This is a genomic window from Halalkalibacterium halodurans (genome assembly GCF_004376175.1).
Taxonomy (GTDB): domain Bacteria; phylum Bacillota; class Bacilli; order Bacillales; family Bacillaceae_D; genus Halalkalibacterium; species Halalkalibacterium halodurans.
On sequence record NZ_SNUY01000016.1, the window covers coordinates 1 to 57,671 of the forward strand.

Sequence of the window (57,671 nt, forward strand, 5' to 3'; positions counted from 1 at the left end):
CTGGAATTGGGTGTTGTGGTAACCTCAATTATCTACAGAATTTAAGGGGGTGGCAATTTTTTTGCTTATAAAGCCCTCTAATATAGGATTTAATAACCTATTTTTATATAAAGTTTTGACAATACGGTAAAAGCAAAGGAGGGAAGGACATGAAAGGTGCAGGAAAGTGGATATTTGGGATTCTACTAGTCATTATTGGAGCGAATATGATCCTTGGCATGTTTAATATTCATTTAGGTGGGATCATCGGGCTCGTTCTCGGTGCCTTGCTCCTCTATTGGGGATATCAGCAGTGGCAAGCGCGAGGAAAGCTTTCATTTGGTAGTGTGCTGTTGCTTGCGTTCGGTTCCATACTCGTCATGGGAGGTCTAGGGGGTGTCATCGGTCTTGCGGTTGCGATCCTCTTCATTTATTTCGGATATCGATTATTGAAAAAAAGCGATAATGACGAAGAACAGCCAATGGATGTCGCGTTAGAAAAGAGACCAACGACAAGAGCTTACGACTCCATTGATGAAGAGTTTAACAAAATGATGAAAAAATATGATGAAGCATAAGGGAGGAATTCATAATGGTATTTGATCGTATGAAAAACTTAGTGTTAGCGTCTATCCATGAAGGGTTAGATAAGTTGGAAGATCCAGAAATGATGCTAAATCAATACATTCGGAATGTACAATCAGAGATGGGGCGAGCAGAGAAAGCGATCGAGGAACAAAAGAAGCTCCACGTTTCATTAGAGTGTGATTTAGAGGAAGCAAAGAGATTAATGAAGCGAAGAGAAGAGCAGGCAAAGGCGGCGCTTAGTGCAGGGGAGGAGGAACTAGCAAAGAAGGCGCTTTATTCTAAAAAGAACGCAGCTGAACAAGTGGCTCGCTATGAAGCGCTCATGCAAAAAAGTCATGATCATGTGTTGGAGTTGCGCCTCCAGCTCGAAGATTTAGAGAAGAAATATGAACAGCTTCGTGATAAAAAACGTGAGCTTTTGCTGCGCTCCCAGTCTATTAAAGCATTTGAACAGATGAAGAAAGCGCGCGCTACGTTTTCAACAGAAGGCTCTGAGCGTCAATTCCAGCGAATGGAGGAAAAAATTGAGGACATGGAGCTTCGCGAAGCCGCTCGTGAAGGGCGGAGAGGATTTTCCGTTGACTATGACGAACAAGTGGAGCAGGAATTTTTAAACATGAAAAAATCCCTTGTAGATACTAAGGATGCATCAGAACAGGCGCAATAAGAAAAAGGAAGAGGGGCTCACGGGCCTCTCTCCACTACTATAGAGGAGGGAGGAATAGATTTGAAAAAAATAGCTGGCTTTATTCTTGTTTTCATTGGGGCGGTTCTATTCGTCCATCAAATAACCGATGCCCTTAGCTTCAAGCGTTCGGAATCAGCCGAAGAGATAACCGTTCAAGTTGATGGGAAAGAGGAGCTTGTAGTCAAGGTTACAGCTGTGGATTTGCAGGTGTACCCGACACTAGACAATGAAGTTACAGCTTCACTTTCGGAAAACAATGAAAATGACTATCGGTTAGATGTGCAGGAAAGAGGCAATCGAATCGAAATTGAGATGAAGGAACCAAGGTTCCATCTGTTCTCATTTAATTTTAGAGCAAAGCCCACCCTAACAGTCTATGTTCCGTATGAGGAGATCGAGCGAGCGGAATGGCATACCGTATCAGGTCAAGTTTATATCGAAGGTGAACATGAGCTAGATCATTTAACCATCCGTACGGTTTCAGGTGATGTGTTTGCTGATTCTTTAAAGGGGAATCAGTTTCGCTTTCACAGCACATCTGGAGACTTGGAAGTACAGACCTTGGAGTCGCTTGATACGTCAATGGAGAACGTCTCGGGCGATGTAACAATCCATGATTTTTCAGGTGACGTCAACGGGAAAACCGTTTCCGGAGATATAAGCCTCCACTTTGATCGTAAAAATGAACAGGTACAATTGCAAACTGTTTCCGGTGATGTTTATATAAGGATACCAGAGCCAGACGCTGCTCTGTCAGCAGAATCAATTTCTGGAACGATCGAGGTCGATGGACCGTTTGTAAATCAAAGCCGTCAATCACGTTCGTTTTCTGGTACAATAGGTTCTGGACAACATGAAGTGTACATTAAGACCACTTCAGGGGATATTATGATTTATTAAACAGAGAAAGGAGCTAGGCGGATGAAAAAGCAAACGCTTTTCGGTTTTATTATTGTTATCATCGGACTGTTGGTCGTCTTACAAGCGTTGCGTTTTTCCGTCAACATTTTTTTAGCTCCGATCGTTTTTTCCGCCATCGGTTATTTCTTTTACACGCGAAGTCATCGATTTTTGGCGATCGTCTTCGTTATTATCGCTGCCACAATCTTATTTGATCGCCTTTTTTCGTTTAATTTTATCGGGTTACTAATCGCAGCTTTGTTTATTTATTACGGCTATAAAATGATGAAGACTAGCGATCACAAAAAAGAGCGGAAAGGAAGAGAAAAACGAAAAGCCACACAAAGGAAGGACAAGGAAGAAACAAACGCTCAAGCTTACTTCGAAGCCGAGGGGCAAGAGTTCCAACCAACAGATGTTGAATCAACAAGAAAAGGCAGGTCAAAGGAAGACATTATTGTCACTACATCATCGAGACGAAGCTTTATCGGTGATATTCATTACGTTTATGATCCCTTTGAATTGGATGATTTTACGATCTGGAATGGGATTGGCGAGGTGAAAATCGATTTTTCTAAAGCGATGATTCCTGAAGGAGAGACCGTCATCATCATTCAACAGCTGATCGGAGAGATCAACCTTTTTGTTCCTGAGGATTTAGCAGTGTCTGTGCAAGGGACTTCATGGATTGGCGACGTATCGTTGTTTCAACGAAGACAAGGTGGCTTTTTTCAGACGTTGTCAGTGGCTACAAAAGATTACAAACAATCTCCGCGCAGAATTAAGCTCGTCTTATCGACGGTTATAGGTGAAGTGAAGGTGAGGGCTGTATGAAAAAAAGACGGCGCCTCGCCCAGTTGCAATGGCAGTTTATTCGCAATAGCTTGATCGTAAGTTTTTTTGCTGTTTTATTCACCGTTGTCATTATGACGTACGATGATATTGCTGGCCTTACAATGTTGTTTGACAAACAGATTGTTCGACTACCAATTATTGTTCCGATTTTGTTGTCGATGATCGCTATTGGTCTCATTGCCGGGATGATGCAATCACTTCCGATTAAACGAAAGCTAGATCAAATTCTTCATGGTGTCCTTCTCTATGAGCGGGGCACGTTCTCCCATCAGATCGAGAGCGAAGGCGAGGATGAACTAGCCGAGTTAACCGATCGCCTAAATCGTATGGCTGAGCGAGTAGAGGAGCAGGTTGCCTCACTACAGCGCCTTTCATCAGAGCGAGCAAAGATGCAAGAAACGGTGAAAAAAGCCGCAGTTACTGAGGAGCGGCAACGGTTAGCCCGTGATCTTCATGATGCGGTCAGCCAACAGCTGTTTGCCATCTCAATGATGACGGCGGCAATTAAACAAAATTTGCACGAGGCAACGGAAGAAGTACAACAACAGATGGATGTTGTGGAGAAGATGGCGAATACGGCTCAGGCTGAAATGAGGGCGCTACTCCTTCATCTTCGACCCGCTGAGCTGGAAGGAAAAAGCTTACAGCAAGGGGTCGAGTATTTACTTCATGAGTTAGAGCAAAAACAAGGGTTCAAAATTACGAAGCGACTTGAGCCGATGGACGAATTGCCTAAAGGAGTGGAAGATCAACTTTTTCGGATGCTTCAAGAGGCGATATCCAACATTCTGCGCCACGCTCAAGCTCATCATGTCGAAGTCCGTTTTTGGCAAACGGAGCGGCAAGTACGCCTTAAATTGATCGACGATGGTATCGGCTTTGATGTGCAAAAAGAAACCCACGGATCGTATGGACTTCAGACGATGCATGAGCGAATCAATGAAATTGGTGGCGTCCTTGATATTGTGTCGGCTCCGGGAAAAGGAACGCAGTTAGAGGCGAAAATTCCTATCACATGGAGAGGGGAGTGAAGAGTATGATTAAGGTCGTATTGGTTGATGATCATGAGATGGTGCGAATGGGACTATCAGCCTATTTGCGCACGCAATCGGATATAGAAATTGTCGGTGAGGCAAGCGATGGCCATCAAGGTGTTAAGCTTGTCCAGGAAACGAAGCCAGACGTTGTCCTCATGGATTTAGTAATGGAAAAAATGGACGGTGTTCAAGCAACAGAAGCCATTATGAATACAACGGAAGGTGTGAAAGTTATCGTTTTGACAAGCTATATTGATGATGAAAAAGTGTATCCTGTTATTGAGGCAGGAGCTTTTAGCTATTTGCTAAAAACATCATCTGCAAAAGAAATTGCAAGCGCTATCCGTGCTGCGGCCAATGGTGAGGCTGTCGTTGAAGCAAAAGTGACGAATAAAATGATGGAGCGGATGCGGTCGAGAAAAAAGGAGCTACATGAGGAGCTGACACCACGCGAATTGGAAGTGCTTCGCCTTATCGGAGAAGGAAAAAGCAATCAAGGAATCGCAGATGAATTGTATATCGGAATCAAAACGGTGAAAACACATGTGAGCAACATTTTACATAAGCTTCAATTGGAGGACCGTACGCAGATTGCCGTTTATGCCCATCGGCATCGCCTCGTAGAGTAGCGAGACTAGGACAAAACTAACCTAACATAATAAAAAAGGTTCGGATCATTATATTTGGATGACCCGAACTTTTTTTGTTTTATTCGTTGGATTGTCTGTTGTTTAATTGACGATTATGGTTTTGTCCTTTCGTAAGTTCACGGCCATGAAGGCAAGTCCTAATCACCTTCTCTTCAATCAACCCTATATAAAACTTGTTATTAAACTGTGTTTTGTCCCACCCCGTTTTTTTACTTAGCTTAACTTCAGTAAAGCATGTGAAAAATGTCAACAGCGTGTTTAAAGTCGGTAGCGGTAAGTTTGTATAAGGATCGATTGCTAGAGGATTTTCAAACGTTTTTTTAGTTGCGTGAAAATCAATGATTATGGATGGGAGAAATTTGTCCAAACTGTATAGAAGGAATTGGTTTTAATTCGTTTTAAGAACGTTTAACCCCTATTATAAAGCATAAGAGAACGGATTAGCTATATCAACAGTTAGCCCTGAGAATCATAAGACGTAGAGAAATTTTAAGTGAAAGTATAAGTGCAACTACGGCTTTACTACCCTGTACAGGCTCGGCAATCGCCGAGTTTTCAAAGGAGTGACGTTACCATGTTACGAAAGTTAGCGGGTACTGCATTACTTATCTTATCCTCCCTCCTTTTTGGTCTCATCATTTATTTAATCATTATTTATGCTGGTCAGTATGTCATTGATGAAGAAAAGCTTGTGATGAATGCGACGACAACGTTAGTAGATACAAAAGGAAGTGTTGTTTCACGGTTATTCATTGAAGACCGTGAGCCCGTGTCGATACTAGATGTACCTGACCATGTGAAGCACGCATTTATTGCGATCGAGGATGCGCGTTTCCATGATCATCAAGGAATCGATTTCCGCGCGATTGGCCGTGCCCTTTACCGAGACATGCTAGCTGGTGAAAAGCTAGAAGGGGGTAGCACAATCACCCAGCAATTAGTAAAGAATGCATTTTTAGATCATGAAAAAACATGGCTAAGAAAAACGAAAGAAGTTCTCATTGCGATGAACTTAGAGCGGCGTTACAGTAAGTCTGCTATTCTTGAATTTTACTTGAATCAGATCTACTTTGGCCATGGAGCATACGGAATTCAATCCGCTGCCAACTTGTATTTTGACAAAGATGTGTCAGACTTGACGGTGGAGGAAGGGGCGGTTCTTGCTGGATTAGCAAAGGCTCCGACCATTTACTCTCCGATTATTGACCTTGAAAGGAGCAAGCAACGGCGCGATTTAGTTCTAACCGTTATGCAGCGTCAAGGTTTTATAACGGCGGAAGAAGCAGTACGTGCAAAGGGGAGATTGATTCAATTAGACGTAAATGAACCTGCTGAGGAAGAGGCTTATTTAACGTACATCGACATGGTCATCGATGAGGCCGAATCTCAATATCATCTATCTCATCAAGAGTTCATGACAGGTGGATATACAGTCGTTGTGCCGATAGACCAGGCGGTACAAGAAGTAGCGTTTACCCTTATACATGAAAAGAAGTACTATCCGAAAGGAAATGAAGATGCCCAATCTGCTTTTGTATTACTTGATGCTCGGACAGGTGGTGTATTAGCTGTACAAGGAGGGAAAGATTACGTGCGCCGCGGGTTGAACCGTGTAAATGTTCCACGTCAGCCAGGATCTACGTTTAAACCACTCGCTGTCTTTGCCCCCGCTTTGGAGGAAGGACGAGCAGAACCGTACTCGCTGCTCCGTGACGAATTGCGCACATATGATGGGTATGAACCGCATAACTTCGGCGATGAGTATGAGGAAGAGGTGACGCTCTATGATGCGATCACCCAATCTAAAAATGCCCCGGCTGTTTGGCTCCTAAACGAACTAGGAATTCCAACAGCTAAACAGTATTTGCAAAGACAAGGCTTTCAGCTAGACGATGAGGGGTTGGCGATTGCTCTTGGCGGGTTGCAGGATGGTGTCACCCCACTTGAGCTTGCTTCTGCCTATCAAGTATTTGCAAACGGCGGGAAAAAACGCGAGCCATATTTTATTGAAGCCATTTATAATCGCGAAGGAGAAAAAATGGCAGAGGTCGACCGAACGGAAACACAAGTCTATTCCCCACAAACGGCCTGGTCGATGACACGGATGCTCGAGTCGGTCGTGAGAGAAGGAACAGGAACATCCGCCCAAGGGATTGGTGCCTTAGCTGGAAAAACAGGAACCACGTCTTTTCCAGAGGTCGAAGGGGCAACGATGGATGCTTGGTTTGCGGGCTATACACCTGAAGCGGTAGGAACGGTGTGGATGGGCTATGATATTACATCAACCGAATCTTATTTAAAGGGAGGGAGCCGTTATTCGGCGAAGCTATTTCGCGACATCCTTTCTGAAGCGACACCGCAGCTTCGTGCTACAAACTTTTCAAAGCCTGACGATGTGGAGGAACTAAACCCTCCTGTCCGTTTAGTAGACATCGATGATCTAAAAGCGACTTTTGCTATGGGAGGAACTGGGCTAATGAGCATCAAGCTTGAGTGGTCTGGTTCAGAAGATGAACGGCTACATTACTACATTTATGAGCGGCGGGGAGCGGAACGAACATACGTCGGTCGAACAGAGGGGACGGATCAATATTACATTCCAGCGATTAACGCCTTTTCCATGAATGATTATCAAGTCGTTCCGTATGATCCAACGACGAAGCGAAAAGGGGAGCCGTCCAATATTGCGGAAGTAGAATTTCGCTTCGGGTTTCATGAATCGGTAGGTGACTGATTTCTCGTCAATTTTATGACAGTTCTTCCGTACGTCTATACACGTTTCACTTCGATCTTTATAGTTAAAGGGGAGAACATACTTTCCTAGGTGGAAAGATTGAGAAGTAAGTCGTTGTAAATGATTTTTCGTTTAGGTTTCATTACAATAGGTAACGAATGTGTAAAGACGAAAGGTGTGACGAAATGTCTAATTCATTTAATGATACGTTTTTAAAAGCATGTAAAGGAGAAGTACACGACCATGTACCTGTTTGGTATATGCGTCAGGCGGGGAGGTCGCAACCAGAATACCGAAAGATCAAAGAGAAATATTCATTATTTGAAATTACGAAGCAGCCAGAGCTATGCGCATACGTCACGAAACTCCCAGTGGATCAATATAACAACGATGCGGCTATTTTATATAAAGATATTATGACACCCCTTCCGTTTATCGGCGTGGATGTGGAGATTAAGACAGGAAAAGGACCTGTCATTGACAACCCGATTCAATCGTATGCAGATGTTGAGAGACTAGGCACCATTCAGCCAGAGGAAGATGTGCCATACGTACTTGACACGATTAAACTGTTGCGAGAACAATTAACCGTTCCCCTCATTAGTTTTGCTGGAGCACCGTTTACCCTTGCTAGCTATATGATCGAAGGCGGTCCTTCAAAAAGTTACAATAAGACGAAAGCGTTTATGTACGCAGAGCCGAAAGCTTGGCACTTATTAATGGACAAGCTCGGTGAAATGACAATTACGTATGTGAAGGCGCAAATTGCAGCCGGAGCGCAAGCGATTCAAATTTTTGATTCGTGGGTTGGCACGCTCAACGTTCAAGATTATCGCGTATTTGTGAAACCAGTAATGGAGCGTATCTTTAGCGAATTGCAAAAAGAAAAGGTGCCACTCATCATGTTTGGTGTTGGCGCTAGCCATCTCGTCAACGAGTGGAACGACTTACCGTTAGATGTTGTCGGGCTTGATTGGCGTTTGCAAATTAAGGAAGCACGGGAATTGGGGGTCACAAAAACGGTGCAAGGGAATTTGGACCCTGCGATCTTGTTGGCTCCTTGGGAAGTCATTGAAGCACGAGCTAAGGAGATTTTAGATCAAGGGCTGGAAACGCCGAACTTTATTTTTAACCTTGGGCACGGTGTTTTCCCTGAAGTTGAACCAGATACGTTAAAACGGTTAACTGCGTTTGTCCATGAATATAGTGCAAACAACTAAGGAGTGGTATGGAATGACAAAGAAAAAGATAGGGTTGCTCGTCATGGCCTACGGAACCCCGCGAACGAAAGAAGAAATTGAGCCATATTATACCCACATTCGCCATGGGCGGAAGCCATCACAAGAATTGCTAGATGACCTCACTGAACGATACGAGGCGATCGGTGGCGTGAGCCCGCTCGCGAAAATAACCGATGATCAAGCGATTGCGTTGGAACAAAAGCTGAATGAGCTCTATGATGACATTGAGTTTAAATCTTATTTAGGTTTAAAGCATATCGATCCGTTTATTGAGGATGCTGTTGAGCAAATGAAAGAGGATGGCGTGCAAGAAGCTGTTAGTATCGTGCTTGCGCCTCACTTCTCGACATTTAGCGTGAAATCGTACAATGGGCGTGCTCATGAAGAATCAGAAAGGATTGGCGGACCAAGAATTCAAAGTGTCGAAAGCTGGTACGATGAGCCTCTCTTCATTCAATATTGGGTTGATCAGGTGAATGACACGATGGCCAAAATTGAAGATAAGGATAAGGCCTGTGTCATCTTCTCTGCCCATAGCTTACCGGAGAAAATAGTAGACTATGGGGATCCTTACCCACAGCAGTTGAAAGAGACAGCCGATTTAATCGCGAAGGAAGCAGGGATTACTAACTATGCGGTCGGCTGGCAAAGTGAAGGGAATACACCAGAGCCTTGGCTAGGACCGGATGTCCAAGACTTAACGAGAGACTTATATGAAACCCATGGCTATACTTCTATGATCTATTGCCCAGTTGGCTTCGTTGCAGATCATCTTGAGGTTTTATATGACAATGATTATGAATGTAAAGTCGTAACCGATGAACTCGGCATTAAATATTATCGTCCAGGGATGCCAAATGCTAAGCCGGAATTTATCGAATGTTTAGCGACGGTGATTCAAAAAAAATTAGCTGAGAAAGAGTGAACGGCTATGACGACGAATAACCATCGGGTGGCGGTGATTGGTGGTGGGATGACCGGGCTCGCTGCTGCTTGGGCTCTTCAGAAAGCAAGAAAACAAATGCCAATAGAATATGAACTCATTGAAGCAAGCGATCAGCTTGGAGGGAAAATCCAAACAGATGTAACCGAAGGCTTCGTCATTGAACGCGGGCCGGATTCCTATTTAGCGCGGAAAGAAAGCATGACGAGACTTGCGAGGGAAGTCGGACTCGAGGGAGAGCTAGTTCGTAACGATACTGGACAGGCCTACATTTTAAAGGATGACCAGCTTTATCCAATACCAGGTGGAGCCATTATGGGAATTCCAACTGAGATTGGACCGTTTATCCGCTCCCGGCTTTTTTCCCCTATTGGGAAGCTAAGGGCAGCTCAAGACTTAGTCATCCCTTCTTTTACTCATGAGAATGAGGATGTTTCCCTCGGTTACTTTTTCCGTAAGCGACTAGGAGATGAAGTAGTTGACCAGTTAATTGAACCGCTTCTGTCCGGTATCTATGCAGGGGATTTGGATACGCTTAGCTTACAAGCAACCTTCCCTCAGTTTCAACAGCTTGAAGCTAAATATGGTAGCCTCATTCGTGGAATAAAGGCTTCAAGGGGAAAGCAAAGTCAATCACAGGTCGGGAAAAAGCAAGGAATGTTCTTAACATTTCGCCGCGGGTTGCAATCGTTTATAGCGGCGATCGAGCAGCACCTCGATGAGAAGGCGATTCGTAAAAAAACGGAAGTCCGTTTTTGTGAGCGGGAAGGGAAGCGGTACCGGTTAACGTTTAACGATGGGACCGTTCAGACGTATGATCATGTCATTTTAACAACTCCACCCTACGTAACCGGACGTCTCCTTGAGCCATATGTGGACGTAGACTACATGCGAGAAATGAAAGCGACGACGGTGGCGACGGTGGCGATGGCATTTAAATCCGAGGATCTTCACATTCCATATGAGGGGACTGGATTCGTCGTGCCGCGGAAAAGTCGCTACGAAATTACGGCCTGTACGTGGACGCACAAAAAATGGCGTCATACAACGCCTGAAGGCCATGCGCTCGTACGATGCTATGTAGGCAAGCCAGGATCTGAATCTATTGTACATGAAACGGATGAGGCAATTGTTGAACAGGTGCAAAAAGACCTTGACCAAATCATGACAGTCAAAAGAGAGCCGCTGTTTTACAAGGTGACGCGTTGGAAAAAAGCAATGCCGCAATATGAAGTCGGCCATCGCTATAAACTCGAAAAAGTAAGACAGGAACTAAAAAAAGCAATGCCGGGGATTATACTTGCCGGAGCAGGATTTGATGGCATTGGTTTACCAGACTGTATTGACCAAGGGGAAGCAGCTGTTGCAACAGTCTTGGAAGAAATATTGTAAAATAGGGAAAGGATCATTCGTTGAGTAGATGAACGAATGATCCTTTCTGTCGTTAGAGACGTATCGTATGCACGATTCAAAGGGAGGAGAATCGTAAGGTAAGTCATGGCTTTCAATGAACTTTTGTAAAACCAAATGGGGTGGGCAACTTACATGTTGAGCGATTTACTAGCTGTATTCGATGAGGGTCGCATCTCACAGCTCGGTAATTGTCTTGCTTTTCATCACCTCCTTTGAAATGGATCACGGCTTTAGAAGCTGCTCTCTTTTTCTACGGTGACAAGCAAGACGTGATCAAGATCGCGTACGAGAAATGAATTTCGTTAGGGTAAAAAAGTTTCTATAAGGAAACTTAATTGTATTATAGAAACAAAAAAGGATGTTGTCAACCGTTTCTCTTCAAATGGTTAGAAAAATTTGGTCCGTCTCCATCCTTAATGGTGGGAAACGATTATTTTTATGCTCTGATTCATAAAAAGTTGGAATTCAAAGTTTTCTTGTTGAAAGATGTACGAAAAGCTTAGAATGGAAAGGGAAAGGGGGACGTTACGTGTTTCAAACAGCATTATGTAAGCGGTTATCTATTGAATTTCCTATTGTTCAAGCAGGCATGGCGGGGGGGGCCGACAACTCCGGAACTCGTTGCTGCTGTTTCCAATCATGGAGGGTTAGGAACGATTGGTGCAGGTTATATGACAGTGGAAGCTTTAGAAGTGGCAATTAAACGGATTCGTCAATTGACAGACCGACCGTTTGCCGTCAATTTGTTTTGTACCGACTGGGCATGTGATTATTCAAGATTAGAGGAAGTTAAGCCAGTTCTTGATCAAATCAGAGCGAATCTTGGCCTCGGAAATCTGGAAGAAGTCCCAGCAGGTCGGGATATGTTCCGAGATAAATTTGACCTTTTGCTCAAAGAGAGAGTACCTGTATTTAGCTCTGCTTTCGGCTTGCTGGCTAAACATGATGTAGAACGTTTGAAAGAGTTCGGGATTTTGTGGACGGCCATGGTAACGACTGTAGGAGAAGCACAAGAAGCCGAACAGCAAGGGGCGGATGTCATCGTGGCACAAGGGAGTGATGCTGGTGGCCACAGGGGAACCTTTTCTGTTGATGAAAAAAAGATGGAGCGAATATCGGCACCTTTTCTCTTGTGCCGCAAATCGTCGATCACGTACAAGTGCCTGTTGTCGCAGCGGGTGGTGTAGTCGATGGAAGGGGGCTCGTTGCTGCACTCGCGCTAGGGGCTGCAGGGGTTCAAATGGGGACTCGTTTTTTGCTTACGAAAGAAGCGGGGACTGCCTCCTATTACCGTAAGGCGCTTTTGACAAGTACAGAAGAAGATACGGTTCTAACACGTGCTTTTTCTGGCCGTCCAGCTCGAGGCATCGATAATGAATTTATAAATCAATTTGAAACAAGTGGGGTCGAACCACTTCCTTTCCCAGCACAGAATCATCTAACATCGACGATTCGTAAGGAAGCCGGTCGTCAGCAAAAGCAAGAATATTCCTCTCTCTGGTCAGGTCAAGGACTTAGGTTATTGCAACGAGATGGGGAGGAAGCCGGGGCCGTGGTAGCACAGCTCATGAATGAGGCGAAATCCATATGGAGAGGATGGAATAAAACAGCCCAGGACCCATTGTAAGGCCCTGGGCATCATCCTACAATCCATTTCGATTGTAATAGAGCCAATAATTAACTTCATGCTTTAGCTTTTCTTCTTGAAGCTTTTCATCACGAATGAACTGCTCTAGCTCATTTGACGTGTATTTACGTTTTTTTACTGTAACCGTAAAAACAAGAAAATTAAAGGTCATTCTTTATGCCTCCTAACTGTAAAATCCGTTTCTCCTTTCAGGTGAGGCCTTTCACCTGCTCATACCAGCGTAACAATGCGGAAAATTTGTTCGTCATTTCGCCCATACCTCCTTAATTAGAATAAAATGTAAACGATTTTTTGGACAAAAAAACCGCAGGAAGAAACAACACCTGCGGTTTAGAAAAAAATCCCATGAATAGAGCATAAAAAACCACAGGTACGTTCAACCTGCGGATCTGTGTGTTAAGCCAATCTTAACCATTGTCCACGTGTGAAGCGGTTGAACGATCATTCAATGAAGTTGTCGATGTACTCTTTAAATGCGTTAATCCAAACAACATGTTGTTCAACCTCCTTATCACACCAAAAATTGTTTACGTCTGAAATTATAACCAACAGTTCTTTACTTGTAAAGGGATAATTTTCTTTTTCATTGAAAATGATGATTCTGTCTATGAAAAAAAGAGGTTGGTATTTATATGGAATTGATTGTTTCAAAAACATTCGCTTGCCGCGGGCATGGTTTCAGTTAATCATAGAAGGGCGCACCGGTAGATCTTCAGCTCTTGCTTTCTCTCGGGCGTCTCATCATGTTGACCATCAACTTGGAAACGTCTGCTTCCGTGAGTGCAATGGCGTGAACTTACGTAAGTACTCGGCCATAACCGTAACGGTCCCATGAATCAACAGAAAAAAGGTTCGGATCATTTTATTTTGATGATCCGAACCTTTTGTATTACGTCTGGCTAGCTCTTTCCCAGTCTCGATTGGCTCTTCATTACTCACTTAAAATGGAATCAAGTAAGCTCGTATCAACAAATCCGTCTAAGTTTGGGTCTTCGTCCATGAATTTCAACTCATAGGAAGCGTCGGCCCATGCTTGAAGGGCATCCGGATACGTGTCGGTTGTAACAGCCATCCGTTCCCACGCTTTATAAAGAACATCTTCAGGTAAACGGTTTTGCGTCAGATCAAAGAGGGCGTCATTGACCGTTTCCAATGTAGCATCCACATCTTCTTGTGCAAATTCAACCGATTTAACATGAGCACGTAAAAACGCTTCGACTTGCTCTGGATGATTTTCTAGAAACTCTCTCGTTGTCACGACGACGACACTTGCAAGTTCTTCCCCTAAAAAGACATCATTCCATTCAGCCACGACATGAGCTCCTAATTCTTCCACAAGGTAAGTTCCCCAAGGCTCCGGGGCAGCTGCAGCATCGATTTGGCCTTGCTCAAACATGGCGACCATATTTGACGGAGCAATTCGTGATTGGTGCTCCACGGTTCCTCCCACACGATTGGACTCTAGTCCGAGCTCTTTTAACATAATTTCAAGCTGTACATTATGGGTACAACCGTTTCCTGGTGTACAGAACGATTTACCGTCAAAGTCATCGAGCGTCTCAATCCCAGATCCATCACGGGCGACAATCAAGGTCGCACCGTTTGTTGCGGATCCGAGAACAACGACGTCCCCTCCAGTTAAATAATAATTAATCGCTGGTCCAGGTCCCACATATCCAATATCAATGCTCCCTGTTGATAAAGCTTCAATAAAATCGTTCCCATTCGGGAAATGGGTGAACTCTACTTTTTCTTCTCCTAGTTCTTCTGCAAAAAAACCTTTCTCTTTTCCAACAATGGCCGCTGCATGATCAAGGTTTGGGAAATAGCCAATGGTTACGTCTTGGTCTTCCTCTCCCGATGTGCTAGAACTTTCTGTACCGCAAGCAGCCAACGCTGTTAAAGCTAGAGCTGCGGTTACTCCTAAAAGCCATTTTCTCATGTTGTGTTCCTCCTCTATGATTTTGCATATCCCCAGCGTGAAAGAACTTTACGCTCAATTGGATTAAAGATTAAATACTCAACGATTAAACCGACAACGGCAATAATCATCATAATTGCAATGACAAGTTCCATGTTAAAAAAATCTCTTGCATCAAGGAGCGTCCGACCTAACCCGCCTCGCCCGAGCAATTCCCCGGCAATGAGAGCACGCCAGCCAAAGGCCCACGCGAGGCGCATACCTGTGAGAGCAGAGGGGATGGAAGCTGGGATCATGACCTTCCATACGAGCTCGGCTCCGCGGTATCCCATCGTTCGAGCGGCTCTAATTAATAAGGGCTGGACATTTTTAATTCCCATCCGCATATTCATCGTCATCGCCCATGTTCCACCTAATACGATAATAGAAATAATGGCCGTATTACCCGTTTGCAGGACGACAAGGGCGATAGGTAGCCAAACGATACTCGGTACAGATTGTAACGCAATGACCAATGAGCCGAGCGTCTCGTCCGCTATTTTCGATAACGCAAGTAAAATCCCAAGACAAGAACCAACCACGACGGCGATAGTAAAGCCGATCGCAATTCGTGATAAACTTTCGAAAGTGGCAACAGTTAAAATCCCCGTTTCAAAGAACCCTTTATAAAGTTCAACAAATGAAAGCAGGGGAGACGGAAACAACCTCGTTTGAAACAATTCTAAACGATAAACGAGTTCCCAAATAAAAAACAGAGCAGCAAAAAAGAGGAGTCTTCTAAGAAGGGTAGCCATCGCCCATCTCCTCCTTCATGACTTTTTCAATTTCACCAGCAAGCTGCTGACTAATTTCTTCTTCAAGCTCGTTGAATATCAGACTATTTGTTTTTCGCGGCCGCTCCATGTTAACCGAAAAGGTACCAATGATGCCTCCTGGCCGGACTCCCATTAAGAAAATTTTGTCGGAAAGTAAGATCGCTTCGCGAATATTATGGGTAACAAAAATGATCGTTTTTTTCGTTTGTTGCCAGATCGCTTGGAGTTCCCGATGAAGCATGGAACGAGTTTGCTCATCAAGAGCACCGAACGGTTCATCCATCAAGAGAACATCAGGATCAAGCGCTAATGCACGAGCAATCGCGACACGTTGCTTCATTCCACCCGAGAGCTCATGGGGATAGGAATGCGTAAACTTACTCAAATGGACAAGCTTTAAGTATTCAAGCGCTCTTTTCTTCGCTTCCTCTTTGTTGTACTGCTTCCGAATCGCAAATACAACATTGTCAAGTACTGTAAGCCAAGGCATTAAAGCAGCTTCCTGAAAGACAACCCCTCGATCAGGGCCGGGTTCAATCACTTTATTTTGACCGACATAAACGGCTCCATTACTTGCTTTTTCTAGTCCCGCAACGATGTTAAGTAGCGTCGATTTTCCGCAACCGGACGGTCCTAATAGGGAGACAAACTCTCCTGAATGAATCTCTAGATTGATGTTTTCAAAGACTTGGTACGACGATTGCTCCTCTTTACCTTCAAACGTTTTCCCTACGTCTTTTATCATGACACTCGCCATTGCCTTCCTCCTGCTCCTACAAACATCTGAACTAACTAATGAAATCAGATGAAAATAGTCGGGTTTTCTTGTCTTAGTATATGCACAACGACAGCAGCTGTCAAATGACGACCATGAGCAAAAGGAGGATGGAAGAGTATGGGATTACCCACTTTAATAATCGACTCTTTTTATGGTAAGATAATACCGCGTGACTAAGAATATTTAGATTTATAGGAGTGCAGAATGACTAGCAAAAAGGACATGCTCGATGTGCTTCGGCACAGTCGACACGATTGGTTGAATGTCATTCAATTAATAAAAGGGTATTTGGCGTTAGAGCGCTACGATCGAATTGAAGAGGTGCTTGAGATAGCAATTCAGCAAGCTTTGAATGAAAGCAAGCTGTCCAATTTATCGATTCCTAACGTCTCCTGCTATCTTTTAACATTTAATTGGCTACAGCCACCGTATACACTTGAGTTTGAAGTAATGGGAGAAGTGACGGATTTGCAGTCGATCGAACAAGAGCTAGAATCGTTAGTTCGAGCTGCGGCAGACTTATTTAAAGCTCATTGTTCATTAGAGCGAGAAAATCATCTGTTGTTAACCTTTCAACTGTTCCCTGATTTCCTGCGGCTTACGTTTGATTTTCAAGGGAAGTTGTGCCGTTTAGAGGAGCTTGAAACGGCGCTTAAGCATGTTCTACAAAAGCGAGAAGATTCCTTTGAACTAAGGGAAGAGGAATGTGTCTTTTCTGTTTGCTTTGAGAAAAAATGAGGTGAAAAAAGGATGTTTGTTGATAAAGTTAAAGTTTACGTCAAAGGTGGAGACGGCGGTAACGGAATGGTTGCCTTTCGCCGCGAAAAATACGTACCTGACGGTGGTCCGGCTGGAGGAGATGGGGGTAAAGGAGGCAGTGTGATTTTTAAAGTGGATGAAGGGCTCCGTACCTTGATGGACTTTCGTTACCAGCGCCACTTTAAAGCCGATCGAGGGGAGCACGGCCGTCCGAAAAACCAGCATGGAAAAAATGCGGAAGATAAAATCGTGCGAGTTCCTCCAGGTACGACCGTGATTGATGAGCAAACAGGTCAAGTGCTTGCTGATCTTACCCATCACGGACAGGAAGCGATTATCGCGAAAGGTGGACGAGGAGGCCGCGGAAATACCCGATTTGCCACTCCGGCCAATCCAGCTCCTGAGCTATCTGAGAACGGTGAACCGGGGGTAGAGCGGGACGTTATTTTGGAGCTGAAAGTGCTCGCTGATGCCGGTTTAGTCGGCTTCCCGAGCGTAGGGAAATCGACCCTTTTGTCAGTCGTGTCATCTGCTAAGCCGAAAATAGCGGAATATCATTTTACGACGATTACGCCTAATTTAGGTGTCGTCAGAGTGGACGATGGAAGAAGCTTTGTTCTCGCTGATTTGCCGGGATTAATAGAAGGTGCTCATGAAGGGATTGGGCTCGGGCATCAGTTTTTGCGGCATATTGAACGAACGCGTGTCATCGTCCATGTGATCGATATGTCGGCTCTTGAAGGGCGAGATCCGTATGACGATTATGTAAGCATAAATGAAGAGTTAAAGGCGTATAATTTACGGCTCATGGAACGACCGCAATTAATTGTCGCCAATAAAATGGATATGCCCAATGCGGCGGAAAACTTAGAGCGTTTTAAGGAAAAGTTAACAGACAACCATCCGATTTTTCCGATTTCTGCTCTGACTCGGGATGGACTGCAGCCGCTACTTCGGGCCATTGTGGATACGATTGAAACGACACCAGAATTTCCGATATATGAGGAGACAGAGACGGAGAGCCGTGTCCTCTATAAACATGAAAAAGAGCAAGACCCATTTGTTATCAGCCGAGCAGATGATGGAGCTTACGTGTTATCAGGTGCGGAAATTGAAAAGCTGTTTAAGATGACTGACTTTTCTCGAGACGAGTCTGTCCGCCGCTTCTCAAGACAATTGCGTCACATGGGGGTTGATGAGGCCTTGCGCCAGCGTGGAGCCAAAGACGGTGACCTTGTTCGCTTACTCGAGTTTGAATTTGAATTTATTGAATAATGGAGAGCTCGCCGTAGGGCGAGTTCTATTTCTTCCAAATAAAATTACTGTTCTCTTTTTGTGATTGTAACCCTCTTCACATAGGAACAAAGTGTAAAGCTAAGTTTTTCTAATCTTTCCGTTTCTGTTGTCAAAAGGTTTCGGCAATTTTATAATAAGATGACAGTGTTTTGTCAAAACGTTTATTTTAGATGGCTTTTAGAATAATTGGTGGTGAAACGATGACGCGCAAGAAATTTTATCTCGTTCGCGAGGATATGTTGACAGAAGCGATGCAAAAGACGCTCGAAGCGAAGGCACTCCTCGAATCGGGAAAAAAGCGAAAAATTAATGAAGCAGTCCATGAAGTGGGATTAAGTCGCAGTGCATTTTATAAATATAAAGACGGAGTATTTCCATTTCATACGATGACAAAAGAAAAGATCATCACGTTATCCATCAACTTAGAAGATCGCTCAGGTAACTTGTCTGCAATGCTAGCAACGGTAGCGGAAGCCGAAGCAAACGTGTTGACGATTAATCAAACGATCCCGCTACAGGGAAGGGCGAACATTACCCTCTCGATCGACACGGCCACTATGTCACTTGAAATCGATGAGTTGGTCGAAAAAATTGAATCGATGGAAGCAGTGGAAAAAGTCGAGCTAGTTGGATCTGGTTCGTAACAGAAAGGTTGGACAGAGGCATGAAGATTGGTTACTTAGGCCCTAGAGGAACGTTCACAGAGATGGCCGTGCAAACGTTATTCGATGATAAGAATGTATTAAAGCCTTATCGGACAATTCCGGATTGCATGGATAGTGTAGCTAACGGAGACATGGATGCAGCGGTCGTTCCAGTTGAAAATGCAATTGAGGGCTCGGTGAACGTCACCCTTGACTATTTGATTCATAAACAGCGCTTAGAAATAGTGGCAGACATCGTCGTTCCGATCTCGCAACATTTTTTAGTGCATCCTAATCAACGGGATAACGAAATCAAAAAAATTCTTTCTCATCCACACGCTGTTGCTCAATGTCATGAATTTTTACGTTCATCCTATCCAGGTGTAGAAATTGAGTACATGACGTCAACAGCCGCAGCCGCCCAGTGGGTAGCAGATCACCCTAACGAACCAGTGGCAGCCATCGCCAATGAGCAAGCAGCCACTTCATACCAGCTAGACATGTTGGAAAAGGACATTCATGATTACGATGAAAACCGGACTCGCTTTGCTGTTTTAGCAAAAGGTAAGCTCTCTTTGCCGCCGTATCAAGTAGAGCCTTATACGAAAAAAACGACGATGATGGTGACATTATCCTCTGATTTTTCAGGAGCGTTGCACCAAGTGCTGTCCGCTTTTGCGTGGCGCAAACTTAATTTGACGAAAATTGAATCTCGCCCGATGAAAACCGGGCTAGGCAATTACTTTTTTATCATCGATGTGGATTGTGAAGCAGATGATGTGTTGATTCCTGGTGTCATGCAAGAGCTGGAGGCCCTTGGCTGTGGTGTCGAGTTACTCGGCAGTTACCCGTGTTTTTTTCACACTAGCTTAAAATTAACAGAAGCGAGCTCCGTATAAGGGCTCGCTTTTTGCTGGATGATACCTAAAAAGAGTTTAATAAGTAGCCTTTTTCCTCTAGAGCACGAATGGCCTCATCTAGAATGGCCTCAGATTCAGCTTCTAACGTGTGCATATGAACACCTTTCGTCAAGGTAGATAACAATGTGCCATTCGATTCCTCCATCCGCTTGCAAAACAGTGCTACATCTTTCCGCGATTTTAAGTGGAGGGAGGCGGTAATGTCTCCATAAACAGGATGATCAACCGTCACATCTTTAATGAGAACGCCGTGATCGACAAGAGTTAATAGCTCGTCCTTCATATCGGCTGGCCCATGCTGGCATGCGACGACGCGCTGTGCTTGTACAGTATTAGCTTCCTTCATGTATATATAGCCTTGAGCTGTCGCGAGAATCGGATGATTCTTTGCTTTGAGTAGTGATACGTCTTGGACGATTACCTGTCTAGACACATTGGTTCGTTTGGCAAGCTCTGCACCTGTTAAAGGTGTGTCGCTTGCTTTTAACCACTTGATTAATAGGCTTCGTCGCTCCTCACCTAATATTTTTTTCTCATCACTCACATCGGTTCACCTTTCCTATCGATTAATTGTTGTAAAAAGTCAATAAAAGCATTAAATTCCTGTTCCGTCGTACTTATCCCAAAGCTGACACGAAAAAACTGATCAGCTTCCTCCTTTGTTCGGCCAATCGCTGCAAAAACCGGATCAGGCTCATGGTGAGAAGAAGAACACGCCGTTCCAGTAGAGATGGCAAATCCTGCTCGGTTCGCCTCAAGCATGACAAATTGTCCTTCCATCCCATGTAACCGTAAGCCAAAATGGTGTTTCAATCGGTTAGACGGATGACCTTCTAGGATCATAGGCCATTCCATCATTTTTTCTTTAAACTGGTGATGGAGTTTCGTAATATGTTGATCGTATGCTGTCCGATGCTGAAAGCTCTCTTCAATGGCAGCGGTAAAGGCAGCGACACTAGGAATATCAACGGTTCCTTGGCGAAAGCCACTTTGCTGGGTAACGCCAGAAAGAAAAGGCTCCCATTGGATCGCAGGATCGATATAGGCGAGGCCGATCCCTTTTGGGCCATTGATCTTATGTCCTGACATTGTTAAGCTGTGAAGCAGCCTAATCGGGACATCAACTTTGCCGATCGATTGGGTACAGTCGCTATGGAAAAGTATATCATAAGTGACTAGTGGTTCGGCAAAGGTTTCGAGCGATTGAATCGTTCCTAGAACACTCTGGCTATGAGCGATTGAGACGAGGATTGTATCCTCTCGAATGGTCTCCATAAGAGCATCAACAGACACTTGGCCGTAACTGTTCACTGGTACATACGAAACGTCAAACTGCTGGGATTCCAAATAGCGGAATGTGCTCAAAACCGAAGGGTGTTCACATTTTGTCGTGATGAGATGCCTCCCTTTCCTGCGGTGGGCGAGGGCAAGGCTAACAATTGTTAAAAAGTTGGCCTCAGAGGCAGAGCCGGTAAAAAAGATTCCTGCTGGATCTATGTGCAAAAGGTTGGCGATTTGTCGTTTGCACTGCTCTAAAATGTTCGATGCTTCGTAGCCAACATCGTGTAAGCTATTCAGATTTCCATAAAATTGTGAGGCGACCGTTACATAAACGTCTTTTACATAGTCTGACATTGGTGTTGTTGCACAATAATCTAAATAAATCATGTTACGATCCCTCCTTTGGTCAATCTCCACTATTTGTTAAGCGATAAAAAACTCTTGTCGCTAGTTTAAATTTGTGTAAATATAGATGTCAAGACATATGTAAATGAGGGGTGTCTAAATTGAGGTGCGATGGAGAGGTCATCATTGTTGGTAGTGGAATTGCTGCAATGATGAGCGCATACCTGCTTCGAAAGTCTTTTCATGTGATCATGATCACAAAGTCTGATGTTTTTGCGAGCAATTCTTTTCTTGCGCAAGGGGGGATCGCCGCCCCAATCGCAGAAGGGGATGATTGGCAGGCCCACACGGCCGATACGTGGAAGGCAGGGGCCGCACATGGCGATGAAACATCGATTGAAATGATGACAAAACATGCGGTGAACATGATCGAATTGCTTGATGATCTAGGCGTCCCGTTTGATCGTGAAGAAAGTGGCGGGTACTCGCTAGGATTAGAAGGTGCCCACGGTACAAGGAGAATCGTCCACGTCAATGGGGCGGAGACAGGAAAAGCGGTCATGCGTGCTTTATGGAAGGCGATAAAAGATGAAATCACACTGTTAGACCGTACATGTGTGTATCGGTTTATAAAAAATAAGGATGAGATTATTGGTGTGGAGACAGACCAAGGGAGTCTCTTTGCTCCTGTAACGATTGTGGCGACCGGAGGATGTGGACAAATGTATTCGGTCACATCGAACGGAAAAGAGGCAACGGGAGATGGGATCGCCCTCGCGTATCGCAGTGGTGCGGCCATTTCAGATGTAGAATTCATTCAATTTCATCCAACCGTTTATGCCGGCAATGAAAAGGAGAAGGGGCTACTCATTTCAGAAGCCGTTCGGGGGGAAGGCGGTCAGCTGATAACTTCTGCTGGTGAGAGGTTGCAATCATTAAAATCGCGGGACGTTGTAAGCCGTGAGATTTTTAGGCAAGAGAGGGAAGGTCATACAGTCCATTTAGATTTAACGGGGATTAGCGATTTTGAAAGGAAATTCCCGGCCCTTTATAAGGGATTAAACAAATCAGATAGAAGAACATTGAAGCCGCGAGTCACACCAGGCGCTCATTTTTTAAATGGTGGAATTTCGGTTGATGCGTGGGGGCAAACGTCGTTGTCTAGACTCTATGCTGTTGGAGAAGTGGCATGCACCGGTGTGCACGGTGCCAACAGGTTGGCAAGCAACTCATTGCTTGAAGGTCTCGTATTTGCTCATCAAGCAGCTACTCACATTCAACAGACGTTTCAACCACTGACAGCTGGATTGTTCGTAGAAAGAGATAAAGCGGAACCACGTTCTTTCAAGTTGCCAACCCGAGAAGACTTACAGAAAAAGATGATGCGTTATGTTGGAATTGAACGTCATGCGAGATCGCTATGGTATATGAATAATTGGTTTCAGCCGTTCTTAGACACTGCTCACTATAATGGGCCATGGCCAGAGCGGGACATGTTTGAGCAGGCAAACATGATATTGCTCGCCAGCCTCATTACACGTTCGGCGGCCATACGGACTGAAAGTCGAGGGGGGCATTTCCGTGCAGACTACCCGAACAGTCAGGATAAGTTTCAACAACTCATCATCGAATGGCAAAATGGAGCCCATATGAAAAGGCAGCGTCCGACGATAAAGGAGTTGAGTCGATGAATCGATTAGCGGTGAAGAGAGCATTGGAGCGTTTTTTTCTAGAAGATGGTTTCAATGGGGATATAACGACCACTGCCATCTTTCCTCCATCTGAAAAATGTGTTGCCCATGTGAAGGCGAAGGCAAGAGGCGTTGTTTCTGGTCTTTCCCTTCTCGAAATAGGATACTGTCTGTTAGATGATCACATTCATGTGGAAGAAAGAGTGAAGGACGGTCAGGAAGTGCGACCAGGAGATGTGATCGCAACGATTCAAGGACCGGTTCATCACGTATTGTTTGGGGAACGTGTCCTATTGAATTTAATTCAACGGATGAGTGGGATTGCAACTGTGACGAGGAAGGCGATTGATACATTGAATGACCCGTCCATTCGAATTTGCGATACACGAAAAACGACACCAGGCTTAAAGTTGTTCGAAAAATATGCAGTAAGGTCAGGGGGAGGTTACAACCATCGCCTCAATTTAAGTGACATGGTGTTAATTAAAGATAACCATATTGCCCAAGCAAAGGGCATTCGTCAAGCAGTGACACAGGCGCGCTCTGTGATTGGACATTCGTTGAAAATTGAAGTGGAAGTGGAAAATCGAGAGCAACTAGAGGAAGCCGTTGATGCAGGTGTCGATATTATTATGTTTGATAACATGCCTCCTCATATCATTAAAGAGTATGTAGCATTAGTTCCAGATGGAATTGTTACCGAAGCTTCAGGAGGAATTTCGTTACAAACAATTGCTTCCTATCGCGGCTGCGGTGTTGACTATCTCTCGCTTGGGTTCATTACCCATTCAGCTCCGATATTAGACTTCACTTTACTTATCGATGAGGAGGGAGAACAATGAACGTTTTCGATACGTTACAACAGTCAAAAAAACTGCCAGACGTGTATCGGCAAATGACACGAGTTGAATTGGAGGAAAGAATTCGCCAGCATAAAGAAAGGCTTGGGAAAAAACTTTTGATGTTAGGCCATCACTACCAGCGAGATGAGGTATTCCAATTTGCGGATCAAACAGGAGACTCACTACAGTTAGCACAGATGGCAGCAAAAGAAAAAGAGGCACAGTTTATTGTTTTTTGTGGAGTTCACTTTATGGCAGAGACGGCTGATCTGTTAACAAGCGAAGAGCAAACGGTGTTACTTCCCGATTTGCGTGCAGGCTGTTCCATGGCCGATATGGCCGATATTCACCAAACCGAAAGAGCGTGGGAGCGATTGCAATTAATGTTTGGTGATACGATCCTCCCGTTGACATATGTGAACAGTACAGCAGCAATAAAAGCGTTTTGCGGTCGGAACGGAGGGGCTACTGTTACTTCATCAAATGCAAAAAAGATGCTGGAGTGGGCGTTCACACAAAAGGAAAGGTTGTTGTTTTTACCGGATCAACATTTAGGTCGGAACACAGCATACGAACTTGGAATTCCTCTTGAGGCGATGGCTGTTTGGAATCCTGAGACTGAACGGTTGGAGACAGATCAGCCGTTAGAGAACATACGGGTGATTCTTTGGAAAGGCCATTGTTCTGTACACGAAAAATTTACGGTGAAACATATCGAACATTTGCGGAAAAATGAACCTGATATGTCGATCATCGTTCATCCAGAATGTACTCACGATGTGGTGATCCATGCAGATGATGCAGGCTCTACCCATTATATTATTAAGACAATTGAGAGCGCTGATTCTGGAACAAAATGGGCGGTAGGAACGGAAATGAACTTAGTCAACCGTTTAGCAAATGAACACCCTGACAAGGAAATCGTTTCCCTCAACCCGACGATGTGTCCTTGTTTAACGATGAATCGCATCGATATTGAGCATTTATGCTGGAGCTTAGATCAATTGGCGGAGGGGATTTTCCAGCATCCGATCAAGGTGGAGGATAAGGATCGGGGACAGGCTCTTTTAGCGTTGCAGCGCATGCTCGATCGAGCTTAGATGAAAAGTTCACGATGATTGTCGTGAACTTTTTTCATTTCATTTTCAAGAGAAACGTTCGTAAGGTGTGTTTTCCGAAGAAAAAGTTAGAAACGAAGGATTTTGCAAGAAGACAAGCTTTTCTCCTGAAAAAAATCGAACCTTGACACATATTTTTGATCAAGGCGACATAAAGTTTGCTGAGATAGATTGTTACCGGCGCCTTTGTCACATCATGTCAGAAATTTGATAGTGGCGATTTGCCCAATACTGCATAGGATGATGACTATAGGAGGGAGTGTAACGTGAAAATTCATATTGTGCAAAAAGGGGACACCTTATGGAAGCTGGCCAAAAAGTACGGAGTGGATTTTGAACAGCTAAAGGCAGCAAATAGCCAATTAGCGAATCCCGATATGATCATGCCTGGGATGAAGATCAAAATTCCGACAGGAAGCGTGCCAGTGAAAAAAGAAGGACCACACGTTCAGGTGAAAGAGCAACCGGTGCAACCAATCCATCCGAAAGAAGCACCGACTCCACCACCAACTCATGTCATGCCGCAAATGCCAACGATGCCCCACCCAAAAGTGACACAGGAAGCAAAAGTAACGGAAAAAACGCAAAATATGTATGAAACTCATTTGAACTTTAATTATTACGGACAGCCGAAACCGCCTGTGGCACCGATTCCGAAACCACCAAAGAAGGAGATGCCCAAAAAGGAAATCCCTAAAAAGGAGGTACCAAAGAAGGAGATGCCTAAAAAGGAAATGCCTAAACAGAAAGTGACACCGAAAGAATTTCCGAAAAAAGAGATGCCAAAAAAAGAAATGCCGAAGCCTACTCCGCCTCCTCCAAAACCGAAGCCGATGCCGATGGTGACCGCACCTGTCCATAAACCGATGCCAAAACCGAAACCAATGCCTGTACAAATGCCTATGCATATGCCAGTGAGTAAATGCGTTCAACCTCAATGGCAACCGGTGAGTCCATTAATGCCAGGATGTAGCCCAGGTCCTGTTCATGGAATGCATAGTCCACATGGAATGTACCCAACGATGCCCCAAATGGATTTTGGCCACCACGAGTGGACACCTGATATGATGCCACCGTCAACGTGGGGTCACCCAATGCAACAACAATGGCCGCAGATGGATCAAAACGTGCATCCGCAACAATGGCCGCAAATGGATCAAAACGTGCATCCGCAGCAATGGCCGCAAATGGATCAAAACGTGCATCCGCAACAATGGCCGCAAATGGATCAAAACGTGCATCCACAGCAATGGCCGCAAATGGATCAAAACGTGCATCCACAGCAATGGCCACAAATGTCTCAGCAACCAATGCAACCGCAAATGATGCCATTTGGCACACAGCCGCAACAAATGCATGGAATGGGACATTCTCCATATGGAATGATGCCAGGTTCTGGACAGGGATGGGGAGCGCCAAGTCAATTCAGTGATTATGAAGTGCCAAATCAGTATCGGGAAGAAGATGACTACGAAGATTGACAGTCACTCCAGTAACTAACAGACTAAAGAGAGCCTCCTTAAGCCAGTCTAAAAGGTGAAAGGAGGCTTTTAAAACCGATGAAAAAAATGGCCATTTCATTCACAGCAGCAACGATGCTTTTAAGTGGTCTCGCCGCATGTGGTGGAGATCCAGCTGCACAAGATATGCAAACGCATAACCGTCGTGTAGGCTTTGAAGCTCAAGACATGAGTGGTGCTTATACTGCTAATCGCTATCGCGGACAAGGTCCTGTAACAGATATGATGACGCCTGATTACCGTGGAGGTGCCTACGGACGCCTAGACCAACATGGCGCTCGGGGCGGACTTCACCGTGGAGCAGGTCATGGTACGCATATGGGGACATATGATACGGTACGACCAGGCGCTGGTTTTACTCGTGATGGAGTTGCCCCGCACGGTCGTGGACCAGGAATACGAGCTGGTATTACCGGAAATGACCGTCCTGGAATGGTTGATGATGATGGTATCATTAATCCATTAAATCGAGGGCGTCAAGGTGCGATGGGAGGACAGACTCATCGTCAAAGAGCATTAACCCAACAAGATCGAGCAGTACCACGCCAAGAAGGAAGACAACACCTTCGTGGAACAGTGACCGACGATCAAGTTCGCTACCATAAAGAGTACGACGGAGAAACGGTTCAAAACATTGTACAGCGTGTGGAACGTTTGGACGATGTTGAAGACTGTCGCGTTGTTGCCCATAACGGGGATATCGTTGTTGCAGTCCAAACACGAGGAGATCAAGAAGATGTCCGTCGTGATGTAAAACGGACGGTTGAAAAGATGACGGATGATGATAAAGATGTTTACGTTGTCACAGATGCCGATGTGTTTGACCGAGTGCGTACGATGGATGACCGTCTCCGTACTGGAGCGGCTTGGAACGAAGTCAAGGCCACTTTTAGAACGATGTTAGAAGATCTTGGTCGCGCAGCACAACGTCCGTTTGAACGAACTCGATAGTCATTTTGGGAGGGGAGCTGTATTAGCTCCTCTTTTTCTAATGTAAAGGACTTTTCCCTTGAACGAGTAAAATCCATAGAGTTTGGAAACACTTTCTACATAGATCGCTAATTATTTAAGGCGGTGGAGAACAATGGAACAATTCATTTTTATGAAAATGGTTTTTCGTTCGATTTTAGCAGTTATGGTGATCGTTAACTTTTTTCTCATTAGTTCGATTGTAGCCATGGGCGGGAATCAAATTGCAGTGGCAGCTGAAACTCATTCGACCTCCATTTCAGTACGACTCGAACGTCACTACGTAGATGGTGAAATAAGTGAAGAGTATATAACCGAACCAATCGAGACGATTGAACAATTAATGGGGCAATACCATGGATGGATTTTTGTTTCTCAAAACGGAGACGAGATGATTTTAAAAAAGGATGTCCCAGACCTGTCTCCTTTAACAAAGGCTAATGGTTTTTTTAGTATTTCAAACGATGGACAGCTGAACCTGTACGATGGGTCAGCAGAAGAGCAGCCGATCATCCAATCGTTTTTTCGATTGGATACGAAAAAGTTGGAAAGTGGGCTTCACGATCAATTGCGGTCCGGCATTCGGATTGGGACCCTCGACGATTACCGAGAAGTACTTTCCATTTGTCTCCCGTATCGTCAAGAGGAAATGTAGAGACGCCCCCTTTTGCGGAAAAAGCAAGAGGGGTTTTTCACGTACTTTCTTCTCGTTATGCTACAATAAAGACGGACTTATTTTGTGGAAAGGAAGTACGAGCTGTGATTGATTACTTGCGAGGAACATTAACGGGTATTGACCATCAATATGCCGTCGTTGAGGTTCATGGGGTGGGTTATCAAGTGTATTGCCCAAACCCATATGAGTTTGAAAAAGAACGGGATTCCGTGATCACCATTTATACATACCAATATGTTCGAGAAGATGTGATCCGCTTATATGGTTTTCGGACAAAGGAAAAGCGTTCATTGTTTGAGAAGCTTTTAAATGTTTCAGGCATAGGACCGAAAGGAGCACTTGCCATTTTAGCTACTGGTCAACCGGAGCATGTCATACAGGCGATTGAAGAGGAAGATGAGGCCTTTTTAGTCAAGTTTCCTGGCGTAGGAAAGAAAACAGCCCGACAAATCATCCTTGATTTAAAAGGAAAAGTGGATGAATTGCCCCCAGGTCTTTTCTCTCAGAAGGAAGAGCAGCCAAAACCTCACGAGAAAAACGCTGGGAACCAGGATCTCGATGAGGCGATGGAGGCGCTAAAAGCACTAGGGTATGTGGAAAAAGAGCTTAAGAAAGTGAAGCCAAAACTCGAGCAGGAAACGTTAACGACCGATGCGTATATTAAAAAAGCATTGCAGCTTATGTTGAACCGCTAAGGGAGTGAACGAACATGGAAGAGCGTATGGTATCAGCGGAAGCACAAACAGAAGAAGCTGCGGTTGAACAAGGCATCCGACCGCATTCCTTTGAGCAGTACATTGGTCAAGAAAAAGTGAAGCAAAATTTAAAGGTCTTTATTGAGGCGGCAAAAATGCGCGAGGAAGCGTTAGATCATGTACTGCTTTACGGTCCCCCGGGACTAGGGAAAACGACACTTTCAGCGATCATCGCCAACGAATTAGGGGTGCAAATGCGAACAACATCAGGTCCAGCGATTGAGCGACCAGGTGATTTGGCAGCTATTTTAACCGCGTTGGAACCGGGGGATGTTCTGTTTATTGATGAAATTCATCGGTTAAACCGGATGGTGGAGGAAGTGCTCTATCCAGCCATGGAGGATTATTGTATCGATATTGTTATAGGCAAGGGACCAACGGCGCGCTCCGTCCGTCTTGATTTACCACCATTTACGCTTGTAGGGGCGACGACAAGGGCTGGGATGTTATCCTCGCCGCTTAGAGACCGATTTGGTGTGATGGCACGGTTGGAATATTACAATGTGGAAGAACTGAAAACGATCATTGAGCGAACGGCCACCATATTCGATACAGTGCTTGAGCGAGACGCGTCGATTGAAATAGCCCGAAGATCACGGGGGACGCCAAGAATCGCTAATCGTCTTTTGCGGAGGGTTCGTGACTTTGCTCAAGTTTCGGGGGATATGCGTATTTCCTTAAGCAGGGCGATTGAATCCTTGGAACGATTACAGGTGGATCGGTTAGGATTGGATCATATTGACCATAAATTAATAAAAGGGATTATGACGAAGTTTAACGGAGGACCGGTTGGTCTAGAAACGATTTCGGCTACGATCGGTGAAGAGACTGACACAATTGAAGAAGTGTATGAACCGTATTTGCTGCAGATTGGCTTTTTGCAACGAACGCCTCGTGGACGCGTTGTGACACCACTTGCTTACGAGCATTTCAACATGGAGGTGCCAAATAAATGAACATCCCCAAAATATTCATTACCCTTGGCATTGTTCTCATTATCATCGGCATTCTTTGGCAAATCGGTGGTCGGTTTCTACCGCTCGGAAAATTACCAGGAGATATTTTAATTAAACGAGAAAATGCCACGTTTTATTTTCCGATCATGACGTCGATTATCATTAGTATCGTCCTATCGCTCATTTTGTTTTTGCTTGGACGATTTCGTTAACGTTCTTGCCAAAGTAGTCTTCGTTTTTGTAAGATAGGAAAGATCGCAATTTGAACGGATGGAAAAGGTGACGAAAGATGAATGTACGTGATTTTGATTTTCACTTACCAGAAAAGCTTATTGCACAGACGCCGCTTAAGGATCGGACGGCGTCTCGTTTGCTCGTATTGGATAAACATACAGGAGCGGTTGAAGATAAAAAATTCCCTGATTTGCTTCAGTTTATAGAGGCCGGTGATTGTCTCGTCCTTAACGATACACGTGTCCTTCCTGCTCGACTGTTTGGAGTGAAAGAAGAAACGGGGGCTCAGGTTGAAGTTCTCTTGCTAAAGCAAATGGAAGGGGATCGGTGGGAAACATTAGTGAAGCCTGCCAAACGGCTGAAGGTCGGAACGATTATTCGTTTTGGCAATGGCGAACTGACAGCAACATGTGTACAGGAGCTAGAGCATGGGGGAAGGGTGCTTGAGTTTTCATACGAGGGGATTTTCCATGAGGTTCTCGACCAGCTCGGTGAAATGCCCCTTCCACCTTATATTAAAGAACAGCTCGATGATAAGGATCGATATCAGACCGTGTTTGCCAAAAATCGTGGATCGGCAGCGGCGCCAACGGCAGGGCTTCATTTCACGGAGGAGCTGCTCGATCAATTGAAGCAAAAAGGGGTGCACCTTGCGTTTATCACTCTTCATGTAGGGTTAGGGACGTTTCGCCCGGTAAGTGTGGAAGAGATTGAGGAGCATGAGATGCACGCAGAATTTTATCAGATGAGCGCTGGGACTGCTCGCCTGTTAAATGAGGTAAAGCGACAAGGTGGGCGAATTATTGCCGTTGGGACCACATCTGCGCGCACACTTGAAACGATACGTCAAGAACACGACGAGTTTGTCGAGACCTCGGGATGGACGTCTATCTTCATCTATCCTGGTTATGAATTTAAAGGAATAGATGGTCTTATAACGAACTTCCATCTTCCGAAGTCGACGCTCGTGATGCTTGTTAGTGCATTGGCTGGAAGGGAAAATCTGTTGAACGCTTATGCTTATGCCGTCAAGCAATCGTATCGATTTTTCAGTTTTGGCGATGCGATGCTCATTTATGATAAAAAGACAAATTCATAAGCGGCATCGGATGCAGGAAAGAAGGAGGAGTCACAATGGCGGCAGTCACCTATGAACTCATAAAAACATGTAAGCAATCAGGAGCTCGTCTAGGGAAGCTTCATACTCCCCATGGGACGATCGAAACACCGATCTTTATGCCTGTTGGAACGTTAGCAACGGTCAAAACGATGAGTCCTGAGGAGTTAAAACAGCTTGGGGCGCAAATTATCTTAAGCAATACGTACCACTTATGGCTGAGACCAGGTCATGATATCGTGAAAGAAGCGGGTGGATTACACGAGTTTATGAACTGGGATCGTCCGATCTTAACCGATTCTGGCGGATTTCAAGTATTTAGTTTGAGCGATTTGCGTACAATTGAAGAAGAAGGGGTTCATTTTCGCAACCATTTGAGTGGAGAAAAGTTATTTTTATCTCCTGAAGGAGCAATGGAGATCCAAAATACCCTCGGCTCTGATATTATGATGGCGTTTGACGAATGTCCGCCATATCCAGCGGAACGGGACTATATGCGTCCATCGGTGGAACGGACGAGTCGTTGGGCTGAGCGTTGTCTTAAAGCCCACAAACGGCCAGAGGATCAGGCCCTATTTGGTATTATTCAGGGTGGAGAATATGAGGATTTGCGCAGGCAAAGCGCGCAGGACATTACCTCACTTGACTTTCCAGGTTATGCGATCGGTGGGTTATCGGTTGGTGAACCGAAAGACGTCATGAATCGTGTTCTTGAATTTACAACACCGCTATTGCCTGCCAATAAACCGCGTTATTTGATGGGGGTCGGTTCACCGGATTCCCTTATTGATGGCGCCATTCGTGGGATCGATATGTTTGATTGTGTCCTGCCGACTCGAATCGCCCGCAACGGCACATGTATGACGAGCAATGGTCGATTAGTCGTACGAAATGCAAAATATGCCCGAGATTTCAGACCGCTCGATGAAAATTGTGATTGTCACGTATGTCAAACATACACCCGTGCCTACATTCGTCATTTAGTAAAATGTGACGAAACGTTTGGTTTTCGATTAACCAGTTATCATAACCTTTATTTCTTGTTAAAATTAATGAAGGACGTAAGACAAGCGATCCTTGATGATCGATTGTTGGACTTTCGGGAAGAATTTTTTGAGCAATATGGCTTCAATCAGCCGAATGCGAAAAATTTCTGATTGGAAGTCGTTCGTAATGGAAGGGAGGGAAAATGAATGGAAGGTCTTGGAGGATTTTTAATTCCGCTTATTTTAATGTTTGCGATTTTTTACTTCTTGCTTATTCGTCCGCAACAAAAGCGGCAAAAGCAAATTCAAGAAATGCATAATAATTTGCAACGCGGAGACAAAATCGTTACCATCGGTGGACTTCATGGGACCATTGATTCTCTTGATGAGAGCACAGTGGTCATTCTTGTAAACGATAATCGTAAACTTACGTTTGATCGTTCAGCGATCCGCGAAGTCGTCAATCCAGATTAATACATAAGAAAAGCGCAGCCTCAGTAGCTGCGCTTTTCTTTGCTCATCCTCTTTTCAACGATCCTTTCCCCCGCTGAAATTTACTCCAATAATGCCCCCGAGCATCCCCGCAAGCAAATACCCTCCATGAATCAGCATTTGGCTCGTCGTAAACGTTGTATTGTAACCGAGAAACATGATAAGAAACGTAACTAATGAGAAAAACAAAGCAGTTAGCGCTCCGATCATCCATCCCCGTTCCTTCGTCTTAGCTCCAGCTACTGCTCCGCCAAGAAAGAGAGCGATAAAGGCAATTGCCAAAATCGCCCACTGGAACGACATCTCTGTCAAGGAAGAAAAATGAACGATAAGAGAGGCGAGCAAACTAAAGGATAAGACGACAATCATAATCGTTAAAAGCCCCATCAATAAAGCAGGACCCCAGTTTTTTAAACTCATGTCCATCCGACTCCTTTCCATGTTTGTACAATACATATTCAAGCTTGTATTTAATTAGAAGTTTTACTTTATTCGCGACAATCGTTGATGAAAAATATGGTGGAACTCCGAGCTATGGACATGTTTGGATATGGCTTGTCATAGGATGGTATAAACGTGATGGAAGGAGTCCGCTTTCATGGAATTAACCCTAGCTTTAGTCATTTTTGTTATATGCTATCTTCTCATCATGGCAGAAACGTTTAATCGGGCCGTTGTTGCTTGTCTCGGTGGGGTCCTCATGTTATTTGTGGGCATTTACCCTCTCGACGCTGCGTTTTTACAGTACATCGATTGGCACACGATTACGTTGCTTCTTTCCATGATGATACTCGTTTCCATTACAAGCCAAAGCGGCTTTTTTGAATACATGGCCATCCGCTTAGCGCAAAAAGTTGACGGACGGCCAATCCCGCTTCTGATTGTTGTTGCTGGCATAACTGCCATCGGATCGGCTTTTCTTAATAACGTGACGATGGTCTTGTTGATTGTCCCGATCGTCTTAACGCTAACGAACCTACTTAAATTAAACGCCGTCCCGTTTTTATTAACACTCGTGATGGCCTCAAATATTGGTGGAACCGCTACATTGATTGGAGATCCGCCCAATTTAATGATTGGGCAGGCCGTGGCCCATTTGTCGTTTAACGATTTTTTGCTTCATTTAGGACCAATTGTGGCAGTGATTTTCTTTGTTGTGCTCATTGGTCTTATTTTATACTACCGCAGGCAACTCTCCGTGACGGCGGAAGATCGCTCCAGACTAAGAGGTGTGGACCCGACGTCATATTTAAAAAATCGTCCTCTCCTTATAAAGTCAATGACCGTTTTGACCTTAACGACCATTGGGTTCACGATCCAACCGTTTTTACCTGTGGAGCTAACAAGTATCGCAATGGCAGGAGCGTTGCTATTAATGTTAATCACTCAAAATGAGCAAGATATGGAGGGAGTCTTTCGTTCGGTTGAATGGGTAACACTGTTTTTCTTTATCGGTCTATTTATGCTTGTCGGTGGAATTAAAGAGGTAGGCATCATTGATGAAATTGCAAAGGCGATTATTTATTATACAGAAGGAGACATTCCAAAGACTTCACTGTTTATTTTATGGGGGTCCGGCATCTTATCAGGATTTGTTGACAACATTCCGTTCGTTGCTGCGATGATTCCCGTCATTTTGGAATTTCAAGAGTACGGAGTCGGAGAGTTGGACCCACTATGGTGGTCGCTCGCCCTTGGCGCTTGTCTTGGGGGGAATGCAACGGTTATTGGCGCTACCGCTAATGTAATCGTGGCAGGGCTTGCCGTTCAAGCAAAACAGTCCTTCAGTTATTTAGAGTTTTTAAAAGTAGGGGCTCCGGTGGCCCTCGTATCGTTTTTACTTTGTACTGTTTATTTGTACATTCGGTATTTGATTTATTTTTAGAAAAATACCTTAACGTCAAGTTCGAACAGGATTTCCAAACTCTTTCTCTTATCGTCTCCTTCATCTGCGGGAACCCTAGTCATAAAGATGAAGGAGGAGCCTGATGGAGTACCCGACAATCATTCTTCGTACAATCCTCATATACTTTATCATTTTGCTCGTCTTGCGAATCATGGGGAAACGAGAAATTGGACAGCTATCTGTTCTAGACTTTGTCGTCTCCATCATGATTGCGGAATTAGCTGTTATTTCAATTGAGAATATCCAAGTGTCGATGATGAATACGATTATTCCGATTGTCGTTCTCTCGCTTATTCAAATTGTTTTTGCATATGTTTCATTAAAAAGTAAGACGATGCGCCGACTTGTGGACGGAAAGCCGACGGTGTTAATTAGTCAAGGGAAAATTGATGAAAGGGAAATGCGCAAACAGCGCTACAATTTTGATGATCTGCTCATTCAGCTTCGTCAAAGCAATGTCCGCGATATATCAGACGTTGAATTCGCCATCTTAGAGCCTTCAGGCAAACTATCGGTAATCGAAAAGCGTCCGTTTTCTGGGAAAAGCTCTTCTTATTTACCGTTACCACTCATATTGGATGGAAAGGTTCAGGAAAAACATTTGGAGAAAATAAATAAAACGTCTCTATGGCTAAGACAGCAATTAAGGAAACTCGGCTATCGAGACATAAAAAAAATTTCCTACTGTGCCATAAAAGAGGATGGGACGTTTTTTATTGACATAAAGGATGAAAAATAAGGGCGAAATACAGTGGATAAGCGTGGAAACGAGAGGAGGGTCAATCCCATAGTATAGTTTAGAACGCTTCACAAAAGGGAGGCTTTACGATACTATGGGATATTACTATGATCTGTGCTGCAAACATCATGGCCAAGTGGTTCAAATCACTGAAAAATGCGGAAAACGCCACGTCGGTCGAATTGTAGCGGTGGATCACCAATATGTCTACTTGGAGCCTGTCGGAGGGCATCGAGGACCTGGTGGTTTTTGTTACGGATGGGGCTGGGGCTGGCGTCCTTTCTTCCCAGTCGCACTTGCAGCCATTGCTGGGTTTGCTCTAGGCGCTGCTCTATTTTGGATTTAATCAAGGAGCTGACTCTCAAATGTAGAGTCAGCTGTTTTTTTATTGATATCCTACAACAATCTATGCTGGAATAAGCTTGCTTAAGAATGAGCCGATCAGAGGGATTCGCGTGGCTTCTTCTTTTTTCACTAAGCCGAGAAGTAGGGCGAGCAACGCATAACATAACACCGTCAGTCCGATCGCTAGCAATGTTTGTATCATAAGGGGCCAATCTGAAAATGCATAACGATGTACGAGACTGCTAAAGACAACGGATGCTCCGAGAAGGACGGAAGCCTTGGCGATAAAGATGATATTCACCGTCAGACTGATGGTTTTTACAACAGAAGCAAAATGTAACGTGGTGACGAGGAGAATCCCGATCACAATCGCTAACGCGGCTCCCATGATGCCAAGCTCTGGTCGAGTAGCAAGAGCGAAGATCGCAGCGATTTTCACAATCGCCCCATAAAAGCTATTCATCATCGCAGCTTTGGCTAAATTTAAGGCTTGTAGCGTCGATTGGAGTGGACCCTGGAAGTATAAAAAGATCGTAAATGGCGCCATTACTTTAATAAAAACAGCCGCCTCAGGCGCGTCGTACATTAACGCCATAACTGGTTCGGCAAATACGTAGAGGACAACAACGGATATCCCGCCTGACAGCATAGCGAGTCGCAGCGCTTGGCCAAGGCGATGATGGATTAATGGATACCGTTTTTTCGCAGCGGCCTCACTAATTGCAGGAACGAGTGATACTGAAAGAGAATACGTAATAAACGTTGGTAGCGTTAATAATGGAATGACAAACCCAGCGAGCTGACCGTATTGCTGTGTGGCTACAGCCGTTGCTACTCCGGCAATCGCAAGGCTTTGGGCGACGACAATTGGTTCGAAAAAATAAGAGACCGATCCGACTAAGCGGCTCCCGGTTGTCGGCAGGGAAATGGCCATAAGGTCGACGAATGTTTTCTTCCCTTCTCCTAAATAAGCAAAAAACTTCTGACGGATACGAAAGCTTTTTTTTCGTTTGAACATGACGATCATATACAGCAAGGAAGCTAGTTCACCGAGGACGACGGAGATCATCGCTCCAGCAGCAGCATATTCGACCCCTAATGGAAGAAAGGCGCTTGTCAATAAAGCGACAAATGTAATCCGAACCACTTGTTCAATTACTTGTGAATAAGCGGTTGGTTTCATGTTTTGCAACCCTTGAAAATAGCCGCGCATGACCGATGAAAGGGCCACGATCGGGACAATTGGGGAAATGGCTACAAGTGGCCAATACGCCCTTGAATCGGTTAAAAGGGTGGACGCTATCATGGGAGCTAACAAAATCATCGCGGTCGTAAAGACGATACTTAGCGTCAGTGTAATCGTCGTAGACACGACGAGAATTCGCTTAATTCGTGAGCGATCATTTAAAGCGTCGGCCTCGGCTACGAGCTTTGAAATGGCAACTGGGAGACCGAATTGGGTAATCGTAATGACGAGAAGCAAGGTGGGCACAGCCATGACATATAGGCCTACCCCCTCAGCACCCATAATACGTGCGACGACGATTCTGTTCACAAATCCGAGAAATCTTGTGATGAGCCCTGCGATAATCAGAATAAAAGTGCCTTTCAGAAACGTCTGCTTGGACATGTTTGCCCCCCTACTTTCTTTGGAAAACTTGGCTTGCTTGCGCCAAGCCGTATTGGTAGAAGCGAATATTTTTTATAGTTGCGCCTTGAAATATGTGTGAACATTTATTACGTACAAAAAAGGATGGATATTTTCCGTTATTACTTATATGCTTAGTAGTGGGTCAAGCATGACAAGTTGTTTTACTAGATTGAAAGATACAGAAAGGACGAAGCAACGTGAAGGAGTTCATCACCGACATTCTTGTCGAGCAATTTGGCTTTTTGCCGACTGAATTACTTGTCGTACTCGTTTCTGCGGTGCCAATCGTTGAATTGCGTGGTGGCATCCCATTAGGTGTCATCCTTGGTTTAAGCCCATGGGAAGCGCTCCTATTTGGAATCATTGGTAATTTACTCCCCATTGTCCCGATCTTGCTGTTGTTCCGGCCGATCAGTGGTTGGATGCTGAGGTTTAAGTGGTATCAGAGATTGTATGATTGGCTCTACAATCGTACAATGAAGAAGAGCAACAACGTGGAAAAGTTCGGCGCGATCGGTTTGATTCTCTTTACGGCAGTGCCATTGCCAACAACAGGAGCCTATTCGGCTTGTTTAGCGGCCGTACTCTTTTTTATTCCGTTTCGCTTTGCGTTTTTTGCCGTGTCCGCAGGGGTTGTTATTGCAGGCATAGTCATGACGCTATTTTCGTATATCCTCGTTTAACCGACATTTTTGGTTAGAAGGGAGGGGAGTTTGTGGAAGAAAAACAGCAATTTGAACTTTGGCGCGACGACGTTCATCCTGCGATTGTGAGCAAGGTGGACGAACTTCATCTATTAGGCTATGATCGGGCGACAGAGGACGAAGTATGGGCGTGTGTACTACACCGGCTTCGGAAGGAAAAGAATTTTGTTGCAAAGCATGTATTTGTTCATGCGATCTTAGCCTTGTCACCGCAGCAATACATGACATGGCTTACAGCCGAAGCATACAAGCAGCCGGAAGATTGGTTCCAGGAGTTTGAGGTGTAGGCTTCAGGCTCCTTTTCCCATTCCATTGTCTCGTAAACGAATTGTGGAAATTGACAGGGATTTCCGGAAGCCCTTATAATGAAAGGAATTGTACATAGTGATCTTAACCAAAGAGGCGACGAAGAAACGAGAGAAGGTTGCCTTTTGTCGAAGGAGGAAGTCATCTACTATGGTTAAAAAAGGACGGATTGCCGCCTTTTTTCTTATCGTCATTGCTCTTGGCGTGCTTATTTCACAGACGGTCATGGATGTGACCCGTGAGATCAAGCTAGGCCTTGATTTGCAAGGAGGATTTGAAATTTTATATGAAGTGAGTCCAATTGATGAAGGGGCTGAGGTGACGGAGGCAACGTTAACAGCGACCGTCAGCTCGTTGAATCAACGGATCAACGTTCTTGGAGTATCTGAGCCGAACATCCAGATCGAAGGGGACGATCGGATTCGCGTGCAGCTTGCAGGTGTTGAAGATCAGGAAACAGCCCGTGAGCTTTTAGCAACAGAAGCTAATTTAACGATTCGCGACGTAAACGACGAGGTACTGCTCGATGGTGGGGACCTTGCAGAAAATGGTGCAAGTGCTTCGTTCCATCCTGATACGAACATGCCGATTGTCACGCTAACGTTAAAGGATGCCAATCAATTCGGGGAAATTACCCGTGAAATTTCTCAGCGTCCAATGGGAGAAAACTTGCTCGTCATATGGCTTGATTTTGAAGAAGGGGTAGACTCTTATGCGGAAGAAGCGATGAAAGCAAGTCCGAAATATATTTCTGCTGCATCTGTCAATCAGCCGTTGTTTACGCGGGATGTCATGATTGAAAATCGCAGCGGGGACTTTACGGTAGAGCAAACCCGTTTCATTGCGGACATTTTAAATGCGGGCTCACTGCCAGCCAAGCTTGACGTATTGTCGTCCAACTCCGTTAGTGCGTCGCTCGGGGAGCAAGCGATGGAGCGTACTGTTTACGCAGGGTTTATTGGCGTGGCTCTCATCTTTTTGTACATGCTCTTGTACTATCGATTCATGGGAATGATCGCTACCATTACATTAACCGTCTATATTTATTTAGTTCTCCTCATCTTTAATTGGATGAATGCCGTCTTGACTTTGCCAGGAATCGCGGCGCTTATTCTTGGTGTCGGGATGGCGGTCGATGCGAACATCATTACCTATGAGCGGATTAAGGAAGAGATTCGATCAGGAAAATCGATCATGTCCTCCTTTAAGGCCGGGAGCCGACGTTCGCTCTCGACGATTTTGGATGCGAACATTACAACGATTCTTGCTGCATCGGTCCTTTATATTTATGGGACAAGCTCGGTTCAAGGGTTTGCGGTGATGTTAATCGTCAGTATTTTGATGAGCTTTGTTACTGCTGTATTCGGTTCGCGCTTACTCCTTGGTCTTTGGGTGAACAGCCGGGCTTTGAACAAAAAGTTTCGCTTGTTTGGCGTGAAGGAGAGTGAGATTAGTGAACTTTAAAGACAGAGAGATCGATTTTGTTAAACATCGAAAAAAGTTCTTCCTCATCTCAGGGCTCTTCACGCTCATTGGGATCATCGTGCTGTTAACGTTCGGGCTGAATTTAGGGATCGATTTTGAAAGCGGCTCGCGAATTGAAGTACAAGGAGAGTCCACCTTAACGAGCGAAGAGGTACTGGCTGAATTTGAAGCGATCGGGTTTGAGCCTGATGACATCACACTCGCAGGGAACAACAATGAATTGGCATATGCTACCTTTAGTCGTGACTTGTCAGAAGACGAAATTGCAACCATTCAAAATCATTTCAATGATGCATATGGACTGATGCCAAACATAAGTACCGTGTCACCAACTGTCGGGAAAGAGCTGGCACGGAATGCGCTAATTTCCGTCCTCATTGCTTCGATTGGGATCATTATCTATGTCACGATTCGCTTTGAGCTATTGTATGGAGTTGCAGCAATTGTCGCCTTGTTCCATGACGCATTTTTTATCATTGCTGTCTTTAGCTTGTTGCAAATTGAGGTTAATGTTCCGTTCATTGCGGCGGTGTTAACGATCGTCGGGTATTCGATCAATGATACGATCGTTACATTTGACCGGATTCGTGAAAATATGAAATATGCCAAGCGAGTCAAAGGCTTTGACGACTTAGCAGACATTGTCAATAAAAGCCTTGTACAAACATTGGCCCGTTCGATCAATACGGTCTTAACGGTTATGTTTGCTGCGGCTGCGATCTTTGTATTTGGTGGCGAGGCGATTCGTAGCTTTGCGTTTGCACTTCTGATCGGATTGGTTGCTGGAACGTATTCCTCCATGTTTTTAGCTTCTCAACTATGGTTAGTATGGAAATCGAAACAGCTAAAAAAGAAAAAGTTCCGTGCCAAACCAGTTCAACCTGAAGAAGAACCAACACCATAAGCTTCTAGACATGACTGACAGGCTCGGTCATGTCTTTTCTTTTTGAAACTTTAACGTTATAAAGGTGTAACCCTCTTTGAATAAAAACGGAGATGGTTAGCTAAAGCAGCAATCGTCATTCATTTGCAAGCTCCCTGTCGCTCGTTTTTCAGCAGGCGCTTTCCTTTTTTTTATGAAATGGAAGAAGAGTTGCTAAATCACTGATAGAAACCATTCCATTTCGGGTATGATAAGAAGACAGTGGTCTTCACACGGATAAGAGTGTTTCATATCGTTAACTTGATAGAGGCTAGCAGTCAAAAACTGTAGGGAGTGATACATTGAGAGAAGAAGAGGTTCGCTACCAAAAACTTCGATTTGCTGCATGGATAGGAATTGTCGCTAACCTTGGATTAGCTGCAATGAAAGCCATTGTCGGCGTGATCGCCAATAGTAAAGCGCTAATTGCTGATGCGGTCCACTCCGCCTCAGATGTGGTTAGCTCAGTCGTCGTTTTAATTGGGGTTCGTGCCGCAAAAATGCCGCCTGATAGAGATCATCCGTACGGCCATGGGAAAGCGGAATCAGTTGCTTCGATCATAGTGGCGGTCCTGCTTTTTATTGTTGGTTTTGAAATTGCTGTTTCAGCTTTTCAATCCTTTTTCGAACCGGTTGAAGTCCCACGAACATTAGCGATTTATGCGGTACTCATCTCCATTTTCGTAAAGGAAGGATTGTTTCGTTATAAACACTATTTAGGTAAAAAATTTAAAAGCGACGCGCTTGTGACCGACGCTTGGCACCACCGCTCCGATGTTCTTTCTTCATTTGCCGCTCTACTCGGGATCGGCGCCGCGATTCTTGGCGGCTATCTTCACATCCAGTGGCTCGTGTACGGTGATGCCGTGGCTAGTGCTGTCGTCGCTGTGCTAATTGGTAAAATGGCATGGGATCTTGGAAATCAAGCGATTCATAATACACTTGATCATGTGCTTCATGATGAAGATACTGTGGAAATGAGAGAAGCGGCAAAAAGTGTGGACGGGGTCATGAACCTTGATGCTTTTCATGCACGAGAGCATGGACATTATGTGATCATAAATATAAAAATTGCCGTCAACCCTCGCATGACCGTAGAGGACGGACATACGATCGCAAAAGCGGTGAAAGAACGGCTCATGTTAGAGCCAAATGTTCACGATGTGTTCGTGCATGTGAACCCTTATAACGGAAAGGACTCGTAGGAGGTTTATATGAAAGGACAGTGGGGATTAATTCTAGGACTCTTGGCAGCACTGATCATTGCCGTTTTTGCTGTCATTAATGTCGATCCGGTCCAGGTGAACTATTTGTTTGGGACAGCCGAATGGCCGCTCATTTTAGTCATCTTAGGGTCTGTGCTCATGGGAAGTTTAATGGCAGGAGGCTTGTCGATCGTACGAATCTATCAGCTTCAGCACGAGGTGCGTCGTCTAAAAGGAACGGCTCGCACAAAGCAGCCTCAACAAACGGGCGCTGATCAACAAGAGAGAGACGACAAATGTCCCTCTACGGACTCTGATAAATCGTAAAAGAACATCATTGTCACCCCTTAATCCCTCTAGTATAATAGGATGGTCAAGGGGTGTTCATATGCTAGAATCGAAAGCAAGATGGAACGTAGCAGAGCAGCTGGACGAACGAATCCGTCCGCTGCTTGAACATTTACATATAGAACCGATCGTTGCCAAACTTTTAGTGATTCGCGGGATCGACACGGTAGAAGAAGCGAAGACTTTTTTACAAGTGGACGAGTCCCTCCTTCATGATCCGTATGAGCTTGATGGAATGGAACAAGTGGTTGCTCGGGTCAGGCAAGCGATCAAGGCCGAGGAAAAGATTTTGATTTACGGTGATTATGATGCGGATGGCGTTAGCTCCACGTCCGTGATGGTCTATACATTGCGTGAGCTTGGAGCCCAGTTTGATTACTACATACCCAATCGGTTTACTGAAGGGTACGGTCCGAACGAAAACGCTCTCAGGTGGGCGAAGGAAGAAGGCTATCAACTAGTGATCACCGTTGATACCGGAATTGCAGCTGTTCATGAAGCAGAGGTTGCGAAAGAGATCGGACTAGATTTTATTGTGACGGATCATCATGAACCACCACCAGTGCTTCCAGATGCAGTGGCCATAATTAACCCGAAAAAGCCTGGCTGCTCTTACCCGTGCAAACACTTAGCTGGTGTTGGGGTCGCATTTAAACTAGCCCATGCCCTATTGGAACGGGTCCCCTATGATTTGCTCGATCTTGTGGCCATTGGCACGATTGCCGACTTAGTTCCTCTAACAGATGAAAATCGCTGGTTAGCAAAAGAAGGATTAAAGGCGATCGAAACAACAACGAAGCCAGGAATTCAGGCGTTGAAAAAAGTTTGCGGTTTTCATGAAGATAACGTTCAGGCGGAGCATGTCGGCTTTGGCATCGGTCCACGAATAAACGCCGCCGGACGCCTCGATTCGGCCAAACCGGCTGTTGAATTGTTGATCACCGATCAAGTAGAGACAGGGCAACAGCTAGCCGAACAAATCGATTTACTGAATAAAGAGCGCCAAGCAATTGTTTCAGAGATTGCTGCTGAAGCAATTAATCTAGTAAAAGAATTATATCCACCAGAAGACAATCACGTTCTCGTCGTCGGTGGACATGGTTGGAATCCTGGTGTCATTGGAATTGTTGCTTCCAGATTAGTGGAGACGTTTTACCGCCCGACGATCATATTAAGTTATGATGAAGAAAAAGGAATAGCCAAAGGGTCCGCGCGGAGCATTGAAGGGTTTGATATGTTTCATGAGCTATCTAAAAATCGCGAGCTGTTGCCTCACTTTGGGGGACATCCAATGGCTGCGGGTTTGACGATGAGCCTTCAAGATGTAGACGAACTGAGAAAACGGATGAATGCTCAAGCACGGAAGGCGTTACGACCGGAGGATTTTATACCGATCACACGCATTGATGTGCAAGCGTCGGTCGATGAGATCTCCGTTTCTACCATCGAAAAAATGAATGCTCTCGCACCTTATGGCGTTGGCAATCCAGAACCGAAAGTCATGTTAACTGATGTGAAGATCGAAGGGATGCGGAAAATTGGCGCAGCATCAAATCATTTAAAAGTGACGTTTCAACAAAACGGCACAACCCTTGACGGGGTCGGCTTTCATTTAGGCCATTTATCCGATGAGATTTCGCCAACAGCTAGAGTTTCGGCCGTCGGAGTTTTGTCTATTAATGAATGGAACGGTCACGTCAAGCCACAATTAATGATTGAAGATTTGGCGGTGAACGAATGGCAACTCTTCGACTGGCGCAGTGCACGGGTCGACATATTGTCTGAGCGGATCATAGGCTTGCCAGAAGAGAAACGACTGCTTATAGCCTTCCGTGAGCAAACAGTACAGGCGTTAGGTTTAGCCTCGTTTAACGTGTTCGATGGAAATGACCTAGCAAATATCCCTAGCATGGAAAATCGGTACGTTGTTTTACTCGATCCCCCGGTGGAATCAAATCAGCTTTCCGCCCTTTTTGTTGAAGGAGGATGTCCAAGTCGGATTTATTCGATCTTCTATCAAGAGGAAGATTCGTATTTTTCAACGAATCCGACGCGAGAGCATTTTCGCTGGTTTTATGGCTTTTTAATGAAGCAAAAACAGTTTAATCTTCATACCCATGGAAAAAGGCTTGCCTATACCCGTGGTTGGACGGAAGAAACGATCTCATTCATGGCCAAGGTGTTTTTCGAACTAGGTTTTGTTACAATAAAAGATGGGGTGATCACGCTTGTGGAGGCACCCGAAAAAAAAGGCTTGGATCAATCGCGAACATTTCGAATGAAACAAGAACAAGCAACGATTGAACAGCAATTTGTTTATTCGTCCTATGAAGAGTTAAAGCAATGGTTCACTCGAGCGATTCAAGAACGTAAGATCAAGGAGACGATTCAGTGATGGATTTTAAACAGCATATTACAATTGTAGAAAACTTTCCAAAAGAAGGCATTCGATTCAAAGATATTACAACATTGATGCAAAACGGCGAAGTGTACAAGCGAGCAATTGACGAAATGGCACGATTTGCAAAGGAAAAGGAAGTGGATCTGGTCGTTGGACCCGAAGCTCGAGGATTTGTGGTTGGCTGTCCAATTGCCTATGCGATTGGCAAAGGGTTTGTTCCTGTAAGAAAGGCTGGAAAATTGCCGCGCGAAGTCATTTCTGTGGATTACGGACTAGAGTACGGAAAGGATCGTTTAACGATTCATCGAGATGCCATTCAGAAAGGTCAACGCGTGTTAATTGCCGATGATTTGCTTGCAACCGGCGGGACGATCGAGGCGACCGTTCAAATGGTAGAGCAACTTGGCGGTGAAGTTGTCGGGATTGCGTTCATGATAGAGCTTGGTTATTTAAATGGCCGTGATAAATTGGAAACGTACGATGTGTTCTCACTTACAACATATGAATAATGAACACCAAGCATCTGCCTAGCAGGTGCTTTTTTAAAACATTTGCAATGATAGAAGTGAATCTTTACTGTTGCCCAGTTTTCTCTTGATGCATGCTTATTTTAGAACGAGTGAACTAGCTATACGGATAAGAATCATGACGATTAGCAAATATGTGGAAACATTGTATCGATTTTGTTCGACAAAATTTATAGCTTTTCCTTTACATACGCTTCAATCTTAACGATAATAGAAGGTATTATAATAAAATGTAACAGTCGATCGTGTCACATGCTGACCATCGTTGATCGTCCTTAGGCGCTGTTCAAGAAATGGGTAGATGGGTGATTTCATGACCATAGATCAAGTCCTGGAAAAGGCAAGTCGCTATTTAGATGAGCATCATATTGAGTTTTTGCAGCGAGCGTATGAGTTTGCGGAGAAAGCCCACGCTGGCCAATATCGGAAATCAGGGGAACCGTATATTTTACACCCTGTTCAAGTGGCTGGCATTATCGTTGATCTTGAGCTTGATCCAAACACGGTTGCTGCCGCCTTCCTCCATGATGTCGTTGAAGATACGGATGTAACGGTGGAGGCGTTAGAAAAAGAATTTAACGAGCAGGTCGCCATGCTCGTTGACGGTGTGACAAAACTGAAAAAAATCAAATACAAATCAAAGGAAGAACAACAAGCGGAAAATCACCGGAAAATGCTTGTGGCTATGGCGAAAGACATTCGCGTCATTTTAATTAAGCTTGCGGATCGCCTTCATAACATGCGTACGTTACGCTACATGCCCCCTGAAAAACAGCGGATCACTTCGAACGAGACGCTGGAAATTTTCGCGCCTTTAGCACATCGCTTAGGGATTTCGACGATTAAATGGGAGCTTGAGGATATCGCGTTACGTTATTTGGATCCACAACAGTACTACCGAATTGTGAATCTCATGAAGAAAAAGCGTGCGGAGCGAGAAGAGTACATTGAAGATGTCATTGACAAGATCCGTAAACAATTGCAAGACATTAAAGTGGAGGCGGAAATTTCAGGTCGACCAAAACATATCTATAGCATCTACCGAAAAATGGTGCTACAAAACAAGCAGTTTAACGAAATTTATGACTTATTAGCTGTCAGAATTATCGTTAAAAATATTAAAGATTGTTACGCAGGTCTCGGGGTTATTCATACATGTTGGAAACCGATGCCTGGTCGGTTTAAAGATTACATTGCTATGCCGAAAGCAAACATGTACCAATCACTGCATACGACCGTTGTTGGCCCAAATGGGGATCCATTGGAAGTACAAATCCGTACAGAGGAAATGCACCGAGTGGCTGAGTACGGGGTGGCGGCTCATTGGGCGTACAAAGAAGGTAAAACTTTGGCTAACCCGATGGAGGACAAGTTAACATGGTTCAGGGAAATTCTTGAATGGCAAAACGATACGAACGATGCTCAAGAATTTATGGAATCGTTAAAGATGGACTTGTTCTCGGACATGGTATTTGTCTTTACTCCGAAAGGGGACGTCATCGAATTACCGAGGGGCTCTGTACCACTTGATTTTGCTTATCGTATTCATACAGAAATTGGCAATCGGTGTATTGGAGCAAAAGTAAACGGGAAAATGGTTCCTTTAGATCACCAGTTAAAAACGGGTGACATTGTGGAAGTTCTGACGTCGAAGCATTCATATGGGCCGAGTCAAGACTGGTTGAAAATTACGCAATCATCCCATGCCAAAAATAAAATTAAGCAATGGTTTAAAAAGGAACGGCGGGAAGAAAACATTGCGAAGGGTCGAGAATCAGTAGAAAAAGAAATTCGTATCCTAGACTTTGATCCGAAAGAAGTGTTAACACAGGAAAACATCCAGGCGGTGGCAAACAAGTTTAGCTTTGCAGGTGAAGAGGATATGTTTGCAGCGGCTGGTTATGGCGGTATTAGCCCGAAGCAAATCGCTAATCGCTTAACGGAAAAGCTGCGCAAACAACAGGATAAAGAAGAAGAACAATCGTTAGCAGAAGCGTTGTCCGAAGTGCAGAGCGTCGCACCGAAGAAAAAGACAACGATCGGTGTGCGGGTAAAAGGGGTCGACAATTTGTTGATCCGTTTATCACGCTGTTGCAACCCTGTTCCGGGAGACGAAATCGTCGGTTATATTACGAAGGGGAGAGGGGTATCGATCCACCGCCAAGACTGTCCGAACATTAACACTGAAGAAGCTAAAACACGACTTCTCCCAGTTGAGTGGGAAGGAGATAAAGAATCAAATAAAAATTACAATGTGGATATTGAGATTACAGGATTTGATCGGAATGGCTTATTGAACGAAGTCCTTCAGGCGGTGACGGAAAGCAAAACACTGATCAATGCTGTCTCAGGTCGTTCGGATCATCGAAATCGGGTGGCGACGATTCATATGACGATCTCTATTCACAACATCGACCACCTTCATAAAGTGGTTGAGAAAATTAAGCAGCTGAAGGACATTTATTCGGTCCGACGAGTGATGAATTAGAACGTTGGTTTTGTAGGAGTGACTAGTAATGAAAGTTGTGTTGCAACGAGCAAAACAGGCACAGGTAACAGTGGAAGGGGAAACTGTTGGTGCCATTGACCATGGCCTTGTTCTCCTCATTGGTATTACCCATGGGGATACAGAGGAAGACGCTCGCTACCTTGCGGAGAAAATTGCTCATTTGCGTATTTTTGAAGATGAGGGCGGGAAAATGAATCAATCGGTAAAAGATGTAGGTGGCGCCATATTGTCCATTTCCCAATTTACCCTTTATGGCGACTGTAGAAAAGGGAGACGTCCGAACTTTATGGAGGCGGCAAAACCGGAACATGCAGAACCGCTTTACGAGACGCTTAACAGCCATTTAGAGCAATTAGGCCTTCACGTGGAGACTGGCCGGTTTGGCGCCATGATGGACGTCCAGTTGATTAACGATGGACCTGTTACCTTACTTGTAGAAAGTAAATAGAGAAGGAAAGATCTGACTACATTCGGTCGGATCTTTTTTTCACTTTAAGGTTCTCGCTACCGCATTTGACGACAACTGAATGCGAGTGGACTTCCCGACTGTCAACAGGAGCATTTCTCCTATCTCCAATGATGACAGCAAGACGATTAATATGTTAAATTTTTTGATTTTTAACAAAAAAATATTGACTGACCGTTATGTATACGCTTACAATTGTTTTGAGCAAATATATGAGAACGATTCCATAGGTGCTCAGAAAGAGGTGATCATGCGATAAATTTGAGTTATGTCCGTCTTGATGTGAAATCGATTCCATATGGGGGGATAAGCGTGAAAAAATTAAAAAAACGTTTTGTGCTAGGAACAGCAACTCTTGTCATGTCAGTAATGCTCGCAGCTTGCGGAGGTTCTGATCCAACGGATGAACCAGCAGAACCAACGGAGCCAGGTGATGAAACAGAAGAGGAAGCAACAGCCGATGATGAAGTTGTCACGATCACCTATGCGAGAGGCTATGATCAAACAGGTGGTAACGAGAAACTGATTGAAGCCTTTATGGAAAAGCACCCAAATATTAAAGTGGAGTTTCAAGAAATGCCTGCTGATACAGGCGCACAGCACTCGGCTTATGTGACAGCGTTCAGCGCACAAAGCTCAGAAATTGACGTGTTCGACGTCGACGTCATATGGCCTGCCGAATTTGCCCAAGCCAACTATGCTTTAGAATTAGACCGTTTTATTGAACGGGACGGAATTGATATGAATCAATACTTCCCAGGGACGGTACAGGCAGGGAATGTAGGAGGCATTCAATATGCGATGCCGAAATTTACAGATGCTGGTTTGCTCTATTATCGAAGCGACATCGTTGAAACACCACCATCAACGTGGGATGAGTTGCTTGAAATGGCAGAAGATTTACAAGGAGAAGAAGGCACTAAGTTTGGGTACTTAATGCAGGCGGCGCAATATGAAGGGATGGTCGTCAATGCGACCGAATTTATCGCAGCATATGGCGGTGCTGTCATTGATGAAAATGGTGAGGTTGTCATTAATTCACCAGAAGCGATTAAAGGTTTAGAGAAAATGAAAGAAATTGTTCAATCAGATGTTGTTCCAAGTGACATAACGAACTTTATGGAGACAGAGACGGCCAACTCCTTTATCCAAGGAAATGCAGTGTTTGCCCGCAACTGGCCATATATGCAAGCGCTTTCGGATGGCGATGAATCAAACGTTTCGGGAAATGTTGAATTCTCTCTCCTTCCAGCAGGAGATGCAGGAAATGCCGCTGGCCTTGGTGGCTGGATGGTGATGATTAATCGCTATTCTGAAAATGTTGATGCAGCGTGGGAGCTTGTGAAGTTTATGACTGGTCCTGAAGGGCAAAAAATTACGGCCATTCACGGAGGAAACGCGCCAACAATCGAAGCCCTTTACTCTGATGATGAGGTGCTTGAAGCTTCGCCACTATTTGCCAACGAGGAATTTGTGGAAACGTTGAAAAATGCCGTTCCGCGCCCAGTTTCACCGATTTACCCTGAAATCTCTGACATTATGCAAGTAGAAATTTCGAAGCTACTCGCAGGTGAACTTACAGCAGAGGAAGCCGTTCAAAACATGGAAGAAAAAATGAACGCAGCGATTAATTAATTCCGTACAAGATCAAAAAGATTTCTCTTTTTGATCATCCTTAAGGGAGGAGGCTAGCTCTCCTCCCTACAATCAATCATTTTTTCGAATAGAGGGTGGTGCTGATGGCGAAAAAAGGAAAGAGGGGCTTACGCTTTAGCTTGTCAGAAACACAGCTTGGCTATGCCATGGTAGCCCCAGCTTTAATACTCGTCATTGTGGTGACACTGTGGCCTGTGGCTTTATCCTTTTATAATAGTTTATTCGATTATCGATTAACGGACCCTACTCGGTCACAGACGATGCTCAGTTCGTCGGTAGATTTGGAAGCCTACGTGAACAACTATTATTATTTGGATCGATCGTTGGATCACCTGTCGACCTCTAGTGCTCCAGAGCATCAAGATATCTTTCAGGACATCGAACAATCGATCCGCCAATATCATGAGCAGTTACAAGCGGACAGTCACGTTAAAGAACGCTATGCAACGGTTGAGGAAATGGTCAATAACTACGAACCCGTTCGGGATCAAAGCCTTAAGTACGCGAAGCTCGATCGTGACATTGCAGAAGGATATCAGGCGGAGTTAAGCGAAGTATTAGCAACGGTCGAACCGCTTATCACCGAAGCTAACCAAGAGCATGCTGAACTCTATCAAAACTTTTATCATTATGTGCAAAACATTGAAACAGCCATTCTAGAATCAAATTTTATCGGCTTTTCTCATTACATAAATTATGTTCAAGATAGTCGAATGTGGGCTGCCATGTCCAATACGTTATTTTTTACAGTGGTGTCCGTTGCTGCTGAGCTTGTACTAGGCCTTGCAATCGCCCTTTTGATTAACCGGACGTTTAAAGGGAGAGGTCTCGTCCGTGTCGCGGTCTTGATTCCGTGGGCGATTCCGACGGCAGTCGCGGCCATGATGTGGCGCTATTTATACGATGGTCAATTCGGAGTAATTGCCCACTATTTTGAACAGCTAGGGTTGATCTCAGATTCGTCTGTTCTTTTATCTACGGGTGCAGGCGCTATGTTCTCGATTATTTTCGCCGATGTTTGGAAAACGACGCCGTATATGGCTTTGCTCCTTTTGGCAGGACTACAAACAATTCCGAATAGCTTGTATGAAGCAGCTAAGGTGGACGGGGCCAATCGGATTCAAACCTTTTTTAAAATTACGCTGCCTTTATTGAAATCGGCGATTTTAGTTGCGTTACTGTTCCGTACCCTTGATGCGTTCCGCGTCTTCGATTTAATTTTCGTTTTAACCGGGGGTGGACCAGCTAACTCAACCGAATCGATTTCGATTTATGCGTACCGTACGCTATTTTCTCAGCAAAATTTCGGCGCAGGGTCCGCCTTGTCGGTCATTGTCTTTTTATCGGTAGCGCTCATTAGTTTTGCATTTATTAAATTTATCGGCTCCGATCTATTTGAAGGCCGTACGAGGGGGTCATAGGCGATGAAAAAGAAGAGTGGAGCTTCGTTTTATTTCTTCTTGATAGTTTTTGTATTTCTCGTCATGTTCCCATTCATTTGGGTGTTCTTAACATCGATTAAACCTCCCCGTGAAATTTTTGCTTCGTTTGCTTGGTTTTCGGCCGAGCCAACGTTTCAATCGTACGTAAATGCTGTGAACAACCGGCCGTTGTTTACGTATATGATGAACAGTTTTGTCATTTCTTCGCTCACAACATTGATTGCCATTGCTTGTGCATCCCTTGCTGCATACGCATTAACGAGGTTGCCGATTAAAGGAAAGGGCCTCATTCTCGGGACGGTTTTAGCAGCATCCATGTTCCCGCAAATTGCGATCATTACGCCGATTTATAGTTTTATTACTGACTTAGGCTTGCGTAATAGCTACTTCGGGTTAGTGATCCCGTATATTACGATCAGCCTTCCACTGGCCATCTGGATTTTAGCGACATTTTTTAAAAAGATTCCGTTCGAGCTGGAGGAATCGGCAAAGCTTGATGGTGCCACCCCATTTCAAACGTTTCGCAAAATCATTTTCCCACTCGCGGCACCAGGCGTGTTCACGACGGCGATTCTCGTGTTTATTGCGGCATGGAATGAGTATTTATTTGCGTTAACGATTAACACGGCAGACCGCTGGCGAACCGTACCAGTCGGCTTGTCACTTTATGAAAGTCAATATACGATTCCGTGGGGAGATATTACAGCCGCGACGGTTATCGTCACGGTTCCCATTGTCATCATCGTATTATTGTTCCAACGGCGAATTGTTGCCGGACTAACATCAGGGTCTGTAAAAGAATAGGAGCGTGTATGAAAATGAACGTCTTGATTTGGAATGAGCACATTCATGAGCAAAACAACCCTCTCGTACAAAACGTGTACCCAGACGGCATTCATGGTGCGATCGCTTCGTGCTTTAAAGGAATGACAAACGTTCACGTACAGACAGCTACCCTTGCCGACAAAGAGCACGGGTTAACAGAGGAGCAACTGGCTAAAACAGATGTACTTATATGGTGGGGACATGTTGCCCACGATCAAGTGGAGGATCCAATTGTCGATCGTGTGCAAAAAAGAGTGCTGGAAGGCATGGGACTGCTCGTCCTTCATTCAGGGCATTTTTCGAAAATTTTCAAGCGGCTGATGGGGACTTCTTGTGATTTAAAATGGCGTGAAGCAGATGAAAAAGAGCGGATTTGGGTCGTTGATCCAAGTCATCCGATTGCTGAAGGAATTGGTGAATCCATTGTCCTTGAAAAAGAAGAAATGTACGGGGAGCATTTTGACATTCCTGTCCCTGATGAACTTGTGATGGTGAGTTGGTTTGAAGGAGGGGAAGTGTTCCGTAGCTGCGCAACGTATCGCCGTGGCAACGGAAAAGTTGTTTACTTCAGGCCAGGACATGAAACATATCCGACCTATTACCATGAGGATATTCGTAAGGTTATTGTGAACTGTGTGAAGTGGCTCGCACCTGTAAGGCGAGGTGGACCAGTTTACGGGAATGCCAAACCGCTTGAAACCATTTCAGAAAAGTAAGAAAATAACATGGAGAATGAATGGAAGGGAGAGGGATTCACTTGAAAACATTACGAGTTGCTGTCATTGGTTGCGGCAGTATTGCCCAACATCGACATTTACCAGAGTATGAACAAAATCCTCATACGACCATTGTGGCCGTCTGTGATCCTGTTGAGGAACGGGCTAAAAAGGTAGCAAAATTATATGGAGCTATCGCTTACACTGACCACATGCAACTGTTGGAAAAGGAAGAGATTGATCTCGTGAGTGTTTGCACACCAAATGCATACCACGCTCCTATATCAATCGACGCCTTGAAGGCAGGGACACACGTTTTATGTGAGAAGCCGATGGCCACGTCGGCAGAGGAGTGCGAGGCGATGATTAAGGCGGCAGAAGAGGCGGGTATGTGCTTAATGATTGGGCACAACCAACGGTTTGTTTCGTCTCACGAGAAAGCGAGACAGCTCATTGCAACGGGGGACATCGGGAAAATTTACAGCTTCCGCACCACTTTTGGCCATGGCGGTCCCGAAGGTTGGAGTGTGGATGGTGAAAATAGCTGGTTCTTCAAAAAAGATCAGGCTTTCATCGGGGCGATGGGTGATCTCGGTGTACATAAAGCCGATTTGCTTCGCTACCTTCTCGGGGAAGAAGTAGTTGAAGTGGGAGCGTTTGTGACGACTAGCGCGAAGCAGGGAGATGTGGATGATAATGCCGTTGCCATTTTAAAAACAGAATCAGGGATTGTTGGTACACTTACGGCAAGCTGGTCTTACGTAGCAAAAGAGGATAATTCGACGATTCTGTATGGAGAAAACGCCATCCTTCGATTAGAGGACGATCCTCACTATTCCCTTATCGTTCACTATAAAAATGGAGAAACCGTGAAATACGAATTAGGGCAAATACAGTCAAATGATGAAGGGGGTCAGACCGATTCTCGGGTGATCGCTCATTTTGTTAATAGTGTACTCGAGGGAAAAGAGCCACCGATTTCTGGAAAAGAAGGGTATGCGTCGTTAAACATCATTTTAGCAGCGATGGAGGCAAGCAGAACGGGGCGAACGATTAAGTTATATGTAGGAGGTATCGGACGATGAAGTTAGGTGTATTTACGGTTCTCTATGGAAACCTTTCTTTCACTGAGATGCTTGATAAAGTGAAAGGAGCGGGTGTGCAAGCAGTGGAAATCGGAACGGGCGGCTATCCTGGGGATGCGCACTGTCCAAGACAAGAACTTTTAACAAGCGCGGAAAAACGTAAGCGGTATCAAGAGGAGCTTGAACAGCGTGGTCTGCTCCTTGGTTCATTTAGTTGTCATGGCAACCCCTTGTCTCCGGATGAAGCATGTCGAAAAGAGAGCGATCAAGCGCTTCGTGAAACGATTGAACTGGCAGGGAAAATGAACGTTCCCGTCGTCAACTGTTTCTCGGGAACAGCAGGTGATCATGAAGGGGCTAAATATCCGAACTGGCCTGTCGCCCCTTGGCCGAACGAATATCGTCACATTCTTGAATGGCAGTGGGAAGAGAAGCTTATCCCGTACTGGAAGGAGATTGGTGCATGGGCCGAGACGCATGGCGTGAAGGTGGCGTTAGAACTCCACGGCGGTTTTCTCGTCCATACGCCGTATACCCTGCTCACATTGCGTAAAGCGACGTCTCCGGCGATCGGCGCTAATTTAGACCCGAGCCATCTTTGGTGGCAAGGAATTGACCCTGTGGCTGCGATCAAAATTCTCGGACGTGAGGGTGCGATTCATCATTTTCATGCAAAGGATACTTTTATTGACCAAGAGCAAGTCAATATGTATGGATTAACCGATATGCAACCATATGCGCATATTCAAACTCGAGCATGGAATTTCCGCTCAGTCGGCTGCGGCCATGATTTACATGAGTGGACGCAGATGATTAGCGCTTTACGCACATACGGTTACGATCATGTGATTAGCATTGAGCACGAAGATCCGCTTATGTCCATAGATGAAGGATTTGAGACGGCGGTTCGTAACTTAAAACCGCTGCTCATTAAAGAAAAACCGACCGAGATGTGGTGGGCTTAAGGAAATAGGTACGATTTGTAAAAAGGATCACCGTCATATGGACGCGATGATTCTAACGGTGAGGAATGATGTCACATGGCGACGATTAAAGAGGTAGCCCAATTAGCTGGATTATCGCGAACAACGGTTTCTCGTGTCATAAACAACCACCCATACGTTTCCGATGAGAAACGACAACAGGTTCTCGATGCGATGAAGCAACTTGGCTATGTTCCAAATTCCTCTGCACAGAGATTGAGGCGAAATAAAACGGAGACGATCGCCGTTGTCATCTCGCGCATCGTGAATCCTTTTTTTAGTGGATTAGTTGATGAAATGGAGCGTGTTGCTTCAGAACACGGCTATCAGCTTATTCTTTGCAACACGAGACAGAGCAAGGAAAAAGAATTAAGCTATTTAGAATTGCTGCGAACGAAGCAAGTCGACGGGATCATCATGGCTTCAATGCAAAATGAATGGGAAGTAATCGAGCCCTATACGGCTTACGGACCGATGGTCGCCTGCAACGAATATCGCCCGGGAATGTCGATCCCTCTCGTTCGTTTAAATCAAGAGGAAGCGGGCTATGTGGCGACTAAGCACCTTCTAGAGCTAGGGCATAGGAAAATTGCGTGTCTTGCTGGGAATAAGGCGATCCCGTTATCGGAAGATCGAAAAGCTGGCTATCTCCGTGCTTTACAAGAATACGGAATCAAGGTGAAGGAGGAGTGGACATATTACCACGCCTTCTCCATTGATGACGGCAAGCGGTGGTTTCGCCTGTTTCAAACAATTGAAACAAATACCCGTCCGACCGCTGTGTTTACAGGAAGTGATGAAGTGGCGGCAGGGATCTTAAGTGAAGCGAAGGTCCACGGATGGAACATCCCAAAGGATTTAGCGATTGTTGGTTTTGACAACCAACAAATTGCCACCCTAGTCACCCCAAGATTAACGACCATTGAACAACCCATTTCTCTCATTGGTCGCCGAGCATTAGAGGTGATGTTTATGCTTCTTGATGAGCAGATAAACGACCTTCCTCCTTTTGAGGAACGTTTACCGTTCCGCCTCATTGTCAGGGAGTCGACGGTTCTTGCGATAAACATGTAAATTGAGTGAAAGAAATGGAAGAGTTTTGACCATGCTAGAACTAATAGACGCTTGAAAGGAGAAGCACTATGCGTTCTAGTATTCGTCCAGCTACGTTGGAGCAGCGGTTGCCTGTCTCACCATGGTTCGAAATCGGTGAGTTAATGGGCGAGCACCAAAGGCTTGAGCAAGAGGTCGTGTCCCCTAATGGAATAATGCCACATGACGCCAAACGGTCCCGCTGTAATCATAGAAGACAATAACCTATTGACACAGCTTGCGTTCATTCGTATGATAGTAAGCAACAACATACTGCGAATGGTTTCCGATGAAGAGGAAAAGTAATTAAGATCTGTTTTCAAAGAGAGGAAGGTCAGCGGCTGAAAGCCTTCTAAAACAGCCTTAATGAATGAACACCTTTGAGGAGTCTTTCTGAACGCAATCGTTAGTAGGAGAGAACGTAGGCAGGCGTTATCTGCATTTGAGTGGAAGCATGTCATATCATGCTTCAATTAGGGTGGCACCACGGGAATCAACTCTCGTCCCTGATGGATAATACATCAGGGGTGGGAGTTTTTTATTTGTCCTTTTACATAACGTCGCAAGATCAAAAAGGATACCCGTTATTTCGAATCTTCTAGGTTTGGGGACAAGCCGAGTTTTTCTAATAAAATGGAGGGAATAACAATGGCGATACAGATTCCGAGAGGAACACAAGACATTTTGCCAGGAGATGTGGAAACATGGCAATGGATTGAGCAAAAAGCATACGACCTATGTCGGCGCTACAATTATCAAGAAATTCGCGTCCCGATGTTTGAACATACGGAGTTATTTTTACGCGGTGTCGGTGATACGACCGATATTGTGCAAAAAGAGATGTACACGTTTGAAGATCGCGGTGGGAGAAGCTTGACCCTACGCCCAGAAGGTACGGCTTCTGTCACACGCGCCTATGTTTCGAATAAACTATACGGACAAGCGAATCAACCGACGAAGTTGTTTTATATCGGGCCAATGTTCCGTTATGAGCGGCCGCAATCAGGACGGATGCGGCAGTTTGTTCAGTTTGGTGTAGAAGCACTAGGAAGCGCTGATCCTGCTATTGATGCAGAAGTGTTGGCCCTTGTGATGAGATTTTACGAAGAGCTTGGACTAAAAAATCTAAAGCTCGTGATCAATAGCCTAGGAGATACGGATAGCCGACTTGCCCACAGAGAAGCACTCGTCAACCACTTTAAGCCAAGAATTCATGAATTTTGCAACGATTGTCAGGATCGCCTAGAAAAAAATCCACTTCGCATCTTAGACTGTAAAAAGGATCGGGATCATGAGCTGATGGGAACGGCCCCGTCGATTCATGACTATCTATCCACAGAATCAAAGGCCTATTTCGAAAAGGTGCAATCGTATTTAACCGCATTAAATATTCCGTTTGTCGTTGATGCGACCCTTGTTCGTGGCCTTGATTATTACAATCATACAGCCTTTGAAGTGATGGTGGATGGGGAAGCCTTTGGTGCGATTACGACCCTTTGTGGTGGTGGTCGTTACAACGGATTAGTCGAGGAGATCGGTGGACCGGAAACACCAGGAATTGGGTTCG

The 57,671-nt window shown here is 44.8% G+C and carries 59 protein-coding genes and 1 other annotated feature (1 of these 60 running past the window's edge); of the genes, 51 read left to right on the top strand and 8 right to left on the bottom strand.

Translation table 11 applies throughout. The annotated features are described in order from the left end of the window. The first annotated feature begins 149 nt into the window (after positions 1-149). From E2L07_RS07120 to E2L07_RS21645, 12 genes are all read left to right on the top strand, one after another. The gene (locus tag E2L07_RS07120; RefSeq protein WP_010897364.1) at positions 150-557 is read left to right on the top strand and encodes a LiaF transmembrane domain-containing protein; all 408 of its coding nucleotides are present in this window, start codon (positions 150-152) and stop codon (positions 555-557) included. Positions 558-571: 14 nt separating this feature from the next. Then, on the top strand, positions 572-1,234 hold the full coding sequence (locus E2L07_RS07125; protein ID WP_134229240.1) for a PspA/IM30 family protein: 663 nt from the start codon (positions 572-574) through the stop codon (positions 1,232-1,234). A gap of 60 nt (positions 1,235-1,294) precedes the next feature. Next, the gene (locus E2L07_RS07130; RefSeq protein ID WP_166740042.1) at positions 1,295-2,155 is read left to right on the top strand and encodes a DUF4097 family beta strand repeat-containing protein; all 861 of its coding nucleotides are present in this window, start codon (positions 1,295-1,297) and stop codon (positions 2,153-2,155) included. Between the two features lie 21 nt (positions 2,156-2,176). Next, positions 2,177-2,989, top strand: a complete 813-nt coding sequence (liaF, locus tag E2L07_RS07135; protein WP_134229242.1) for a cell wall-active antibiotics response protein LiaF — start codon at positions 2,177-2,179, stop codon at positions 2,987-2,989. Further along, complete coding sequence (locus E2L07_RS07140) at positions 2,986-4,041, top strand: sensor histidine kinase (protein WP_053431613.1); 1,056 nt, start codon at positions 2,986-2,988, stop codon at positions 4,039-4,041. Before liaF ends, E2L07_RS07140 begins: the two co-directional genes overlap by 4 nt. 5 nt (positions 4,042-4,046) lie before the next feature. Next, positions 4,047-4,676: a response regulator transcription factor gene (locus tag E2L07_RS07145; protein ID WP_010897369.1), complete on the top strand. Its 630-nt coding sequence runs from the start codon at positions 4,047-4,049 to the stop codon at positions 4,674-4,676. Positions 4,677-5,271: 595 nt separating this feature from the next. After that, positions 5,272-7,431: a penicillin-binding protein 1A gene (locus E2L07_RS07150; protein WP_134229243.1), complete on the top strand. Its 2,160-nt coding sequence runs from the start codon at positions 5,272-5,274 to the stop codon at positions 7,429-7,431. A 185-nt stretch (positions 7,432-7,616) separates the two neighbouring features. Then, a complete protein-coding gene (gene hemE / locus E2L07_RS07155) occupies positions 7,617-8,651 on the top strand; it encodes a uroporphyrinogen decarboxylase (protein WP_053431611.1) in 1,035 nt (344 codons plus the stop codon). 13 nt (positions 8,652-8,664) lie between these two features. Continuing rightward, positions 8,665-9,597 (top strand): ferrochelatase, encoded by a 933-nt coding sequence (hemH, locus tag E2L07_RS07160; RefSeq protein WP_053431610.1) that lies wholly within the window; start codon positions 8,665-8,667, stop codon positions 9,595-9,597. Positions 9,598-9,603: 6 nt separating this feature from the next. Then, entirely contained in the window at positions 9,604-11,007 is a 1,404-nt protein-coding gene (hemY, locus tag E2L07_RS07165; protein ID WP_053431609.1) for a protoporphyrinogen oxidase, read from the top strand. Between the two features lie 584 nt (positions 11,008-11,591). After that, positions 11,592-12,215 carry a nitronate monooxygenase gene (locus E2L07_RS21640; RefSeq protein WP_338121480.1) on the top strand — a complete coding sequence of 208 codons (624 nt, stop codon included), beginning with the start codon at positions 11,592-11,594 and terminating at the stop codon, positions 12,213-12,215. Continuing rightward, a complete protein-coding gene (locus E2L07_RS21645; RefSeq protein WP_328017390.1) occupies positions 12,161-12,655 on the top strand; it encodes an NAD(P)H-dependent flavin oxidoreductase in 495 nt (164 codons plus the stop codon). The genes E2L07_RS21640 and E2L07_RS21645 overlap by 55 nt, the downstream gene beginning before the upstream one ends. A 16-nt stretch (positions 12,656-12,671) precedes the next feature. Here the strand turns inward: E2L07_RS21645 and E2L07_RS07175 are convergent, their stop codons facing one another. Continuing rightward, positions 12,672-12,827: a YrzI family small protein gene (locus tag E2L07_RS07175; protein WP_010897375.1), complete on the bottom strand. Its 156-nt coding sequence runs from the start codon at positions 12,825-12,827 to the stop codon at positions 12,672-12,674. A gap of 456 nt (positions 12,828-13,283) precedes the next feature. Here E2L07_RS07175 and E2L07_RS07180 point away from each other — a divergent pair, with 456 nt between their 5' ends. Further along, the gene (locus tag E2L07_RS07180) at positions 13,284-13,511 is read left to right on the top strand and encodes a hypothetical protein (protein ID WP_134229244.1); all 228 of its coding nucleotides are present in this window, start codon (positions 13,284-13,286) and stop codon (positions 13,509-13,511) included. Positions 13,512-13,607: 96 nt separating this feature from the next. Here the strand turns inward: E2L07_RS07180 and E2L07_RS07185 are convergent, their stop codons facing one another. The 3 genes from E2L07_RS07185 to E2L07_RS07195 are packed head-to-tail and all read right to left on the bottom strand — an operon-like array spanning position 13,608 to position 16,169. Further along, positions 13,608-14,618 (bottom strand): aliphatic sulfonate ABC transporter substrate-binding protein, encoded by a 1,011-nt coding sequence (locus tag E2L07_RS07185; protein ID WP_134229245.1) that lies wholly within the window; start codon positions 14,616-14,618, stop codon positions 13,608-13,610. A 14-nt stretch (positions 14,619-14,632) separates the two neighbouring features. After that, positions 14,633-15,391: an ABC transporter permease gene (locus tag E2L07_RS07190; protein ID WP_134229246.1), complete on the bottom strand. Its 759-nt coding sequence runs from the start codon at positions 15,389-15,391 to the stop codon at positions 14,633-14,635. After that, positions 15,375-16,169: an ABC transporter ATP-binding protein gene (locus E2L07_RS07195; RefSeq protein ID WP_134229247.1), complete on the bottom strand. Its 795-nt coding sequence runs from the start codon at positions 16,167-16,169 to the stop codon at positions 15,375-15,377. Before E2L07_RS07195 ends, E2L07_RS07190 begins: the two co-directional genes overlap by 17 nt. 225 nt (positions 16,170-16,394) lie before the next feature. On the opposite strand from E2L07_RS07195, the gene E2L07_RS07200 reads away from it, so the two are divergent. The 4 genes from E2L07_RS07200 (at position 16,395) to pheA (ending at position 19,788) form a co-directional block, all read left to right on the top strand. After that, positions 16,395-16,928, top strand: a complete 534-nt coding sequence (locus E2L07_RS07200) for a sporulation initiation phosphotransferase B (RefSeq protein ID WP_010897380.1) — start codon at positions 16,395-16,397, stop codon at positions 16,926-16,928. Between the two features lie 12 nt (positions 16,929-16,940). Next, positions 16,941-18,224: a GTPase ObgE gene (gene obgE, locus E2L07_RS07205; RefSeq protein WP_134229248.1), complete on the top strand. Its 1,284-nt coding sequence runs from the start codon at positions 16,941-16,943 to the stop codon at positions 18,222-18,224. Positions 18,225-18,445: 221 nt separating this feature from the next. Beyond that, positions 18,446-18,889, top strand: a complete 444-nt coding sequence (locus E2L07_RS07210; RefSeq protein WP_053431606.1) for an ACT domain-containing protein — start codon at positions 18,446-18,448, stop codon at positions 18,887-18,889. Between the two features lie 20 nt (positions 18,890-18,909). Further along, positions 18,910-19,788: a prephenate dehydratase gene (gene pheA, locus E2L07_RS07215; RefSeq protein ID WP_010897383.1), complete on the top strand. Its 879-nt coding sequence runs from the start codon at positions 18,910-18,912 to the stop codon at positions 19,786-19,788. 25 nt (positions 19,789-19,813) lie between these two features. On the opposite strand, the gene E2L07_RS07220 is transcribed toward pheA, so the two are convergent. Beyond that, positions 19,814-20,353 carry a transcription repressor NadR gene (locus tag E2L07_RS07220; RefSeq protein WP_010897384.1) on the bottom strand — a complete coding sequence of 180 codons (540 nt, stop codon included), beginning with the start codon at positions 20,351-20,353 and terminating at the stop codon, positions 19,814-19,816. After that, the gene (locus tag E2L07_RS07225; protein ID WP_134229249.1) at positions 20,350-21,477 is read right to left on the bottom strand and encodes an IscS subfamily cysteine desulfurase; all 1,128 of its coding nucleotides are present in this window, start codon (positions 21,475-21,477) and stop codon (positions 20,350-20,352) included. The genes E2L07_RS07220 and E2L07_RS07225 overlap by 4 nt, the downstream gene beginning before the upstream one ends. A 119-nt stretch (positions 21,478-21,596) precedes the next feature. On the opposite strand from E2L07_RS07225, the gene E2L07_RS07230 reads away from it, so the two are divergent. The 12 genes from E2L07_RS07230 to yajC all read left to right on the top strand — a co-directional run bounded on the left by E2L07_RS07230 (position 21,597) and on the right by yajC (position 32,773). Then, complete coding sequence (locus E2L07_RS07230; RefSeq protein ID WP_053431604.1) at positions 21,597-23,126, top strand: L-aspartate oxidase; 1,530 nt, start codon at positions 21,597-21,599, stop codon at positions 23,124-23,126. After that, positions 23,123-23,968 carry a carboxylating nicotinate-nucleotide diphosphorylase gene (nadC, locus tag E2L07_RS07235; protein WP_134229250.1) on the top strand — a complete coding sequence of 282 codons (846 nt, stop codon included), beginning with the start codon at positions 23,123-23,125 and terminating at the stop codon, positions 23,966-23,968. The genes E2L07_RS07230 and nadC overlap by 4 nt, the downstream gene beginning before the upstream one ends. 53 nt (positions 23,969-24,021) lie before the next feature. Further along, the gene (gene nadA / locus E2L07_RS07240) at positions 24,022-25,068 is read left to right on the top strand and encodes a quinolinate synthase NadA (protein WP_420897793.1); all 1,047 of its coding nucleotides are present in this window, start codon (positions 24,022-24,024) and stop codon (positions 25,066-25,068) included. 284 nt (positions 25,069-25,352) lie between these two features. Beyond that, complete coding sequence (safA, locus tag E2L07_RS21495; RefSeq protein ID WP_208401995.1) at positions 25,353-26,567, top strand: SafA/ExsA family spore coat assembly protein; 1,215 nt, start codon at positions 25,353-25,355, stop codon at positions 26,565-26,567. 78 nt (positions 26,568-26,645) lie between these two features. After that, complete coding sequence (locus E2L07_RS07250) at positions 26,646-27,557, top strand: YhcN/YlaJ family sporulation lipoprotein (protein ID WP_134229252.1); 912 nt, start codon at positions 26,646-26,648, stop codon at positions 27,555-27,557. Positions 27,558-27,690: 133 nt separating this feature from the next. Continuing rightward, a complete protein-coding gene (locus tag E2L07_RS07255; protein ID WP_134229253.1) occupies positions 27,691-28,230 on the top strand; it encodes an intercompartmental signaling factor BofC in 540 nt (179 codons plus the stop codon). Between the two features lie 104 nt (positions 28,231-28,334). Further along, on the top strand, positions 28,335-28,946 hold the full coding sequence (gene ruvA / locus E2L07_RS07260) for a Holliday junction branch migration protein RuvA (protein WP_134229254.1): 612 nt from the start codon (positions 28,335-28,337) through the stop codon (positions 28,944-28,946). A 14-nt stretch (positions 28,947-28,960) separates the two neighbouring features. After that, on the top strand, positions 28,961-29,962 hold the full coding sequence (ruvB, locus tag E2L07_RS07265) for a Holliday junction branch migration DNA helicase RuvB (protein ID WP_053431597.1): 1,002 nt from the start codon (positions 28,961-28,963) through the stop codon (positions 29,960-29,962). After that, a complete protein-coding gene (locus tag E2L07_RS07270; RefSeq protein ID WP_010897394.1) occupies positions 29,959-30,174 on the top strand; it encodes a DUF2905 domain-containing protein in 216 nt (71 codons plus the stop codon). Before ruvB ends, E2L07_RS07270 begins: the two co-directional genes overlap by 4 nt. A gap of 77 nt (positions 30,175-30,251) precedes the next feature. Next, positions 30,252-31,295 (top strand): tRNA preQ1(34) S-adenosylmethionine ribosyltransferase-isomerase QueA, encoded by a 1,044-nt coding sequence (gene queA / locus E2L07_RS07275; RefSeq protein ID WP_134229255.1) that lies wholly within the window; start codon positions 30,252-30,254, stop codon positions 31,293-31,295. A 35-nt stretch (positions 31,296-31,330) separates the two neighbouring features. Next, positions 31,331-32,470, top strand: coding sequence for a tRNA guanosine(34) transglycosylase Tgt (gene tgt / locus E2L07_RS07280; protein WP_134229256.1), 1,140 nt, complete (start codon positions 31,331-31,333; stop codon positions 32,468-32,470). A gap of 36 nt (positions 32,471-32,506) precedes the next feature. Continuing rightward, positions 32,507-32,773, top strand: coding sequence for a preprotein translocase subunit YajC (yajC, locus tag E2L07_RS07285; RefSeq protein WP_010897397.1), 267 nt, complete (start codon positions 32,507-32,509; stop codon positions 32,771-32,773). A 54-nt stretch (positions 32,774-32,827) separates the two neighbouring features. On the opposite strand, the gene E2L07_RS07290 is transcribed toward yajC, so the two are convergent. Then, the gene (locus E2L07_RS07290; RefSeq protein ID WP_010897398.1) at positions 32,828-33,211 is read right to left on the bottom strand and encodes a TIGR04086 family membrane protein; all 384 of its coding nucleotides are present in this window, start codon (positions 33,209-33,211) and stop codon (positions 32,828-32,830) included. A 178-nt stretch (positions 33,212-33,389) separates the two neighbouring features. Between E2L07_RS07290 and E2L07_RS07295 the strand changes: the two genes are divergently transcribed. The 3 genes from E2L07_RS07295 (at position 33,390) to E2L07_RS07305 (ending at position 35,782) form a co-directional block, all read left to right on the top strand. Next, on the top strand, positions 33,390-34,676 hold the full coding sequence (locus tag E2L07_RS07295) for an ArsB/NhaD family transporter (protein ID WP_010897399.1): 1,287 nt from the start codon (positions 33,390-33,392) through the stop codon (positions 34,674-34,676). Between the two features lie 103 nt (positions 34,677-34,779). After that, positions 34,780-35,436, top strand: a complete 657-nt coding sequence (locus E2L07_RS07300; RefSeq protein WP_010897400.1) for a DUF421 domain-containing protein — start codon at positions 34,780-34,782, stop codon at positions 35,434-35,436. Positions 35,437-35,530: 94 nt separating this feature from the next. Beyond that, complete coding sequence (locus tag E2L07_RS07305) at positions 35,531-35,782, top strand: hypothetical protein (protein WP_053431593.1); 252 nt, start codon at positions 35,531-35,533, stop codon at positions 35,780-35,782. 60 nt (positions 35,783-35,842) lie between these two features. Here the strand turns inward: E2L07_RS07305 and spoVB are convergent, their stop codons facing one another. Beyond that, positions 35,843-37,411 (bottom strand): stage V sporulation protein B, encoded by a 1,569-nt coding sequence (gene spoVB / locus E2L07_RS07310; protein ID WP_053431592.1) that lies wholly within the window; start codon positions 37,409-37,411, stop codon positions 35,843-35,845. 218 nt (positions 37,412-37,629) lie between these two features. Between spoVB and E2L07_RS07315 the strand changes: the two genes are divergently transcribed. From E2L07_RS07315 to hisS, 19 genes are all read left to right on the top strand, one after another. Then, a complete protein-coding gene (locus tag E2L07_RS07315) occupies positions 37,630-38,115 on the top strand; it encodes a COG2426 family protein (protein ID WP_243854931.1) in 486 nt (161 codons plus the stop codon). A 32-nt stretch (positions 38,116-38,147) separates the two neighbouring features. After that, entirely contained in the window at positions 38,148-38,423 is a 276-nt protein-coding gene (locus E2L07_RS07320) for a post-transcriptional regulator (RefSeq protein WP_010897403.1), read from the top strand. A 169-nt stretch (positions 38,424-38,592) separates the two neighbouring features. Next, positions 38,593-39,906, top strand: a complete 1,314-nt coding sequence (secD, locus tag E2L07_RS07325; protein ID WP_134229257.1) for a protein translocase subunit SecD — start codon at positions 38,593-38,595, stop codon at positions 39,904-39,906. Then, positions 39,896-40,831 carry a protein translocase subunit SecF gene (secF, locus tag E2L07_RS07330; protein ID WP_083445570.1) on the top strand — a complete coding sequence of 312 codons (936 nt, stop codon included), beginning with the start codon at positions 39,896-39,898 and terminating at the stop codon, positions 40,829-40,831. The genes secD and secF overlap by 11 nt, the downstream gene beginning before the upstream one ends. A gap of 320 nt (positions 40,832-41,151) precedes the next feature. Further along, entirely contained in the window at positions 41,152-42,054 is a 903-nt protein-coding gene (locus tag E2L07_RS07335) for a cation diffusion facilitator family transporter (RefSeq protein WP_134229258.1), read from the top strand. A 9-nt stretch (positions 42,055-42,063) separates the two neighbouring features. After that, positions 42,064-42,381, top strand: coding sequence for a LapA family protein (locus tag E2L07_RS07340; protein ID WP_053431590.1), 318 nt, complete (start codon positions 42,064-42,066; stop codon positions 42,379-42,381). 61 nt (positions 42,382-42,442) lie between these two features. Then, positions 42,443-44,797 (top strand): single-stranded-DNA-specific exonuclease RecJ, encoded by a 2,355-nt coding sequence (gene recJ, locus E2L07_RS07345; protein ID WP_134229259.1) that lies wholly within the window; start codon positions 42,443-42,445, stop codon positions 44,795-44,797. Continuing rightward, complete coding sequence (locus tag E2L07_RS07350; RefSeq protein WP_053431588.1) at positions 44,797-45,312, top strand: adenine phosphoribosyltransferase; 516 nt, start codon at positions 44,797-44,799, stop codon at positions 45,310-45,312. Before recJ ends, E2L07_RS07350 begins: the two co-directional genes overlap by 1 nt. Before the next feature lie 319 nt (positions 45,313-45,631). Beyond that, entirely contained in the window at positions 45,632-47,818 is a 2,187-nt protein-coding gene (locus E2L07_RS07355; protein WP_053431587.1) for a RelA/SpoT family protein, read from the top strand. A 28-nt stretch (positions 47,819-47,846) separates the two neighbouring features. Then, positions 47,847-48,287, top strand: coding sequence for a D-aminoacyl-tRNA deacylase (gene dtd, locus E2L07_RS07360; protein ID WP_010897411.1), 441 nt, complete (start codon positions 47,847-47,849; stop codon positions 48,285-48,287). A 378-nt stretch (positions 48,288-48,665) separates the two neighbouring features. Further along, positions 48,666-49,940 carry an ABC transporter substrate-binding protein gene (locus tag E2L07_RS07365; RefSeq protein WP_134229265.1) on the top strand — a complete coding sequence of 425 codons (1,275 nt, stop codon included), beginning with the start codon at positions 48,666-48,668 and terminating at the stop codon, positions 49,938-49,940. Between the two features lie 104 nt (positions 49,941-50,044). Continuing rightward, positions 50,045-51,382 carry an ABC transporter permease subunit gene (locus E2L07_RS07370; protein WP_134229260.1) on the top strand — a complete coding sequence of 446 codons (1,338 nt, stop codon included), beginning with the start codon at positions 50,045-50,047 and terminating at the stop codon, positions 51,380-51,382. Between the two features lie 3 nt (positions 51,383-51,385). Continuing rightward, complete coding sequence (locus tag E2L07_RS07375; RefSeq protein WP_053431584.1) at positions 51,386-52,207, top strand: carbohydrate ABC transporter permease; 822 nt, start codon at positions 51,386-51,388, stop codon at positions 52,205-52,207. Positions 52,208-52,221: 14 nt separating this feature from the next. Then, the gene (locus E2L07_RS07380) at positions 52,222-52,944 is read left to right on the top strand and encodes a ThuA domain-containing protein (protein ID WP_010897415.1); all 723 of its coding nucleotides are present in this window, start codon (positions 52,222-52,224) and stop codon (positions 52,942-52,944) included. 41 nt (positions 52,945-52,985) lie between these two features. Continuing rightward, positions 52,986-54,029 carry a Gfo/Idh/MocA family protein gene (locus E2L07_RS07385; protein ID WP_134229261.1) on the top strand — a complete coding sequence of 348 codons (1,044 nt, stop codon included), beginning with the start codon at positions 52,986-52,988 and terminating at the stop codon, positions 54,027-54,029. Further along, positions 54,026-54,994 carry a sugar phosphate isomerase/epimerase family protein gene (locus E2L07_RS07390; RefSeq protein WP_134229262.1) on the top strand — a complete coding sequence of 323 codons (969 nt, stop codon included), beginning with the start codon at positions 54,026-54,028 and terminating at the stop codon, positions 54,992-54,994. The genes E2L07_RS07385 and E2L07_RS07390 overlap by 4 nt, the downstream gene beginning before the upstream one ends. 75 nt (positions 54,995-55,069) lie before the next feature. After that, positions 55,070-56,086, top strand: coding sequence for a LacI family DNA-binding transcriptional regulator (locus E2L07_RS07395; RefSeq protein WP_010897418.1), 1,017 nt, complete (start codon positions 55,070-55,072; stop codon positions 56,084-56,086). 68 nt (positions 56,087-56,154) lie between these two features. Next, positions 56,155-56,328: a hypothetical protein gene (locus tag E2L07_RS20765; RefSeq protein ID WP_166740043.1), complete on the top strand. Its 174-nt coding sequence runs from the start codon at positions 56,155-56,157 to the stop codon at positions 56,326-56,328. A gap of 56 nt (positions 56,329-56,384) precedes the next feature. Continuing rightward, positions 56,385-56,615: a binding site (T-box leader), on the top strand. 137 nt (positions 56,616-56,752) lie between these two features. Beyond that, positions 56,753-57,671, top strand: the 5' portion of a protein-coding gene (hisS, locus tag E2L07_RS07400) for a histidine--tRNA ligase (RefSeq protein ID WP_053431581.1). Its footprint extends 368 nt past the window's final position; 919 of the gene's 1,287 nt are visible here — the first part of the coding sequence; it begins with the start codon at positions 56,753-56,755; its stop codon lies off the right edge, out of view.

What these genes read in the sequence shown, in the direction of transcription:
- E2L07_RS07120 (WP_010897364.1), top strand. Translation starts at nt 150, where the DNA reads ATGAAAGGTGCAGGAAAGTGGATATTTGGGATTCTACTAGTCATTATT.
- E2L07_RS07125 (WP_134229240.1), top strand. Translation starts at nt 572, where the DNA reads ATGGTATTTGATCGTATGAAAAACTTAGTGTTAGCGTCTATCCATGAA.
- liaF (WP_134229242.1), top strand. Translation starts at nt 2,177, where the DNA reads ATGAAAAAGCAAACGCTTTTCGGTTTTATTATTGTTATCATCGGACTG.
- E2L07_RS07140 (WP_053431613.1), top strand. Translation starts at nt 2,986, where the DNA reads ATGAAAAAAAGACGGCGCCTCGCCCAGTTGCAATGGCAGTTTATTCGC.
- E2L07_RS07145 (WP_010897369.1), top strand. Translation starts at nt 4,047, where the DNA reads ATGATTAAGGTCGTATTGGTTGATGATCATGAGATGGTGCGAATGGGA.
- E2L07_RS07150 (WP_134229243.1), top strand. Translation starts at nt 5,272, where the DNA reads ATGTTACGAAAGTTAGCGGGTACTGCATTACTTATCTTATCCTCCCTC.
- hemE (WP_053431611.1), top strand. Translation starts at nt 7,617, where the DNA reads ATGTCTAATTCATTTAATGATACGTTTTTAAAAGCATGTAAAGGAGAA.
- hemH (WP_053431610.1), top strand. Translation starts at nt 8,665, where the DNA reads ATGACAAAGAAAAAGATAGGGTTGCTCGTCATGGCCTACGGAACCCCG.
- hemY (WP_053431609.1), top strand. Translation starts at nt 9,604, where the DNA reads ATGACGACGAATAACCATCGGGTGGCGGTGATTGGTGGTGGGATGACC.
- E2L07_RS07175 (WP_010897375.1), bottom strand. Translation starts at nt 12,827, where the DNA reads ATGACCTTTAATTTTCTTGTTTTTACGGTTACAGTAAAAAAACGTAAA.
- E2L07_RS07180 (WP_134229244.1), top strand. Translation starts at nt 13,284, where the DNA reads ATGAAAAAAAGAGGTTGGTATTTATATGGAATTGATTGTTTCAAAAAC.
- E2L07_RS07185 (WP_134229245.1), bottom strand. Translation starts at nt 14,618, where the DNA reads ATGAGAAAATGGCTTTTAGGAGTAACCGCAGCTCTAGCTTTAACAGCG.
- E2L07_RS07190 (WP_134229246.1), bottom strand. Translation starts at nt 15,391, where the DNA reads ATGGCTACCCTTCTTAGAAGACTCCTCTTTTTTGCTGCTCTGTTTTTT.
- E2L07_RS07195 (WP_134229247.1), bottom strand. Translation starts at nt 16,169, where the DNA reads ATGGCGAGTGTCATGATAAAAGACGTAGGGAAAACGTTTGAAGGTAAA.
- E2L07_RS07200 (WP_010897380.1), top strand. Translation starts at nt 16,395, where the DNA reads ATGACTAGCAAAAAGGACATGCTCGATGTGCTTCGGCACAGTCGACAC.
- obgE (WP_134229248.1), top strand. Translation starts at nt 16,941, where the DNA reads ATGTTTGTTGATAAAGTTAAAGTTTACGTCAAAGGTGGAGACGGCGGT.
- E2L07_RS07210 (WP_053431606.1), top strand. Translation starts at nt 18,446, where the DNA reads ATGACGCGCAAGAAATTTTATCTCGTTCGCGAGGATATGTTGACAGAA.
- pheA (WP_010897383.1), top strand. Translation starts at nt 18,910, where the DNA reads ATGAAGATTGGTTACTTAGGCCCTAGAGGAACGTTCACAGAGATGGCC.
- E2L07_RS07225 (WP_134229249.1), bottom strand. Translation starts at nt 21,477, where the DNA reads ATGATTTATTTAGATTATTGTGCAACAACACCAATGTCAGACTATGTA.
- nadC (WP_134229250.1), top strand. Translation starts at nt 23,123, where the DNA reads ATGAATCGATTAGCGGTGAAGAGAGCATTGGAGCGTTTTTTTCTAGAA.
- nadA (WP_420897793.1), top strand. Translation starts at nt 24,022, where the DNA reads ATGACACGAGTTGAATTGGAGGAAAGAATTCGCCAGCATAAAGAAAGG.
- E2L07_RS07250 (WP_134229252.1), top strand. Translation starts at nt 26,646, where the DNA reads ATGAAAAAAATGGCCATTTCATTCACAGCAGCAACGATGCTTTTAAGT.
- E2L07_RS07255 (WP_134229253.1), top strand. Translation starts at nt 27,691, where the DNA reads ATGGAACAATTCATTTTTATGAAAATGGTTTTTCGTTCGATTTTAGCA.
- ruvB (WP_053431597.1), top strand. Translation starts at nt 28,961, where the DNA reads ATGGAAGAGCGTATGGTATCAGCGGAAGCACAAACAGAAGAAGCTGCG.
- E2L07_RS07270 (WP_010897394.1), top strand. Translation starts at nt 29,959, where the DNA reads ATGAACATCCCCAAAATATTCATTACCCTTGGCATTGTTCTCATTATC.
- queA (WP_134229255.1), top strand. Translation starts at nt 30,252, where the DNA reads ATGAATGTACGTGATTTTGATTTTCACTTACCAGAAAAGCTTATTGCA.
- tgt (WP_134229256.1), top strand. Translation starts at nt 31,331, where the DNA reads ATGGCGGCAGTCACCTATGAACTCATAAAAACATGTAAGCAATCAGGA.
- yajC (WP_010897397.1), top strand. Translation starts at nt 32,507, where the DNA reads ATGGAAGGTCTTGGAGGATTTTTAATTCCGCTTATTTTAATGTTTGCG.
- E2L07_RS07290 (WP_010897398.1), bottom strand. Translation starts at nt 33,211, where the DNA reads ATGAGTTTAAAAAACTGGGGTCCTGCTTTATTGATGGGGCTTTTAACG.
- E2L07_RS07295 (WP_010897399.1), top strand. Translation starts at nt 33,390, where the DNA reads ATGGAATTAACCCTAGCTTTAGTCATTTTTGTTATATGCTATCTTCTC.
- E2L07_RS07300 (WP_010897400.1), top strand. Translation starts at nt 34,780, where the DNA reads ATGGAGTACCCGACAATCATTCTTCGTACAATCCTCATATACTTTATC.
- E2L07_RS07305 (WP_053431593.1), top strand. Translation starts at nt 35,531, where the DNA reads ATGGGATATTACTATGATCTGTGCTGCAAACATCATGGCCAAGTGGTT.
- spoVB (WP_053431592.1), bottom strand. Translation starts at nt 37,411, where the DNA reads ATGTCCAAGCAGACGTTTCTGAAAGGCACTTTTATTCTGATTATCGCA.
- secD (WP_134229257.1), top strand. Translation starts at nt 38,593, where the DNA reads ATGGTTAAAAAAGGACGGATTGCCGCCTTTTTTCTTATCGTCATTGCT.
- E2L07_RS07340 (WP_053431590.1), top strand. Translation starts at nt 42,064, where the DNA reads ATGAAAGGACAGTGGGGATTAATTCTAGGACTCTTGGCAGCACTGATC.
- recJ (WP_134229259.1), top strand. Translation starts at nt 42,443, where the DNA reads ATGCTAGAATCGAAAGCAAGATGGAACGTAGCAGAGCAGCTGGACGAA.
- E2L07_RS07350 (WP_053431588.1), top strand. Translation starts at nt 44,797, where the DNA reads ATGGATTTTAAACAGCATATTACAATTGTAGAAAACTTTCCAAAAGAA.
- E2L07_RS07355 (WP_053431587.1), top strand. Translation starts at nt 45,632, where the DNA reads ATGGGTGATTTCATGACCATAGATCAAGTCCTGGAAAAGGCAAGTCGC.
- dtd (WP_010897411.1), top strand. Translation starts at nt 47,847, where the DNA reads ATGAAAGTTGTGTTGCAACGAGCAAAACAGGCACAGGTAACAGTGGAA.
- E2L07_RS07365 (WP_134229265.1), top strand. Translation starts at nt 48,666, where the DNA reads ATGTCAGTAATGCTCGCAGCTTGCGGAGGTTCTGATCCAACGGATGAA.
- E2L07_RS07370 (WP_134229260.1), top strand. Translation starts at nt 50,045, where the DNA reads ATGGCGAAAAAAGGAAAGAGGGGCTTACGCTTTAGCTTGTCAGAAACA.
- E2L07_RS07375 (WP_053431584.1), top strand. Translation starts at nt 51,386, where the DNA reads ATGAAAAAGAAGAGTGGAGCTTCGTTTTATTTCTTCTTGATAGTTTTT.
- E2L07_RS07380 (WP_010897415.1), top strand. Translation starts at nt 52,222, where the DNA reads ATGAACGTCTTGATTTGGAATGAGCACATTCATGAGCAAAACAACCCT.
- E2L07_RS07390 (WP_134229262.1), top strand. Translation starts at nt 54,026, where the DNA reads ATGAAGTTAGGTGTATTTACGGTTCTCTATGGAAACCTTTCTTTCACT.
- E2L07_RS07395 (WP_010897418.1), top strand. Translation starts at nt 55,070, where the DNA reads ATGGCGACGATTAAAGAGGTAGCCCAATTAGCTGGATTATCGCGAACA.
- E2L07_RS20765 (WP_166740043.1), top strand. Translation starts at nt 56,155, where the DNA reads ATGCGTTCTAGTATTCGTCCAGCTACGTTGGAGCAGCGGTTGCCTGTC.